Origin of the sequence: Paenibacillus apii, assembly GCF_011043685.1 — a bacterium.
Classification (GTDB): domain Bacteria; phylum Bacillota; class Bacilli; order Paenibacillales; family Paenibacillaceae; genus Paenibacillus_AQ; species Paenibacillus_AQ sabinae.
Genome location: NZ_JAAKGU010000007.1, coordinates 230685 through 271893 on the forward strand (window position 1 = coordinate 230685; position 41209 = coordinate 271893).

Annotated in this window: 40 protein-coding genes and 1 riboswitch (1 of these 41 running past the window's edge); of the genes, 10 read left to right on the forward strand and 30 right to left on the reverse strand. The window is 55.9% G+C overall.

The features are described from left to right. The 8 genes from G5B47_RS16355 to G5B47_RS16390 all read right to left on the reverse strand — a co-directional run. On the reverse strand, nt 1-200 hold the start of the coding sequence (locus G5B47_RS16355; RefSeq protein ID WP_165100090.1) for an amino acid ABC transporter ATP-binding protein. Its footprint begins 529 nt before the window's first position; only the first 200 of its 729 coding nucleotides appear in the window; its start codon is at nt 198-200; its stop codon lies off the left edge, out of view. 290 nt (nt 201-490) lie between these two features. Continuing rightward, nucleotides 491-1480, reverse strand: coding sequence for an inorganic phosphate transporter (locus G5B47_RS16360; protein WP_165100093.1), 990 nt, complete (start codon nt 1478-1480; stop codon nt 491-493). Between the two features lie 13 nt (nt 1481-1493). Then, a complete protein-coding gene (locus G5B47_RS16365) occupies nt 1494-2108 on the reverse strand; it encodes a DUF47 domain-containing protein (RefSeq protein ID WP_165100096.1) in 615 nt (204 codons plus the stop codon). Between the two features lie 241 nt (nt 2109-2349). Further along, entirely contained in the window at nt 2350-3435 is a 1086-nt protein-coding gene (locus G5B47_RS16370; protein WP_235949957.1) for a DUF3048 domain-containing protein, read from the reverse strand. 304 nt (nt 3436-3739) lie between these two features. Further along, on the reverse strand, nt 3740-4516 hold the full coding sequence (locus G5B47_RS16375) for a DODA-type extradiol aromatic ring-opening family dioxygenase (protein WP_165100098.1): 777 nt from the start codon (nt 4514-4516) through the stop codon (nt 3740-3742). An 84-nt stretch (nt 4517-4600) separates the two neighbouring features. Then, nucleotides 4601-5431: an alpha/beta hydrolase gene (locus G5B47_RS16380; RefSeq protein ID WP_165100101.1), complete on the reverse strand. Its 831-nt coding sequence runs from the start codon at nt 5429-5431 to the stop codon at nt 4601-4603. Nucleotides 5432-5606: 175 nt separating this feature from the next. Beyond that, entirely contained in the window at nt 5607-5807 is a 201-nt protein-coding gene (locus tag G5B47_RS16385; protein WP_165100103.1) for a hypothetical protein, read from the reverse strand. 111 nt (nt 5808-5918) lie between these two features. Next, nucleotides 5919-6110, reverse strand: a complete 192-nt coding sequence (locus G5B47_RS16390) for a hypothetical protein (protein WP_165100106.1) — start codon at nt 6108-6110, stop codon at nt 5919-5921. A 263-nt stretch (nt 6111-6373) separates the two neighbouring features. On the opposite strand from G5B47_RS16390, the gene G5B47_RS16395 reads away from it, so the two are divergent. Together G5B47_RS16395 and G5B47_RS16400 are read left to right on the forward strand one after the other, a co-directional pair. Then, entirely contained in the window at nt 6374-7036 is a 663-nt protein-coding gene (locus G5B47_RS16395; protein ID WP_165100109.1) for a DUF1129 family protein, read from the forward strand. A gap of 33 nt (nt 7037-7069) precedes the next feature. Continuing rightward, nucleotides 7070-8017: a hypothetical protein gene (locus tag G5B47_RS16400; RefSeq protein WP_165100112.1), complete on the forward strand. Its 948-nt coding sequence runs from the start codon at nt 7070-7072 to the stop codon at nt 8015-8017. Nucleotides 8018-8108: 91 nt separating this feature from the next. Here G5B47_RS16400 and G5B47_RS16405 read toward each other — a convergent pair whose 3' ends face one another. Next, nucleotides 8109-8483: a hypothetical protein gene (locus G5B47_RS16405; RefSeq protein ID WP_165100115.1), complete on the reverse strand. Its 375-nt coding sequence runs from the start codon at nt 8481-8483 to the stop codon at nt 8109-8111. Nucleotides 8484-8621: 138 nt separating this feature from the next. Here G5B47_RS16405 and G5B47_RS16410 point away from each other — a divergent pair, with 138 nt between their 5' ends. Further along, nucleotides 8622-8921 (forward strand): LysM peptidoglycan-binding domain-containing protein, encoded by a 300-nt coding sequence (locus G5B47_RS16410; protein WP_165100117.1) that lies wholly within the window; start codon nt 8622-8624, stop codon nt 8919-8921. A gap of 129 nt (nt 8922-9050) precedes the next feature. Here G5B47_RS16410 and ilvA read toward each other — a convergent pair whose 3' ends face one another. The 15 genes from ilvA to purE all read right to left on the reverse strand — a co-directional run bounded on the left by ilvA (nt 9051) and on the right by purE (nt 28799). Then, nucleotides 9051-10313, reverse strand: coding sequence for a threonine ammonia-lyase IlvA (gene ilvA, locus G5B47_RS16415; protein WP_165100120.1), 1263 nt, complete (start codon nt 10311-10313; stop codon nt 9051-9053). A gap of 150 nt (nt 10314-10463) precedes the next feature. Then, a complete protein-coding gene (locus G5B47_RS16420) occupies nt 10464-12731 on the reverse strand; it encodes a methyl-accepting chemotaxis protein (protein ID WP_165100122.1) in 2268 nt (755 codons plus the stop codon). A 335-nt stretch (nt 12732-13066) separates the two neighbouring features. Then, a complete protein-coding gene (locus tag G5B47_RS16425) occupies nt 13067-14401 on the reverse strand; it encodes an SEC-C metal-binding domain-containing protein (protein WP_165100124.1) in 1335 nt (444 codons plus the stop codon). A gap of 277 nt (nt 14402-14678) precedes the next feature. Next, on the reverse strand, nt 14679-15947 hold the full coding sequence (purD, locus tag G5B47_RS16430; protein ID WP_165100126.1) for a phosphoribosylamine--glycine ligase: 1269 nt from the start codon (nt 15945-15947) through the stop codon (nt 14679-14681). A 24-nt stretch (nt 15948-15971) separates the two neighbouring features. Then, the gene (purH, locus tag G5B47_RS16435) at nt 15972-17519 is read right to left on the reverse strand and encodes a bifunctional phosphoribosylaminoimidazolecarboxamide formyltransferase/IMP cyclohydrolase (protein ID WP_165100128.1); all 1548 of its coding nucleotides are present in this window, start codon (nt 17517-17519) and stop codon (nt 15972-15974) included. A 275-nt stretch (nt 17520-17794) separates the two neighbouring features. Beyond that, nucleotides 17795-18409 carry a phosphoribosylglycinamide formyltransferase gene (gene purN / locus G5B47_RS16440; protein ID WP_165100217.1) on the reverse strand — a complete coding sequence of 205 codons (615 nt, stop codon included), beginning with the start codon at nt 18407-18409 and terminating at the stop codon, nt 17795-17797. Next, nucleotides 18409-19452 carry a phosphoribosylformylglycinamidine cyclo-ligase gene (gene purM, locus G5B47_RS16445; protein WP_165100131.1) on the reverse strand — a complete coding sequence of 348 codons (1044 nt, stop codon included), beginning with the start codon at nt 19450-19452 and terminating at the stop codon, nt 18409-18411. Before purM ends, purN begins: the two co-directional genes overlap by 1 nt. A gap of 641 nt (nt 19453-20093) precedes the next feature. Then, entirely contained in the window at nt 20094-21590 is a 1497-nt protein-coding gene (gene purF / locus G5B47_RS16450; RefSeq protein WP_165100134.1) for an amidophosphoribosyltransferase, read from the reverse strand. Next, nucleotides 21575-23821: a phosphoribosylformylglycinamidine synthase subunit PurL gene (gene purL, locus G5B47_RS16455; RefSeq protein ID WP_165100136.1), complete on the reverse strand. Its 2247-nt coding sequence runs from the start codon at nt 23819-23821 to the stop codon at nt 21575-21577. Before purL ends, purF begins: the two co-directional genes overlap by 16 nt. Beyond that, nucleotides 23799-24488 (reverse strand): phosphoribosylformylglycinamidine synthase subunit PurQ, encoded by a 690-nt coding sequence (purQ, locus tag G5B47_RS16460; protein WP_025333143.1) that lies wholly within the window; start codon nt 24486-24488, stop codon nt 23799-23801. The genes purL and purQ overlap by 23 nt, the downstream gene beginning before the upstream one ends. Nucleotides 24489-24493: 5 nt before the next feature. Next, nucleotides 24494-24739 carry a phosphoribosylformylglycinamidine synthase subunit PurS gene (purS, locus tag G5B47_RS16465; protein WP_025333142.1) on the reverse strand — a complete coding sequence of 82 codons (246 nt, stop codon included), beginning with the start codon at nt 24737-24739 and terminating at the stop codon, nt 24494-24496. Nucleotides 24740-24822: 83 nt separating this feature from the next. Then, complete coding sequence (locus G5B47_RS16470) at nt 24823-25716, reverse strand: phosphoribosylaminoimidazolesuccinocarboxamide synthase (RefSeq protein ID WP_165100139.1); 894 nt, start codon at nt 25714-25716, stop codon at nt 24823-24825. 27 nt (nt 25717-25743) lie between these two features. Then, nucleotides 25744-27039: an adenylosuccinate lyase gene (gene purB, locus G5B47_RS16475; protein WP_165100142.1), complete on the reverse strand. Its 1296-nt coding sequence runs from the start codon at nt 27037-27039 to the stop codon at nt 25744-25746. Between the two features lie 6 nt (nt 27040-27045). Further along, nucleotides 27046-28287 (reverse strand): 5-(carboxyamino)imidazole ribonucleotide synthase, encoded by a 1242-nt coding sequence (locus G5B47_RS16480; protein WP_165100144.1) that lies wholly within the window; start codon nt 28285-28287, stop codon nt 27046-27048. Between the two features lie 26 nt (nt 28288-28313). Beyond that, nucleotides 28314-28799 carry a 5-(carboxyamino)imidazole ribonucleotide mutase gene (gene purE / locus G5B47_RS16485; RefSeq protein WP_165100147.1) on the reverse strand — a complete coding sequence of 162 codons (486 nt, stop codon included), beginning with the start codon at nt 28797-28799 and terminating at the stop codon, nt 28314-28316. Nucleotides 28800-29029: 230 nt separating this feature from the next. After that, nucleotides 29030-29131, reverse strand: a riboswitch (purine riboswitch). 325 nt (nt 29132-29456) lie between these two features. Between purE and G5B47_RS16490 the strand changes: the two genes are divergently transcribed. The 6 genes from G5B47_RS16490 (at nt 29457) to G5B47_RS16515 (ending at nt 34573) form a co-directional block, all read left to right on the forward strand. Beyond that, on the forward strand, nt 29457-30224 hold the full coding sequence (locus G5B47_RS16490; protein ID WP_165100149.1) for a hypothetical protein: 768 nt from the start codon (nt 29457-29459) through the stop codon (nt 30222-30224). Then, nucleotides 30221-30421 (forward strand): hypothetical protein, encoded by a 201-nt coding sequence (locus G5B47_RS16495; protein WP_165100152.1) that lies wholly within the window; start codon nt 30221-30223, stop codon nt 30419-30421. Before G5B47_RS16490 ends, G5B47_RS16495 begins: the two co-directional genes overlap by 4 nt. Nucleotides 30422-30446: 25 nt before the next feature. Continuing rightward, nucleotides 30447-31889 (forward strand): NAD(P)/FAD-dependent oxidoreductase, encoded by a 1443-nt coding sequence (locus tag G5B47_RS16500; RefSeq protein ID WP_165100154.1) that lies wholly within the window; start codon nt 30447-30449, stop codon nt 31887-31889. A gap of 22 nt (nt 31890-31911) precedes the next feature. Then, the gene (locus G5B47_RS16505; RefSeq protein WP_165100157.1) at nt 31912-32940 is read left to right on the forward strand and encodes an NAD(P)/FAD-dependent oxidoreductase; all 1029 of its coding nucleotides are present in this window, start codon (nt 31912-31914) and stop codon (nt 32938-32940) included. Beyond that, entirely contained in the window at nt 32937-33347 is a 411-nt protein-coding gene (locus tag G5B47_RS16510) for a DUF1667 domain-containing protein (protein WP_165100160.1), read from the forward strand. Before G5B47_RS16505 ends, G5B47_RS16510 begins: the two co-directional genes overlap by 4 nt. A gap of 653 nt (nt 33348-34000) precedes the next feature. Beyond that, nucleotides 34001-34573 (forward strand): nitroreductase family protein, encoded by a 573-nt coding sequence (locus G5B47_RS16515; RefSeq protein WP_165100162.1) that lies wholly within the window; start codon nt 34001-34003, stop codon nt 34571-34573. 132 nt (nt 34574-34705) lie between these two features. Here the strand turns inward: G5B47_RS16515 and G5B47_RS16520 are convergent, their stop codons facing one another. The 3 genes from G5B47_RS16520 to G5B47_RS16530 all read right to left on the reverse strand — a co-directional run bounded on the left by G5B47_RS16520 (nt 34706) and on the right by G5B47_RS16530 (nt 35961). Further along, nucleotides 34706-35140, reverse strand: a complete 435-nt coding sequence (locus tag G5B47_RS16520; protein ID WP_025333131.1) for a universal stress protein — start codon at nt 35138-35140, stop codon at nt 34706-34708. 43 nt (nt 35141-35183) lie between these two features. Further along, complete coding sequence (locus tag G5B47_RS16525) at nt 35184-35447, reverse strand: DUF1294 domain-containing protein (RefSeq protein WP_165100165.1); 264 nt, start codon at nt 35445-35447, stop codon at nt 35184-35186. A gap of 130 nt (nt 35448-35577) precedes the next feature. Next, on the reverse strand, nt 35578-35961 hold the full coding sequence (locus tag G5B47_RS16530) for a winged helix-turn-helix transcriptional regulator (RefSeq protein ID WP_165100168.1): 384 nt from the start codon (nt 35959-35961) through the stop codon (nt 35578-35580). Nucleotides 35962-36103: 142 nt separating this feature from the next. On the opposite strand from G5B47_RS16530, the gene G5B47_RS16535 reads away from it, so the two are divergent. Next, nucleotides 36104-37144: a zinc-binding alcohol dehydrogenase family protein gene (locus G5B47_RS16535; protein WP_235957195.1), complete on the forward strand. Its 1041-nt coding sequence runs from the start codon at nt 36104-36106 to the stop codon at nt 37142-37144. 197 nt (nt 37145-37341) lie between these two features. On the opposite strand, the gene G5B47_RS16540 is transcribed toward G5B47_RS16535, so the two are convergent. The 3 genes from G5B47_RS16540 to G5B47_RS16550 form a co-directional block, all read right to left on the reverse strand. Beyond that, a complete protein-coding gene (locus tag G5B47_RS16540; protein ID WP_165100171.1) occupies nt 37342-39480 on the reverse strand; it encodes a DNA topoisomerase III in 2139 nt (712 codons plus the stop codon). A gap of 173 nt (nt 39481-39653) precedes the next feature. Beyond that, nucleotides 39654-40403: an acyl-[acyl-carrier-protein] thioesterase gene (locus G5B47_RS16545; RefSeq protein ID WP_165100174.1), complete on the reverse strand. Its 750-nt coding sequence runs from the start codon at nt 40401-40403 to the stop codon at nt 39654-39656. A 181-nt stretch (nt 40404-40584) separates the two neighbouring features. Beyond that, complete coding sequence (locus G5B47_RS16550; protein ID WP_165100177.1) at nt 40585-41076, reverse strand: heme-binding protein; 492 nt, start codon at nt 41074-41076, stop codon at nt 40585-40587. Between the last annotated feature and the right edge of the window lie 133 nt (nt 41077-41209).

The window sequence follows — 41209 nt, forward strand, 5'->3', positions numbered from 1 at the left end:
TCATTGATGGCAACCCCGTTCACGGAAAGCCCCCCGCTTGTGATCGTCTCCAGACGATTGATGCAGCGGAGCATCGTGCTCTTGCCGGAGCCGGACGGACCGACCACGACGACCACTTCCCCTTCCTCCACATGAAGATCGATGCTCTTGAGCACATGGAAATGTCCGTAATGCTTCTCTACCTTTTGAAAATCGATCAACGACAGCCCCCCCTTGCTCTATGTTGTCCGACATTCGGAATCTCTTTAAAACGCCCTCTGTCAGCTATGGTAACACTTGAGAACAACCTTACTTTAACGACTATAAAAAACTACAAATTCCTACACCGACCTTCGCATAAAAAACCCAAATTCCTTTGCAAACTGTGCGATATTTAATTTTCTTTCTCTGTTGATTAATGTTTTTTATCGGATTCTTGTAACCTTTTATGACATTAAAAAAGAACCGGATCGACGTTGTCGATCCGGTTCTATGCCGCCCAAGCGGCGAATTAAAATATAATTTTGAAAAGGAGTCCTGCCAGCACGGCGCTGATCGGTATCGTAATAAACCAGGTGACAATGATCCGGCCCGCCACACCCCATTTGACCGCGGAGAAACGCTTCGCCGAGCCGACGCCGAGAATCGCGGATGTAATCGCGTGGGTCGTACTGACCGGCAAATGCAGCATAGTCGCCGAGAAAATAACGGAAGCGGCCGAAATGTCGGCGGCAAACCCGTTGATCGGTTCGATTTTGAAAATCTTGGTGCCCATCGTCTTGATGATTTTCCAGCCGCCGATCGAGGTGCCAAGCGCCATTGCCGTGGCTGCCGAGATTTTTACCCAAAGGGGTACTTCCATCGTATCCAGGCGCCCGCTGGTCAGCAGCGCAAACGTAATGATCCCCATCGCCTTCTGCGCATCATTCGTCCCGTGGGTGAAGGACTGGAACGCGGCAGTCAAAATCTGCATCGTACGGAAGCCCTTGTTGACGGTATGCGGACTTCGTCTTGCAAATATCCATTTGAGTATGGTCATAACTATATATCCGATGACGAAAGCAATGATCGGGGAGAAAATAAGCCCCTCCACAATTTCGGAAAATCCGCTCCATTTAATATGATCCGAGCCCGCCCCTACGTAGACCGCTCCGGCCAGCGCTCCGATGAGCGCATGGGAAGAGGACGAAGGGATACCGAACCACCAGGTGATCAGGTTCCAGATAATCGCAGCCAGAAGCGTCGCGATGACGATCTCGATTCCGTTATCCAGCTTCGTCGGATCGGTTACACTGCCGCCGATTCTTTTGGCCACGCCGGTAAACAGAATCGCGCCGACAAAATTCATGCACGCCGCCATAATAATCGCGGTCCGCGGCGAAAGCGCCCGGGTCGAGACCGAGGTTGCAATCGCGTTGGCTGTATCATGGAAACCGTTGATAAAATCAAAGGCGAGTGCGAGTAGTATAACAATGCCTAGCACTAATAAAGATGTATCCATAGTAACTTGCCCCTTATGAGTTGCGCATAATGATCGATTCCAGCATGTTCGCCACGTCTTCGCATTTATCTGTGGTCGTTTCGAGCCGCTCATAGAGCTCCTTGCGCTTGATCAGCTCAATCGGGTCTTTAACCTGTTCGAACAATGCCTTCGTGCAGTGGCGCAGCACCTCATCGCCCTGGTTCTCCAGATCGTTCAGCCGAATGGTATGTTCGCGAATGGCCAGCAGCTTCTTCTGGGACAGCAGATGGACGGCTTTTTGAATTTCGTAGGCGGATTGGCGCAAAATCTCGGCGAACTGGCTGATATACTCGTCCGTCTCGGTCATGTTGTACATATAGAAACGGGTCGCGGAGGAATCCAGCCCGTCGATGACATCGTCCATGCTCGTAGTCAGCGCCATAATGTCGTCGCGTTCCAGCGGGGTAATAAATGTCTTGTTCAGCTCTTTGATTATCGTATGCGTATAAGTGTCACATAGGGATTCGTATTTCTTCATCTCCCCGGCAAACAGCTCCAGATCGCTCAGATCGGAAAGGTGCTGGGCAAAATAATCCGCAGCCTGTACAATCGTGTCGGCCATATTTTCAAGCGTCTCGAAGAAGATGTCCTTTTTTCTCAACTTCATATTATAAACTCCTTTACATAAAGTTCCTTGGAACGGCTGTATTCATTTGTAAACGCAGTATTAAATTTAATGACGACATTTGTTATCTTAACATATCGTCAGGAAGGATAGATAGCAAATCCGCCGAACTTTTTTACATTCGGAGGTAGCAGTTTGTCAAATGTTACGAAAGAATGCGCTATCTTCGGAATGTCTGGAATCATATGGGCGTTATACTCCCGCCGTTCCCTGTAAAAGAAGACTAGGACGCTGATATCGATACGTGGCTGTCAAAGGAAGGGGTGTTCGGCACAATGAGAATATGGGTGATCCCCGGGTACATCGCTGCTTCCTTCCCGTCCTGCACAAAGCGGACGATATCGTCGGCTTTCCGGGCCCATCTGCCCTTGATGACCTGCCCCCGCTGGAACAGCAGCGCCTCTCCGCCCAGCTCCAGATTGACGGACAGCCGCCCGGCGCTGTCAAGCACCGTATGGTCGGCCCCCATCACGATCACGTTGGCCGCTGCAACCGGCGTTCCGTCCTCCCGGTCCAGATGCGGCTTCCCGTTAACCCATCTTGCATAGCTGCGCGAAGCGGCATCGTATTTGTAATCCACCGCATAGCTTTTGAGCAGAAAATGGACATTGAATCCGGCCGCGGGTGCTCCGCCAACCGGAACATAATCCGGATCAGTAAATGTATAGTCGGGAACATTGACCGCTCCGGCATATCCCAGCTTCTCCGCGCCTTTACGAAGCTTCTCTTCGCTCGTGTACAGATTATGGGGGGCCTTCCGGTCCTTGTCCCGCCAGAAATAAGCGCCGGCCCGGCCGATTTCATCCATATCGTTCTTCTTCCCGCTCTGCAAAATCGCATAAGCGGCCGGACTGCCGCCCGCATGCACGGTAATGCCGCCGTAGGATTCGCCGATGTCGATCAGATACGGGCGGATGCTGCGGACAGGCCCGATTTTGCCGATGCCGGACTGACTCTGGTAGATCGCGACCAGCCGCGTGATTCCGCCTTCGGCCAGCACCTCGTACAGGATGTCGGCCCGGCTGATTCCGGACTGGGGACGCGCCGGCGGCGCATTGTTAATCATCACGGCAAGCGGCCGGGGAAGCGGCGTTTCCGTGACGGGAAGGCCGGTGAGTCCCGACAGGGCCACCGGTGAAGGATCGGCGGCGGGCGACGGCTCAGCCGAAGCGGCAGGCTGCGGAGTAGCGATGGCCGGCACGGACGTAGGGAGAGCGCCGCCGCCCTCATCCTGCGGACCGCAGGCAGTGAGGAGAAGCGAGGCCATTAGAATGCTCCCGAGAAGCCGGGAGCCGGTGCGATTCATCATAAAGGATGTGTTCCTCCTTAACTGGTTAACATGTTTAAAGTTCATATCATTCCCAAATGTGAAGAAAGGTCATGAAGTTCCGTACATTTTCAGGGACCCCCCTATAATAGAACAGACCCGGAATAACAACAACCCGTACAACAAAAAGAAACGCCTGACGGCGTCCCGGCCTATACATTCATATATTTTAAAAAGGCACCGCCTGCCTATAGAGGAAGGGGTCTTCTTTCCTATTTCGGATAAAAACCCGTAAAAAGGATCGCTTTTTTAAGCGCCCCTCTTACGGGTTACCGTTTAAGTTATATTATTCAAACTTCCAGCAGTTCAGGCTCAGCGTTCCATATTGGTATGCCTGAAACATCCGCTGCGCCTTCGTACCGCCCGCAGCCGTCCCCAGCACATAGAACAGCGGAACAAAATGCTCCTTGCCATAAGACGGGACCGCTTCTCTGGCGTGCGGCGCCTTCTTGTCATATTGGAACAGCTCCTGAAGATTCCGGGACTCCAGCGTCTCTGAAACCCAGGCGTCGAAGCTCAGCGCCCATTCTTCGGGCTCGTCGCTATGGATAAGCAGCCGCAGATTATGGACCAGACCTCCGCTGCCGATGAACAGCACGCCTTCCTCCCTAAGAGGTGAGAGCATTCGGCCAATCTCATACTGCTCCTTGGGAGAGCGCAGCGAATCGACGGACATCGCAATAACCGGGACGTCGGCCAGCGGGAACATTTTTCTCAGAATGACCCAGACCCCATGATCAAGCCCTCTGCCCGCCACGGGTTGATGAGGCAGGTTATGGCTCTTGAACAGCTCACTGATCCGCCGGCTCAGCTCCGGGTCTCCCGGAGCGGGATAAGTCAGCCGGTACATATCTTCGGGAAAACCGTAAAAGTCATGCTGGGCTTCATAACGCTCGTCGGCCGTAAGCTGCTGCTGCGGACTGTCCCAATGCGCCGAGAAGACGACAATGGCCCGGGGTCTGGGCAGATCTTCGCCGAGCTGCTCCAGGAAGCGGGTATATTCGTTATCCTCGAGGGCGAGCAGCGGGGAACCATGCGCGATAAAAAATGACGGGGTTTTCATCGATGCCTACCTCCGTAACCAGTATGTGGCCTGCATCAATATTTTACCCCTTCTTGCCAGCTATTGCGAGCGAGCCGCCCCGCCTTAAATCATCCAGTTCTGCCATTCCTGCTGGATCTGCTCCTGCCGGTTCATCCAGTCCCGCGTCGCTCCGATAACCTTAGACTGCCCTTCGCCCGAGGAGAACGTGTGGTCCGCCTGGAACACAATCTCCTTGTCGCACCGGCCTTCCGGGCGTTTCCAGAACAGCTTCTGGTACAGGAAGGCGTAATCCACCGGGATCACTTCATCCGAGGTGCCATGAACGAGCAGCACATCGCCGCTGAATTTGTCGGCTTCCTGAAAAGGCTGAAAGTCGGCCAGCGAGTTGAAATATACCGGAGTAAAGCCAAAGCCCGCATAATCCGCAGAGCCCGTCTTCACCGCCTTGTCGTAGGCTTCGCGGCCGACGATCTTGACGATATCGTTGAATGGATAGCCGACAGCCGACCACATGACGAGATTCTTCACCCGGCGGTCGCGGACTCCGGTCAGCAGAGCCACCGCTCCGCCCAGGCTGTGGCCGATCAGCGTCACGCGCGTCGGATCGACATCGGCGCAGCTCAGGCCGTAATCAAGCACGGTCCGGGTCTGCGCGATCATCGATTCCAGACCCTCGCTGCCGTAGCTTCCGCTGCTTTCGCCGCAGCCGATATAATCAAAGCGGATGACCATATAACCGTCCTTCGCCAGCTCGCGGGCAGCTTTGACGAATAGACGGTCCACACCGATACGGCTGCCGACGAATCCGTGACAGATGATAGCGAGCGGGACACGGTCCTTGCAGCGTCCGGTCGCTCCCTGCGCCTTGGATGGATAATGTATGCTAGCGGTCAGCTCCTCCTGGTTATGTCTGATGACGATAGCCCGTTCCATTTCAAAATCCTCCTGTACATAATATATTTCAATCCCACATAAATCCGATTAATTTAGTATGAATTATATATTCTCATCTTACTCTTTGTTTCCTGTTGTTGTCAATAGAAAAGACCCCCTTTATCCTGACGGATAAAAAAGGGTCTTCACGGGACGTCCCGTCTTGAACGGCCAGCTATTCATAGCTGTATTTGAACATGTCGTGCGTTTCCTGTCTGCCCTCCCAGCCCTTCAGCCACTCCTCGGGAGCGCCGGGAGCACATTCCCACAAGCTGGCCGCGCCGTCTTCGGACATTTCCGCCTGACCAACCGACATCTCTGCGGCAGGGCTGTTCTTCGACTGCCCCGCTTTGTCACGCCGCTCTTCCACGTTCATCCCGCCTTTCTGCCTGAACGAACCTTTTTAGGGCGCGTTCAACAGTCAGTGTGCGCTCTTAGAGAAGAGACTATTCATGGGGCGGGGGAAGGTCTTTTCGCCTGATGGGCGTTATTCGCAGCTGCCGCCGGCGGTATCGCCGGTCTCTTGTCCGGCTTCCGGACTCCGCAGCGTCTCTCCCGGCGCATCGGCGGCTGAGTTCAGCAGACTGAACCCGTCCGAGCCTCCCCAATCGGTGACACCGTTCTGGAACGCATCGCCACTCCCCGCCTGCTTTTTCTTATCCGGATTCACGGGCTCCATAAGAATCCTCCTTAAGCCGTCATCGCCGCCTCGTGGCGTCCTATCAGTGTTCACCTTTCGGGTGACTTTATACTCGGGTACGTGTTAGGAGACCGGCTCTTCCAGCCAATCCCCGTACTCTCCGGCATCTGGCGAAGTCCTCCTCCAACCGGTAAGCGAAAACGCCCGCAAAGCGCATGTCTTGCGCTGCCTTGCGGCGGAGCCGTATACTTTGAGTAGCAAGTGACATTCCGATTCATCTCACGGAGGTTGGCGGCAAGAACATGAAAGTGAAGGATATGATCAAAGAAAATAACCGTTTGCGCGAACAGATGACGCCCTTCAACCGGTCCTATATGGAAGATATGATTATCTCTTTACGGGCCAGCCGGATCGATAAGCTGCGTACGGAGGAGCTTCTGCTGGAAGCCGCCCAGACCCTGCTCAAAGCACAGGCCAAGGGTAAAAACGCAAAGCAGGTATTTGGCGATTCACCCGAAGAGTATTTTAGAGAGGTCATCAATGAAACGCCGGAACGCTCGGGCCTAAGCGGGCGAAGAATAGCGCTGATGATTCCCTGGGTTGCCCTGACCTGGCTGTTCGGGGTTCTCGCGGCCGGCGGCCTGATCTCCGAATGGACGACCGGAACCGCAGGCCTATTCGGACAAATCAGCCTGTTCACGATCGCCAGCGTCGGTCTCGGGTCGTTTATTTTTGTCGGACTAATTATGAAATGGCTAGGCTCCTTGTCGGAAGACGACGCACCCAGACCCGGACAATTCGACCTGAAATCGCTCGGAATCTATATCGGAAGCGCCGTCATCATCGTTGCCGCCGGTCTTCTGCTCGGCAGATGGCTGCCGACGTTCACCCTGTCCCCATGGGTCAGTCTGATTCTATTCGCGGCAGGACTGATCGGACAGAGACTGTTGTTCCGCCGCAAATAACCTCTGCCTCACGCATAGACTGGAGGAGTTCAATTGACGAAGAAATATTCCATCGTGACGGCTGCCTTGGCCTCCGTCCTCACCCTGCTTCTGACCCTGCCCGAACCGTCCTCTGTCCTTGGCGCAGGCTCTTCCCCGGCGAAGGCCGCCGCGCCTGCACCGCTTACGCCGGGAACAAGCCATGCGGAAGCCGTCTACAAAGCTTCACTGCCGCTCCTCCTGTCTCCGAGTAAGCTGCCTGAGGCCATCTCGTACCTGAACGCCAATATGTACGCGGTCGGTTCCTACCGGGCCACGATCATGACATTGAGCCTGGAAAATGCCCAGAAGGCCGCGCTTCCGGCTTGGGAGGATAAGTTTTACAATTCGATCATTCAGCGCAAGCTGACGGACATGTATGAGCCTGGAGACAGCCTTGCGCAGCTGGCGGGCAAGACGAAGAACGCGAATCTGCGCCTGATGCTGCGGCGGGCGGCCGCCTGCGGATACAAGCTGGAGACGGCCGAGGGGTCTTTTTTCCCGGTTATTGATTACGAAGCTTATCGGAAATACAAGCCGTATGTCACAGCTGATATCCGCGACTATATTTCCATCATGGCGGTCGAATCGAATTTCCCGTCCAATAAGGATAATGGTCTTGTAATAGCCTGGGCGGAGGTGGCGTCCCGGGCGTTGGCCCAGGAAGCTTTCATTGCCGACTACCCGCGATCGAACCGCATAGGAATCGTGAAGCAGCTGTTCAAGATGTACGAAACCGATACGTTCTATGGACTGAACAATACGCCGCTGTTCCATTACGACAATCTGGAGATGGATCTGGAGGCACAGAAAGCCTACGGCGCAATTCTGGCCAAAACCACCGGCAAAAGCGCTTATCTGGAGAAGCTGGACGGCTTCATGAAGCTGGCTAAAGAGCATGACTTCAAGCTGACCGATGAGATCGAGCTCTACCGCAGACAGGCGGCGCCGTCCCAGGAGTAGTCTGCCCTGCCGGCACTGGCCGATTAGCAATCGTTCACCTCTCCCGAAACCGTCCAACGGGGCGATAAAGACAAAGTTGTTTGAATCCGTTTTAAAGCCCCTGGAGTTTCTTTTCGGTTTCCCTTTTCTTGTCGAGACTAAGCTTCACAAAAATGGTCGACATTTTGCACTCGGGATTATCGATTCTGATGTTCCGGTTGTTGAAGTGGACATGATTAATGCCCAAGCTGTGAAACAGAAGCTTTCCCTCTTCATCCAGCCCTGAAAAAGAAAGGTCGCCGATGTAATGAAACACTTCCCGGTCCTTGATCAGAATATCCAATCTTTTAGCGGCGATATGAACGTTAATTAACAGGGTATCTGACAATTCGATCATGAAAGCAGGCTTCTCAATCCCTTCTTCCAAGTGATGCCGTTTCCCGGTAATTGCTTCGTTGAGCCAGCTTCCGTCAGGTTCATTGCTCACACTGTTCCCTTCTTTCACTGATTAAGGATTTGAACAAGCTTGGATTGGAAATGGGCGGAAAACCATGGACGATTTAAATATAGGGCACATATCTTGATATCAGATTGCTAATCAAGATGGACTGCGAGGGATTATTTCATGTATTACACTGTTCAAGCCGGCGATAATTTATACTCCATTGCCTCACGATTCGGCACTACCGTTCAAGCGATTCTGCAAGCCAACAACCTGGCCGATCCCAACTACATTTACTCGGGATTAAGACTGTACATCCCGGTTCCGGTTCCGGTCCCGACTCCGGGACCTGGGCCGTATCCTCCTGCCCCGGACCGGGAGCTGGAGCGCCGGGTCAACCGCCTGGAGCGTGAAGTGCAGCGGTTGTCCAATGAAGTCAACCGGCTGGACCGGCGGGTGGACCGTCTGGAACGCGAAAGATGACGCTTTGCATGTATCGTTGAAGGAATATCTTCATTCGCTGCTTCAACAGATACGCGCACGAACAGCCCCGCGGTAAAGATCCGCGGGGCTGTTATGCATCTGATTCGATTATCCGTTTGATTGAAGCGGCTAAATCAGCATATTGAACAGATTCAGGTCCTTGTTCAGTTCGACATAATCCACGCCCTTGAGCTTCATCCGTTCAAGAAGCGGCTCGTAGGCTTCCTTCGACAGCAGCTCGATGCCGACGAGGGCCGGGCCGTTCTCCTTGTCGTTCTTCTTCGTGTATTCGAACCGGGTAATATCGTCTTCGGGACCGAGCACCTCTGACACAAATTCGCGCAGCGCGCCCGCCCGTTGAGGGAAATTGATCATAAAATAGTGCTTCAAGCCTTCATAGATCAGCGAGCGTTCCTTGATCTCCTGCATCCGGTCGATGTCGTTGTTGCCGCCGCTCACAATGCAGACGACCGTCTTGCCCTTGATCTGATCGCGGTAGAGGTCCAGTGCCGCGACCGGCAGCGAGCCGGCCGGCTCTACCACGATCGCGTTCTCGTTGTAAAGCTCCAATATAGACGTACAGGCCTTGCCCTCCGGCACCTTGAGGATGTCATCCAGCGTGCGGGAACAAATATCGTACGTCAATCCTCCCACCCGCTTCACCGCCGCGCCATCGACGAACTTGTCGATTTCCGGAAGCGTCACAACCTTTCCCTGCCGGAACGCCTCGCTCATGGAGGCGGCTCCCGACGGTTCCACGCCGATCACCTTGGTCGATGGGCTGACCGTCTTCACATAGGCTCCTACGCCCGCCGCCAGACCGCCGCCGCCAATCGTCACGAACACAAAATCGGCCGGTTCGCTCAGACTCTCCATCACTTCCATCGCAATCGTTCCGTTGCCGGCAATGATCTTGGGCTCGTCGAAAGGATGGATGAGCGTCATTCCATGCTCAATGCAAGCCTGCATCGCTTCCTCGTAAGCGTCATCGAACGTATCGCCCTTGAGCACCACCTCAACGAATTCTCCGCCGAACCGCCGAACCTGCTTCACCTTCTGATTCGGCGTGGTGCTGGGCATGTACACCTTGCCGTGAATACCAAGCGCGCGGCAGGAGAAGGCGACGCCCTGCGCATGGTTGCCCGCGCTGGCGCAGACGATCCCCCGGCTTCTTTCCTCCTCGGACAAGCTGCGGATCATATTGTAAGCCCCGCGGATTTTGAATGAGCGCACGACCTGAAGGTCCTCGCGCTTTAAATATACATTGCAATCGTATTTGGCCGACAGCACCGCGTCGCGCTGCAGCGGAGTCCGTACAATGACTTCCCGCAGCCTGTGATGCGCACGCACGATATCTTCCAGCCCCACGATCCGGTTGCCGCTTTCCTTCATGAATTCTCCTCGCTTCACTGTCTTGTTAGCATTTTCGTAGCCTTCTTGTAACATACTCCCCCGGCGGCAATTTTTCAAGCATTCACGCGCAAAACGGCCCCGGCGCTTCTGTAAACGCCGGGGCCGGACTGCGGCATATCATTCCATGTTCTACGCCTTAAAGCGGGACACGGTATCCAGCAGCGCCGACGAGCTCTGCCGGATCTCTTCCATCTCCGTTATGATGCCTCGGGATTGGTTAATAATCCGCTCCGATCTTTCGGCTATATTGCCGGCGCCCTCGGCGCCTTCGTTCGTAGCAATCGTCGTTTCGCTGATGGCGCTCAGCATATTTTGGATGGAGGCAAGCAGCTCCTCCGTCGTGGCGCTGAAATCCGTCACCAGATCTTCCACATACTTCGCGTCGTCACTGTACTGGGAGCCCGTCTGCTGCATGGCGTCGTAATCGCGCAGCACCTGCTTATCCATGAACTGCAGCATATCCTCCGCCCCTTCGACGAGGCTGCCCACGGCCGTAACGACCGAGCCGGTGACCTGCATGATTTCCCCTACAGCCTCGCGGGAATGTTCCGCAAGCTTCCGGATTTCCTCGGCCACCACGGCAAATCCGCGCCCGGCTTCTCCGGCCCGCGCCGCCTCGATGGAGGCGTTCAGCGACAGCAGATTCGTCTGCGAGGCAATCTCCAGAATAGCCGTCGTCAGAACCTTGATCTGTTCAATCGACCGGGACTCTTCGATCGCGTTCCGAAGCTTCTCCTCACTCTGCCCGAACAGGCGGTCCGCCGCCTGGCGGGAATCGATGGCCGACTGCTTCAGCCGCTCGGCACGCGCGTTAATATTCCTTGCCGACTCCGCACCCTCCTGGGCCTTCAAGGCGATGCTGTTAATGGCGCTCTCGATTTCCAGCGTGCTGGCGTTCATTTCCTCCATGGAAGCGGCCGTTTGCTGCATCCCCGCCGACAATTGTTCTGTTGTGGCCGAGACGTCCGCGATATCTTCATCCAGGGAAAAAATATTTTTCTCCGTATTTTCCACCGCACTCGAAATGCTTCGTGACGTCCGCATGATTTCACCGATCATTCTCTGCTGGGAAGCGATCATTTCATTAAAACCTGTAGCCAGAAGCTTCATCTCCCCGATGGCCTTGAAGTCGGCGCGCACCGACAGGTCCCCGTTCATCGCGGCCCCGAAGGCGGAGGTCAAGACTGGAATCGGCTTCAGCAGATTGCCGGAAACGAAATACAGCAGGAGGCCCAGAATGACAATGGACACAAGAATCGACACAATAAAAATAATCTGGAAGCTTTTCAGGGCGCTCTCCGCATCCCCCGAAGGCACGACAAGCGCTACAGCCCATTGATGGTCGACGGCGGGAGCATATGAAACATAATTGGAACGTCCCTCGATATCCGTCTTCGTAACACTTGAGCCCCACTGCATCATTTTGTCGCTGACGGCTTTCCAGTCCGTCCCCAGCTCACCGATCTTCTTCAGCAGAATGTAGTCGCTGTTCGGATGGTATATGAACGTGCCCGTCTTATTGATCAGCAGCGCGAATCCGCTGCCCTTGTAGTTGAAGCTCTTCAGCTCCTTCGTCATCTGATCGATCGAAATGTCCGCACCCGCCACGCCAAGCAGCTTGCCGCTGTCGTCCACAATTGGAGCGCTGAGGGTAACAACCAATTTGCCGGAGCCGGCGTCAATATAAGGATCGGTCACCGTAAGACGGTTATTCTTGACCGTTGTGGCATACCACGCGCGTTCTTTCATGTTGTAATCGGCCGGAGGCTCGAATTCATCCTGGGTAATGACCTTGTTAACGCTGTCCAGACCGATATAGACGTTCAGCAGATTTTTATTGCTGTCCTTCGTCAGATTCAATGTGCGAACCAGCCCGGTGTAGCCTTCCGTCGTCTTGACCTGGTCCGGAGAAGGCACGCTTGCGATGAATTCTCTCACAAAAGCGTTGGCGCCCAGCAGCTGCACACTGTTTCCAGCCGGCAGCAGCAAATCGTTCACCTTCGAGGAAATCTGGCCCTTTTCATAATCAAGGGATTGAAGCAGGTCGCTCACGATCACCTTCTTCGCATTGGTGTAGATGACGGACGCCATGACCGTTAAAATGATCACGACCGACACAATCACGGCCAAAAACAGCTTGCCTCTGATTCCCATATCGGAGAACATGTGCAGCACCTTCCCGGCCAAGGCTTTGACACCCGCCCGTTCTTCCGTACATTCTCCTGACTGCGCCGCCTTCAGCACAGGTTTGGACGACGCTGTGGACTTCCGGCGAAGCTTCAGCTTTGACGGGAACATTCCTTGTGACCATGGTCTGCGATTGGTTGTGGAGCCGCTTTCCTCTGACCGTTTGTCAACCGGCTCATTGTGTTCATTACGAGGTGATTTTTGTACCATGATGATCCCGCCTTCAACATTAATTAATAAACTTGCTTATTGGTTTTCTGAGAAAAAAGCTTCTCTCTTATTTCGACTTTTTTCTACAAAATTCCGCTTTATTCCTTCACCGTTTAACAACGACAATTGAACAAAGTGTAAAGAAATGAAAATCTGTTTCAGAAAATGCCTTTAATATTTGCTATCGGATTTGCATTTCGAGTTATGTAGGGGATGTTAGCTTTTCTATCGAAAATTTTGGCAGCTATGTGTCGATGTCAAAATTTAAACATTTTTGCAGCAAAAAAGCCTTCACTCCCAAGGAGAAGGAGCAAAGGCTTTGGTGAAAGTCCACCTTACTGCTTCAGCATCCATTTCAGCAGCTCCGGCACATTCGCCCACAACCGCGAGTGCATGATCACGTACTCCACCGCTTCGTTGGCGTCGCCCCTCCCGATAAAATCGGGCAGATTATGGGGAAGCATTTTGACGCCGAGCAGATAATCCGGCACATGCTTATTTACGCCCCTGGCTACGCGATACAGCATTTTCAAGCGGGAAGTGACGCCGTGGCGTTTGTATTCCAGCACCATCCGGTCATAGGCAAACGAAGCGGACCCTTCGTCAGAGCCGTAAGCCTTCAGCAGCTCTTCCGCTTTATCCAGCCCATCGGTATCGGTGTACAAATAAACGGCAAGCAGCAAATAGCGCGCTCCCATAGAGTCAGAGGGGTTAAGCTCCAGAATATGCTCAAGCGTATGGGCCGCCTCTTCCGAAGCCCCGCCGAACCAGCAGGATTCCGCATAGCTCATGCAGACGCGCAGGTATGGTCTTGTCTCCTGGATTAGCCAGAAGTGACCTTTGTTCTCAGCAAAAAACTCGGCCCCCAGTTCCCGGCGCCCGGCCTCCATCCCGGATTTCAGCAGCGTACGAACTTCCTCCTCGTTCACGGCCTCCTCAGCCAGCACCAAATAGGCCCCGGGGTTGTCGGGATCCAGATCAAGCGCCGCTTTCGCCAGCTGAACTCTGTTCTTGGAATTGCCCGATTCCATCGCTTTATGTACGATCAGCTGCGCCTTTTCCTTGGCGCTTCCGCGGAGCGTTCCAACAAGGACGTCCGGAGAGAGCGAATCGTCCGGGCTTCCGATGCCATATTCCACGGCATATGCTCGCAATTCCTTGACTCTGCGCGCAATCGTGGCCGGCGATACCTCGTACTTCCGGGCCAGGTCCGCCTGGCTCAGCATAAAGCCATACTCCTCGGACAGCAGATATTCAATCGCCGCGCAGAATACGCCTTCCTTCTTCACCATCGGTTTAACCACACGCGAATAGCCGTTCCACAGCATCAGCGCTTCCGCGATCAGTTCCTTGTCATACTCATATCTCATCTGCTCAATCAGCGTGAGGCCCAGGCTTTCATGCGCCGGACTCTCCCACTGCAGGTCGCGCGAGACTAATTTTCTAAGCTTCGGAAGCGTCAGCTTGTCCTTTGGGGAAGCCGTCTTCCCCTCTAAAGCGGGAGGCTCCTCCATGGGGGGCTGTACGATCGTGCCCTGCACGGCCGATCCGGCTCCAGAACCCACCAGGCTAAGTGTGGGAATGGCGTCCCGTTCTTTGCCGAGACAGCACTTTTTATATTTTTTGCCGCTCCCGCACGGACACTGGTCGTTTCTTCCAATCTTGATCAAAACCTATTCCTCCTTACATCTGTACCACGCCAAGAAGTAAACAGCCCGCACGTATGCTCAAGCTATACTTCGCATGACTGTTCAACGACATTATAGCATTTCCAGCATTTAAAAAGGGTCCCTCCGTCACCGGAAAGACCCTTTCTTCTGTATATATTCCGTACATTTTCCCCCGTACGAGTTGTATTATAGCACTTCTCTCACGCCTTGTCAGTCCTTTTTTAGGACATTTAACATAAAAATTTGTAGATTCTCCCGAACGGATCTAAGGCTATGGTCACAGTAACGCTTTGGCCGCGATATCGGTCCGGTTCTGCTTGCCGTCAAAGGAAATCCGGCCGGCGTTCGCATAGGCCGCATCCCGCGCTTCTGCGATGCCTGCACCGAGCCCGACAACGCCGAGCACCCGTCCGCCGCTGGTTACAATTCCCCCGTCAGGACCGAGTGCCGTACCGGCATGAAAAACAAGCCCTTCCCGGCCGGCCTCGTCCAGCCCGGCAATTGGAACGCCTTTCGGGTACGAACCCGGGTATCCTTGCGATGCGAGGACGACGCATACAGCGGCCTCGTCGCTCCATTCAATCTCGATTTCGTCAAGCCGTCCGTCTACAGCGGCGAGGAAAATCTCGAGCAGGTCGCTCTTCAATCTCGGCAGGACGACCTGGGTCTCCGGATCGCCGAAGCGGGCGTTGAACTCGACCGTTTTGGGTGTGCCGTCCGGCGAAATCATCAGTCCCGCGAACAGGACGCCGCGGAAAGGCCGGCCTTCGGAGACCATTGCCTTGGCCGTCGGCTCCACAATCGTCTCAATCGCCTTCTGGATGATGGCGTCGTCGATATGCGGCAGCGGAGAATAGGTGCCCATTCCGCCGGTATTGGGGCCTTTGTCGCCGTCAAAGACCGGCTTGTGGTCCTGCGCCGCCGGCATCGGACGGACCGTTTCGCCGTCAACGAAGGCCAGAATCGACATCTCTTGTCCGGCCAGAAACTCCTCGATCACGACCTGGCTGCCGGACTCGCCGAATACTCGGGATACCATCATATCCTCCAGCGCCTTCTCCGCTTCCTCGCGGGAGTAGGCCACGGTTACGCCCTTGCCCGCCGCAAGGCCGTCTGCCTTGATGACAATCGGCAGCGGCTGCGCCTTCAAATAAGCCGAAGCTTCGGCGTAGTCGGTGAACTTCCGGTAAGCCGCCGTCGGAATATTGTATTTATGCAGCAGATCTTTCATGAACGCCTTGCTGCCCTCGATCTCAGCCGCGTTCTTGCGCGGTCCGAACACCTTGAGCCCCTCTGCCTCAAGAACGTCTACAATGCCCGCGGCCAGCGGGTCGTCGGGTCCGACGACTACGAGCCCGACCTCTTTTTCCTTGGCGAACGCCGCCAGCTTGTCGAACTCGAACACGCCGATCGGCACGCACTCCGCCACCTGCGCGATCCCGGCATTGCCGGGTGCGCAGTAAATTTTATCCGCTTTGGGGCTCTTGAACAGGCTCCAGCAAATTGCATGCTCCCGTCCGCCGCCGCCAATCACCAAAATATCCATGCCTAATAAAACCTCCGGTCCGTTCTAGTGTTTGAAATGACGGACGCCGGTGAACACCATAGCGATTCCGTGCTCGTTCGCAACCTTGATCGATTCCTCGTCCCGGACAGAGCCGCCCGGCTGGATGACCGCCGTAATGCCCGCTTTGGCCGCGATTTCAAGCGTATCGCCCATCGGGAAGAATGCGTCGGAAGCGAGTACCGCACCCTTGGCTTTGTCGCCCGCCTGCTCGATGGCGATCTTTGCCGCGCCCACGCGGTTCATTTGACCCGCGCCCACGCCGATCGTCATGTCGTCTGCAGCAAGTACGATAGCGTTCGACTTCACATGCTTGACGACCTTCCAGCCGAACAGAAGCTGCTTCAGCTCTTCTTCGGTCGGCTTGCGGTCCGTTACAACCTTGAGATCGTCCGGATTAACGGAGTGAACGTCGCTTTCCTGTACGACCATGCCGCCTTCGACCGTCGTGACTACAAAGCTACTCTTCCGCGCCGCAGCTTCGCCAAGCCCTCCGATTTTCAGCAGGCGGATGTTCTTCTTCTTCGTGAGGATCTCCAGCGCTTCATCCGTAAAGCCCGGAGCGAGGATGATTTCCAGGAAAACGTCCTTCAGCAGATTCGCCGTATCGGAATCGATATAGCGGTTAGCCGCCACGATGCCGCCGAAGATGGAGACCGGATCAGCGTTGTAGGCTTTTTGGTAAGCCTGCAAAATGCTCTCGCCGACGCCGACGCCGCAAGGATTCATATGCTTAACCGCAACTACGGCCGGCTCGTCGAATTCCTTGACGATTTGCAATGCTGCATTGGCGTCATTGATGTTATTGTAGGACAGTTCCTTGCCATGCAGCTGCTCGGCGCCGGTCAGTGTGTCCGAAGCCGCCAAAGGCGTCCGGTAGAATGCCGCCTTCTGATGCGGGTTCTCGCCGTAGCGCAGATCCTGAATCTTCTCGTAAGTTACCGTATAGCGCTCCGGCAGCGGTTCGCCGGTCACCTTGGACAGATAGTCGGAAATCAGGGCGTCATAAGCCGCCGTATGGCGGAATACTTTTGCCGCAAGCCGTTTGCGGGTTTCCAGTGTCGTGTCGCCGCCAGCGCGCACTTCTTCAAGCACCTTGGCGTAATCGTCGGCGTCCACCACTACGCTTACAAACGCATGGTTCTTCGCCGCCGAACGCAGCATGGTCGGACCGCCGATGTCGATGTTCTCAATCGCTTCCTCGTAAGTCACATCGGGCTTGGCGATGGTCTCCGCGAACGGGTACAGATTTACAACGACCAGGTCGATGTAATCCAGACCAAGCTCTTTCATCTGGCGCGTATGCTCCTCGTTGTCCCGAACGGCCAGCAGGCCGCTGTGAACGGCAGGATGCAGCGTTTTGACGCGTCCGTCCATAATTTCCGGAAAGCCCGTTACATCGGAGATGCCGATGACCGGTACGCCTTCTTTGGCCAAAAGGGTGCTCGTTCCGCCCGTGGAGATGATCTCTACGCCCAATGCCGACAGCTCGCGGCAAAAATCCACGATGCCCCGTTTATCCGATACGCTGACCAGCGCTCTTTTGATACTCACTTTGTATAGTCCTCCTCCATTTTGACTTGCCGTTTATTGGGTAAAACATTGACTGCATGAATGATTCAGGCGCTAAACGTCCTGTTCCTCGCTTCCGGCAGCCATCTTACGCAAAAGGATGCTCTTGCTTTTTAATATATCCCGATCCGGTCCGGAAGCCCGCCTATCCGACATTTCTCACCGCTTTTGCAATATTTCCCGAGAAATATCATAACTCCCGGCGTTCATCGTTCAAATGTCGAATGAAGCTGACTTTGAGATCCGTCCTGCCGCCATTATTGCCGAACCGTTGCTTTTCTTCCGTCCAGCTTGATCTTTCCGGCCGCAAAAGCAGCAACCACTTCCGGATAAAGCTCGTACTCGATCCGGTGAATACGCTCAGCCAGCGAATCGGCCGTATCTCCGTCCTCCACCGCAAGTGCGCGTTGGGCAATGACCGGTCCCGTATCCATGCCTCCATCGACAAAATGCACCGTCACTCCCGTCAGCTTCACGCCGTAGTCCAGCGCCTGTCCGATCGCGTCCTTCCCGGCGAAGGCCGGCAGCAGCGACGGATGAATGTTAACGATGCGCCCCTCGTAAGGGGCCAGCAGCACCGGGGTGATGAGCCGCATATATCCGGCCAGCACAATGAGCCCGATCTCGCGCTGCTTGAGCTCCTCTACAATCCGTGCTTCATATTGCTCGCGGCTGTCAAAATCCTTGGGCAGCAGCAGCAGGGACGGAATCCCCGCCTCCTGCGCTCGCTGCGCCACAGGCGCTTCCGGTCTGTCGGACACCAGCAGTTCGATGACGCCGCCGCCCAGCCGCCCTTCACGCTGCGCCTGCGCCAGCGCCGCAAAATTGCTGCCCTGCCCCGAAGCAAACACGGCGATCCGGCTGTAGTTCATCATACATCCGCTCCCGTAAAGGTGACCTTGCGTTCTCCTTCCGTGACCTTGCCGATCACATACGCTTCCTCGCCGCTGTCTTTCAGCAACTGGAGCGCTTTATCCGCGTCGTCCGAGCCCACTACGAGCACCAGCCCGATACCCATATTGAAGGTCGTGAACATATCGCGGTTGGTCACGCTGCCTTTACGCTGAAGCAGCTCGAAAATCGGCAAAATCGGCCAGGAGCCGTACTGGATGTCCACATTGACGTTATCCGGCAGCACACGCGGAATGTTCTCGATGAAGCCTCCGCCGGTAATATGCGCCATGCCCTTCACCGGAAGCTGTTCCAGCAGTCCGAGAAGCGGTTTAACGTAGATTTTGGTCGGTGCGAGCAGCACGTCGGAAAGCGGCGCGCCCAGTTCCGGCAGCACTTCATCCAGGCTGTATCCGCCTTCTCCGTCAAGCAAAAGCTTCCGCACCAGCGAGAACCCGTTGCTGTGCACGCCGCTTGAAGCAAGTCCGATCACCGTATCGCCAGGCGCGATATGCTCGCCGGTTACCAGCTTGGCCTTGTCGGCAACGCCCACGGTAAATCCGGCGATATCATATTCGCCTTCCGAGTACATGCCCGGCATTTCCGCCGTCTCTCCGCCGATCAGCGCGCAGCCCGCCTGATGGCAGCCTTCCGCGATCCCCGAAACGATCGCTTCGATCTTCTCCGGCACCACCTTGTCGCAGGCCAGATAATCCAGGAAAAAGAGCGGCTCCGCGCCCTGCACGACAATATCGTTCACGCACATGGCGACCGCGTCGATGCCGATCGTATCGTGGCGGTCCGCCGCGAAGGCGATCTTCAGCTTCGTGCCGACTCCGTCCGTTCCGGATACGAGCACAGGCTCCTCATACTTGTCTTTATTCAAGCCAAACAGCGCACCGAAGCCGCCGAGATCCGTCATGACCTCGGGGCGAAACGTGCGCTTTACATGCTTCTTCATTCGTTCTACCGCTTCATTGCCCGCCGCAATATCCACACCGGCGTTTTTGTAAGCTTCCGACACTTGGACACCTCTTTTCATGTAGTTAAGCAAAAGATTCCGGTTAAGTCGTCATTTCGTGGACAGCTTGGACTTCCGATCGCTGTTATGCTCGGATTTCCTGATTGAACCGCCTGGCGGTTGAAATCCGAGCATAAAGGCGAACGCTTCCGCTTCTCCAGTTCCAACCTTCCCCTTCATGACGCCTTCCCGGAATCGAGGGGGAGCGGGATAGGCCGGGCGCCTAGGAACGGCGCCCGTGCCCGGGGCGAGGCCTGCCGCGATTTCGCGCAGCGAACAGCACGGGGCGGCCGAGCCCCTTGGGACCGCCGGACATAGCGGCGGTCCTCTTCGCCTGCGGCGAGTCCAGCCAGGCCTTCGCGAAGCGAACAGGTTGGGGCTGGACGAGCCCCTATGCACCGCTATGCGAAGCAGCGGTGCCAACGCGCCCCGGCGGCGGCCACAGGCCGGATGCCGGGGGGCGCAGCGCCGTAAAGCGTGTCCCGCTAGTCCGTGCAAGCGGAAGGGACGACAAGCGGCTGCCCTCGCCAACCCCCGCTTAGCAAGCTCAAACCAAACTCCGTTACGCCGAACTTTCGGGTGGCCGGAGGGCTGGCCCTCCGGGGTCCCCCTTGGCAAGGGGGATTTAGGGGGATGGACCCACCTTAGCAGCCGCAGCCTTCCTTCTCCGCCCCGCCAAAGTCAACCTGCGTCGGATAATCGTTATCGAAACAGGACAGGCACAGCCCGCCTTTGTATTCTCCGCCGCTCAGGCCGCCGATGGACTGGATCAGCCCTTCGGGCGACAGGAACGCCAGCGAATCCGCGTTGATTTCGCGGCGAATTTCTTCAATCGACTGATGGGAAGCGATCAGCTCGCGTCGGTCCGGCGTGTCGATGCCGTAGAAGCACGGGTTCTTGAAAGGCGGCGAGGTGATGCGCACATGCACCTCGGTCGCTCCTGCTTCGCGCAGCAGATTGACGATCCGGCGCGAGGTCGTGCCCCGCACGATGGAGTCGTCGATCATGACAACGCGCTGGCCTTCCACGACGCGGCGGACGGCGCTGAGCTTCATTTTGACGCCCTGCTCGCGAAGCTCCTGGCTCGGCTGGATGAAGGTCCGGCCGGTGTATTTGTTCTTGATCAGCCCAAGCTCGTAAGGAATGCCGGTCTGCTCCGCGTAGCCAATCGCGGCGGAGATACTGGAGTCCGGCACGCCGGTCACGATATCGGCGTCCACAAAGCCTTCAAGCGCGAGCCGGCTGCCCATCCGCTTGCGGGCGGCGTGCAGGTTCGCTCCGTTCATGTCGCTGTCGGGCCGGGCGAAATAAATATACTCCATCGCGCACAGCGCCTTGCGCTGCGGCTCGGCGAACCGGTCCTCGGTCAAGCCGTTCTCGTCCAGGATCAGCAGTTCGCCCGGAGTGATGTCGCGGACAAGCTCCGCGCCGATCGTCTCCAGCGCGCAGGATTCGGAAGCGAAAATATACGCTTCCCCAACACGCCCCATCACGAGCGGCCGCAGGCCATTCGGATCGGAAGCAACCAGCAGCTTGTCGTTTGTCATCAGCAGAAAAGCAAAGCCGCCGACGAGCTGCTGAAGGGCCTCTTTGGCCGCTTCCACAAAATCCTTCGGCGAACGCGCGATCAGATGCGCCAGCACCTCGGTATCGCTTGTCGTCTGGAAGATCGAGCCGCTGCTCTCCAGCTCACGCCGGATCAGCGGCTCGTTCACGATGTTGCCGTTCGTGGCAATCGCCAGATCGCCATCGCGGTATTTAAAGATGAGCGGCTGCGCGTTTGTCAGCCGGCTGTCGCCGCTGGTGGAATAACGAACATGCCCGATGGACATGTCGCCGACCAGTGACTGGATTTTATCTTTGTCGAACACTTCTTTTACCAGTCCCATACCGCGGTGGTAATTGAAATCCCGGCCGTTCGCCACGCAGATCCCCGCACTTTCCTCACCGCGGTGCTGAAGTGCGTGAAGGCCGTAATAAGACATGGAAGCGGCTTCCGGGTGTCCGAAGACCCCGAAAACGCCGCATTCTTCTTTTAATGTATCAAATATATCTCCCGAGCCCGTTCCTTCGTTGTAAAAGTCGCCGGTCCACAGGAGGGGTTCCGCCTGCTTGTTCCCGGTCTTTATTTCATAAGACATGGAATAGCATCCTCCCAAATGGTTGTAAGCTCCGCCACCGGTTCGTCCAGGGCAGAAGAACCGTCAAGATTTACGCGCAGACGCTCGCCGCCTACGCTGCCGATGACCTGAACCGGCACGCCCGCAGCGGCGATATACGCACGCAGTTCCTCAGCCTTGTCGCTCGAAGCAGTAAGCAATATACGCGACTGGCTCTCGCTGAACAGCGCCACATCGCGGCGCAGTTCGTTCGAAGCCAGTTCAACGTTGGCGCCGATACGGCCGCTGATACAGCTCTCGGCCAGCGCAGCCGCCAGACCGCCTTCGGACAGGTCATGCGCCGAGCGGACAAGGCCGCTGCGGATGGCGCCGAGCACGGCGTCAAGGAGCTTGCGCTCAACCGCCAGGTCAAGCTGCGGCGGACGGCCTTCCGTTACGCCATGCACGGCGTACTGGAACTCGCTGCCGCCAAGCTCCGCGCGCGTTTCGCCGAGCAGCAGAATGGCATCGCCCTCGCTCTTGAAGGCTTGAGTCGTAATATGATCCGTATCTTCTACCAGTCCCACCATGCCGACTACCGGAGTCGGATAGATGGCACCCGTTGCGTTCTCGTTGTAAAGGCTGACGTTGCCGCCGATAACCGGCGTGTCCAGCACGCGGCAGGCTTCCGCCATGCCGTCAACAGCACGCTCCATCTGCCAGAAAATATCCGGCTTCTCCGGGCTGCCGAAATTCAGGTTGTCCGTAATCGCCAGCGGCTGCGCGCCGGAGCAGACGATGTTCCGCGCCGCTTCGCCGACTGCGATTTTGCCGCCGACTTCAGGGTCGAGGTACACGTAGCGGCCATTGCAGTCCGTCGTCATCGCGAGGCCCTTGCGCGTTCCGTTAATCGTCACGACCGCGGCGTCCGAGCCGGGGCGAACCGCCGTGCTGGTGCGGACCATGTAGTCATACTGGTTGTAAATCCACGCTTTGCTTGCCACCGTCGGGGAAGCCAGCACCTTCTTCAATGCGCCGCCAAGGTCGGTTACTTCTTCATAACGCAGCGTATCGACAGCCGCGTTCTCCTCGTAATAAGCCGGTACGGAAGAAGGCTTGTCATAAACCGGACACTCGTCCACCAGCGCCGTTACCGGCATGTCGCCAACCACTTCGCCGTGGTGGAACAGCTTTAGGCGGCCGTCGTCCGTCACTTTACCGACTTTGCGGCAGATCACGCCCCAGCGGTCAAAAATCTCCTGCGCCTGAGCCTCGTCCTTCGGCTCGACAACGAACAGCATCCGCTCCTGTGATTCCGACAGCATCATCTCGTAAGGCGTCATGCCTTCCTCACGCTGCGGCACCTGGTCGAGATACAGCTCCAGACCGTTGCCTGCCTTGCTCGCCATTTCCGAGCTTGAGCAGGTCAGACCCGCTGCGCCCATATCCTGAATACCGAGTACAATACCGGAATCGATCAGCTCGAGGCAGGCTTCCATAACCAGCTTCTCCATGAACGGATCGCCGACCTGCACCGCCGTCTTCTTCGCTTCCGACTCCTCGCTTAGTTCAACCGAAGCGAAGGTCGCGCCGTGGATGCCGTCGCGTCCCGTAGGCGGTCCAACGTAGAATACCGGGTTGCCGACGCCTTTGGCGACACCGCGCTGGATTTTGTCGTGGTCGATCAGACCGACGCACATCGCGTTAACGAGCGGATTGCCGTCATAGCTGTTGTCGAACATCACTTCGCCGCCGACGGTCGGGATGCCGATACAGTTGCCGTAGCCGGCGATGCCGGATACAACATGCTCGAACAGATATTTAACCCGGTCGCTCTCAAGCTTGCCGAAACGAAGGGAGTTCAGAATGGCTACCGGTCTTGCGCCCATCGAGAAAATATCGCGGATAATCCCGCCCACACCCGTTGCGGCACCTTGATACGGCTCGACCGCCGAAGGGTGGTTATGGCTCTCGATTTTGAATACAACGGCCTGGTTGTCGCCGATATCCACGATCCCTGCGCCTTCGCCCGGTCCCATCAGGACGCGGGGTCCGCTTACCGGGAAGCGGCGAAGCAGCGGCTTCGAATTCTTGTACGCGCAGTGTTCGGACCACATAACGCTGAACACGCCGATCTCGGTATAGTTCGGAAGGCGTCCCATGAACGAGCAGATCAGCTCGTATTCGCTGTCCGACACGCCGAACTGGCTGTAAATTTTCTGGTCCTTGATTTGCTCCGCGGTCGGTTCCTTAGCGGACACTTGCTGTGCCATGAGTATCCCTCCAGGTTTTCAAAATGGAACTGAACATTCTCTTGCCGTCTTCCGAGCCGAGCAGGGTATTGACCGCCCGCTCCGGATGCGGCATCATGCCGACGACGTTGCCGCGCTCATTGGAGATGCCCGCAATATCGGCGACAGAGCCGTTAGGATTGTCCGTATAAGTAAATACGATCTGGTTGTTCGCTTTAAGCGAAGCCAGCGTCTCTTCGTCGCAGTAATAGTTGCCTTCGCCGTGGGCGATCGGAATGACGATTTCTTCGCCTTCCGCATAGTCCTTCGTGAACGGCGTTTTATAATTAACGACCTTAAGCGTCGTATCGTGACATCGGAATTTGATCGATTCATTCCGGCGCAGCGCGCCCGGCAGCAGTCCCGCCTCGGTCAGAATCTGGAAGCCGTTGCAGATGCCGAGCACGTACTTGCCCTGCTCAGCCGCTTTGGCTACCTCGTTCATCACGGGAGCGAACTGCGAAATCGCGCCGCAGCGCAAATAGTCGCCGTAAGAAAAGCCGCCCGGAACGATAATGCAATCATAATCGGACAGGTCGGTCGCCGTATGCCACACATAGTCAACGGGCTCGCCAAGCGTTTCCTGTACCGCTTTGTAGCAGTCGATATCGCAGTTGGAGCCGGGAAAGACAAGGACAGCAAATTTCATGACATTCACGCCTCCAATTCGTATCGGTAATCCTCGATTACCGTATTTGCGAGCAGCTTCTCGCACATTGCCTTAAGCCGTTTGCCGGCCTCTTCACGGTCGTTCGTATCCAGAGTCAGTTCGATATACTTGCCGATGCGCAGACTTTCAACTTCCTGGAAGCCTACAGAATGAAGCGCCCCTTGTACAGCTACACCCTGGGGATCAAGCACACTTTTTTTAATGGTGACATATACCGTCGCTTTTAACATACCCTTGTCGTTCCTCCTAAATGTTCATGCCGTTAAGCATTTTAATTTATATTGAATTTCCCAATATCCAAATATCCAAAAAATCAGTTCAGCGAATGACCGGTAATCCGGTGGTAAATATCCAGGTAGCGGCGGCTCGTCTCGGCAACGACTTCCTCCGGAAGCGGGTCCGGCGTGCTGTTCTTGTCCCAGGAAGAGGAAGCGAGATAAGCCCGCACCGGCTCCTTGTCCATGCTGTCGATTTCAACATCCAGAGCGTACTTGTCTTTGGCCCAGAAACGGGAAGCATCCGGCGTAAAAATTTCGTCAATCAGGATGACCTTGCCATCCAAGATACCGAACTCGAATTTGCAGTCGGCCAGCAAAATGCCGCGCTCCGCGCAGTAATCTCGTGCGAATCCGTACAGCTTCAGGCTTTTCTCCTTAAGCTCGTTCGCCAGCTCTTCGCCGATCAGCTCCTGCATTTTGGCAAAAGGAATGTCCTCGTCGTGTCCGACGTCGTTCTTGGCCGCCGGGGTGAAGATCGGTTCGTGAAGCTGCCCGTTCTTGCGCAGACCCTCCGGAAGCTTGATGCCGTTCACTTCGCCGGTCGCCTGATACTGACGCCAGCCGCCTCCGGTGATGTAGCCCCGAACGACGCATTCCATATCGATCCGCTGCGCCTTGCGCACAACCATAATGCGGTTCCTCAGCAGCTCCGGCTCCTTCGCAATGCTTCCGAGACGGTCAACATCGATATGCACGACATGGTTCTCCAGCAGGTCCTTCGTCTGGCCGAACCAGAACGCGCTCAGCCGGTTCAGCACATTGCCCTTCTCCGGCACCGCCGGTTCCAGCACATAATCGAACGCGGATATCCGGTCGGTCACGACGATCAGCATATGCTCTCCCAAATCGTACAGCTCGCGCACTTTGCCTTTATACAGCAGCGGTGCGTCGATCAAATCCACCGCAGTCGATACGGCAGGGTGTGTCATGGTCTTTCCTCCCTTGAAGAAATGAGTTTAGATCAAGCCCAGCTTACGGAAAATCGTATCGACATTTTTGAGGTGCCACGACGGATTGAACGCGTCTGCGATCTCATCAGGGCTAAGCACCGCCGTGATTTCCGGCGTATTCTCAACGATCTCACGGAAATGCTTCTGCGTCTCCCAAGCCTGCATGGCGCGCGGCTGCACCGTGTCGTAAGCTTGTTCGCGGCTGAAGCCTTTGTCGATCAGCTTCGTCATAACGCGGCCGGAGAACGGCACACCGTAGGTACGCTCCATGTTACGCTTCATATTTTCCGGGAATACGGTCAGGTTCTTCACGATATTGCCGAAGCGGTTCAGCATATAGTTAAGCAGCATCGTCGCATCCGGGAGAATAACCCGTTCCACCGAGGAATGCGAGATGTCGCGTTCATGCCAGAGCGGCACGTTCTCGTAGGCGGTGATCATATGTCCGCGAATGACCCGGGACAGGCCGGAAATGTTCTCGCAGCCGATCGGGTTGCGCTTGTGCGGCATCGCCGATGAACCTTTTTGTCCTTTGGCAAAAGCCTCCTCGACCTCGCGCACCTCGCTCTTTTGCAGAGCGCGGATTTCGGTCGCGAACTTGTCGAGCGAAGTCGCGATCAGCGCCAGCGTCGCCATGTACTCGGCATGCCGGTCGCGTTGAAGCGTCTGCGTCGAGATCGGTGCGGGGCTTGTGCCCAGCTTGCGGCAGACAAACTCCTCCACGAACGGGTCGATGTTGGCGTAGGTGCCGACCGCGCCGGAGATTTTGCCGAATTGCACGCCGTTTGCGGCATGGCGGAACCGCTCCAGATTGCGCTTCATTTCCTCGTACCACAGCGCCATCTTCAGTCCAAACGTTGTCGGCTCGGCGTGTACGCCGTGCGTGCGGCCCATCATCGGAGTATCTTTGTAAGCAACCGCCTTGTCTTTTAGAATCTCGATGAAATTCACAATGTCCTTCTCCAAAATCTCGTTGGCCTGGCGCAGCAGATAGCCAAGCGCCGTGTCAACGACATCGGTGGAGGTCAGGCCGTAATGCACCCATTTGCGCTCCGCCCCGAGGCTCTCCGATACCGCGCGCGTAAACGCGATAACGTCATGGCGTGTCTCCTGCTCGATTTCATAGATGCGGTCAATATTGAACTCCGCGTTCTCCCGCAGCTTGACCGTATCCTCTTTCGGGATGACGCCAAGCTCCGCCCACGCCTCGCATGCGCACAGCTCCACTTCGAGCCAGGCTTTGAATTTATTTTCTTCGGTCCAGATTGCACGCATTTCCGGTCTGCTGTAACGTTCGATCATGTGATTTCAGTTCCTCCAAAGGTTAGTTTGCTCCACCCAGGCCAGCGAATCCGCCGTGTCCTTGCAGAGCAGGTTGATATGGCCCATTTTGCGGCCGGTCTTGCTCTCGGTCTTGCCATATATATGAAGCTTGGGGATGACTCCAAGCCGATTGGCCTCTTCATCATCGGTGCAAAAGCGTCCGACTGCACCCTCCAGATGCTGGCCCAGCACATTGACCATGACGGCGGGGGTCAGCAGCTCCGTGTCGCCAAGCGGCAGATTGCATACTGCCCGCACATGCTGCTCGAACTGCGAGGTAGCGCAGGCATCCATCGTGTAGTGGCCGGAGTTATGCGGCCGGGGCGCCAGTTCATTGACGAACAGTTCGCCGTCCCCGGTGACGAACATCTCCACCGCCAGCAGTCCGACAGCGTCCAGCCCCGCGATGAGCTTCTCCGCCAGCTCGCGGGCTTTGCGCTGGATGGCCTCCGGCACCCTGGCAGGGACGATGGACAGGTGGAGAATGTTATTCACATGAATATTCTCCGCTGCTGGAAAGCTTTTCACCTCGCCGCGCGGGCTGCGGGCGGCGATGACCGAAATTTCGCACCGGAACGGCACGAATTTCTCAATCACCAGCGGGGCGTCCTCCTCCGCTCCCGTGAAGCCGGCGTCTCCTGCTGCCGGCCCGCCTTGCAGCGAAGCGGCCGAGCCGGCCCGCTCCGGCGCTAGCCGCCGGAACGCGTCCTCCAGCTCGTCCTCCCGGCGGAGGACGGCCTGTCCCTTACCGTCATATCCTCCGGTGACGGTCTTCAGCACCGCCGGCAGGCCGAGCTCCGCGGCGGCCGCCTTAAGGTCCGCAAGGCTCGCCACCTTGCGGTACGGGGCTACCGGGACGCCAGCAGCCTCGATGGCGGCCTTCTCGCGCAGCCGGTGCTGCGTCGTGTGCAGCAGCGCGCTGCCCTGGGGCACGTACGATTCCTCCGCCAGCACCGCGGCCACGCCCGCGTCGACGTTCTCGAACTCGTACGTGATCACGTCCGCGCGGCGCGCAAGCTCACGCGCCGCGTCGATGTCGTCGTACGCCGCGACGATCTGCGGCGATACCTGCCCGCAGGGCGCATCCGGCGCCGGGTCCAACGCCACGAAGCGGTAGCCCATGGCGCTGCCGGCCAGCGCCATCATGCGCCCGAGCTGCCCGCCGCCGAGCACGCCGACGGTCGATCCCGGCCGGAGCGTTCGCGGCTGAGCCTTACGCTCCGGCATATCCGCACCTCCGCTGATTCCGCCGCTCATAGATCGTCGCTACCTTCCAGCACTTCGTCGCGGATGGCGTCCCGGCGCCGCTGCGCCCGGCGCTGCACCTCGGGATCGAACGCCCCGATGATCTGGGCCGCCAGCAGCCCGGCATTGACCGCGCCGGCCTTGCCGATCGCCACTGTCGCGACCGGAATGCCTCCCGGCATCTGCACGATGGAGAGCAGCGAATCCAGCCCGTTCAGCGCTTTCGACTGCACCGGTACGCCGATAACCGGCAGGATCGTCTTCGCCGCGACCATGCCAGGCAGATGCGCGGCGCCTCCGGCGCCGGCGATAATGACGCGGATGCCCCGGTTCGCGGCCTCCTCCGCAAAGCGGAACATGAGATCCGGCGTGCGGTGGGCGGACACCACTTTTTTCTCATAGGATATCTCAAGCTCTTCCAGCACCGCACACGCATGCTGCATTGTTTCCCAATCCGATTTGCTGCCCATGATGACAGCTACCTGCACCGACATTGTTCAACCTGCCTTCCGTTCATGAATGGTTAATCAGCTCCAGTTTCTATCTTGACCCATTTCTCTATAGTTTTCCATAATTCGCACAAAAAAAGCCCGATTCCCTAACGATATTGCGGGAATTTCGGACTACGGAGGAAAGATTAGACATTTTCCGTCTATTTCCCTCAAGGAGCGACAGAAAAAAGGACAGCATCGTTTCTGACGGACGGGCCGCAAGCGATGTCGCCTGATGTCTTTCAATTCCCCGTAGTCCGGAAATTTACGGTTCCCGGGTAGAAACTTCCGGGCCCTATCCCCGGATTTATACGAGCTGTTTATGCCTTCAGTTTAACAACCCCCTACACCGTATGTCAACTTAAACACGAACATTATCATAGGCTCCCGGTAAAATGTTCGCTTTTTGACAGAATTACTGTGCTCTATCCCGAATGTCTTTCTCCAAAGCATGTCCATATCCTGAAGAAGTTGGACCCGCCTCCCTTAAAAGGCTTGTGAGAAATGCTTCCTTATATAATGGAATATTTATTACATTATTGTGTCGGTTGCTTCCTATCGCTTCTGGGGCAGACGTTTGCTGATATAATTCATATTTAAATATATTAAGATATATTTAGATATAATTAGATGATAATAATCATGAAAGGCGAGAACCCTATGCGAATATTGGTGAGTATTGACGATACGGACAACTTTACAACCAAAGGAATAAAGGGAACCGGAGATTTGGCCAAAAATATAGCCCGTGCCATCAAGGCGAACGGCTGGGGCGCCTCCGGCAGAATTACCCGGCATCAGCTGCTGCTGCATGAGGACATTCCTTACACCTCGCACAACAGTTCAATGTGCTTCGAAGCGGAGATCGATCCTCAGTATCTTCACGCTGTCATTGATTTCGGAGCCAGGCATTTGGAAACGGAGAGCGAGCCGGAAGCCGATCCCGGCCTCTGCGTCGTCGTCCCGGAACGGCTTGAGGGCCCTGAGAGGTTAATTAACTACGGTTATCTTGCCAAGCGGGAGGTGCTGGACAAGGATGGCGCATACGCGCTGGCAGCGGAGCTTGGCATTCACCTGTCGGAACACGGCGGTACCGGACAAGGGATAATCGGAGCGATGGCCGGAGCGGGACTGCGCCTCGGGGGCAATGACGGGTCGTTCAAAGACAAGCATAAGGTCGGAGAGCCTGGAACCCTTCTTACTGCCGCCGAGCTTTGCACCCTTGCCGGAGTTGACGGAATCCGGAGTCTTGACGGAGACGTTCTGGACGGGGAGGCCACCGTAGTTCTCGGAAATATGGTGAAGTCCGTCTTGTACGACGGCCGGGCGGTCATTCCGGTTCAGCGGCTGGAAACTGCGGGGCAAACGCCCGTCTGGCAGACCTGCTCCAAGCAGCAGATTCATCTGCTTCAGAGGATCGGCCAATGACCGGGAGCGAACGCGATCCCTTTTTATCGTTAAGCCTTAAGGCTGCGGAACAAGCATCACGCTGCGGCTCCTTCCGCCCCGATGTAGAGGAGGAATGGGTGACGGACGAGCCCGTATCCTGCCTGAACTGTTATTTTCGGCGATGGACAAGCGATTCTTATCATTGTATGGCAAGCAAGATTGAAATCACCAGTTAACTTAAGGCAAAGGAGGAAGGACCGCATGTACGATATCGTCATCATAGGCGCAGGCATTGTGGGAACCGCGGTTGCCAGGGAGCTGTCCAAATATAAGCTTCGCATTGCCGTGCTTGAGAAAAATAATGAAATCGCCTGCGGCGCGACGAAGGCCAACAGCGGCATTGTCTACAATGGTCACACCGCTCGGCCGGACAAGCTGAAGGGCCGCCTGACTCTGCAGGGCAGGCAGATGTTCGAAGATCTGTGCCGGGAGCTTGATGTTGCGTTCAAGCCCGTTGATATGCTGATTGCCGGATTCGACGAGGAAGACGATGCCGCCATTGAGGAGCTTCGCAAACGTGCTGTCTCCAACGGCATTTCCGGTGTTCGCATCCTCGGCAGAGAAGAAGCCTTGCTGCGCGAGCCTTCCCTGAATGAAGGGTTGCGGTCGGCTCTGCTCAATCCGGGATGCGGGATCGTCGATCCGTGGGAGCTGTGCTTCGCACTGGCGGAGAACGCCGCCGCGAACGGCGCGGAGTTCAAGCTGAATACGGAAGTGACCGGACTTGCGCCCCTTCCGGACGGAATCGCGGTGGAAACTGCCGCCGGATCACTGCAAGCGAAAGCCGTCATCAACTGTGCAGGGATCAATACGGACGTAATCAACCGCATGGCGGGCTCGGAGTCTTTCTCCATCCTGCCGAAGCGGGGGCAATATGCCGTGCTTGACCGCAGCGCCAAGTTTCAGATCAGCCACATCGTAGCCCACTGCAAGTCCGAGAAAGAAAAAAGCGTCTTCCTCATCCCCACTCTCCACGGCAACGTAATGATCGGGCCGAGCATGGAGCCAACCGAAGACCGCACAAGCAAGAAAACAACAGCCGGACAAATGGAAAAGCTGATGAAATCGGCTCATAAAATTTCACGGCGCATTCCGGAGCGCCAGGTGATCCGCTCTTTCGCGGGACTAAAGGCCAAATGCAGCGCCGGCGATTTTCTGATCCGGGAATCGGAAGTGATGAACGGGCTGATCCATGCCGCCGGAATCAACAACCCCGGCTTGACCTGCTCTCCGGCAATCGCCGTCCACATCGCGGGTCTGGTTGCTTCGATATACGGGCGAATGGGGCTTACGCTTGAACGCAGCCCCGCCTTTGTTCCGCATCGCCGCGGCATCGTCTCTTTCAAGTCCATCCCTTACGGCGAGAGAAACCAGTGGGTTCAGCAGCACCCCGGCTACGGCCGCATCGTATGCAGGTGCGAGCAGGTCACTGAAGGCGAGATCCGTGAATCTATCGGGCGTATGCCTGGAGCGCGCTCCGTGAACGGCGTCAAGCTCCGGACGAGAGCGGGAATGGGCAGATGCCAGGGCGGCTTTTGCGGGCCGAAGGTTGTAAGCCTGCTGTCCGAAGAGCTGGACCGGAGAATGGAACAGGTATTATACGAAAATAACGGGTCGGCGCTTTTGTCTGATTCAATGCCTTAAAGAGGCGGAAGGGAGGCCGTGCATGAAACGGTTTGAGCTTGCGGTCATCGGCGGAGGCCCTGCGGGACTGGCAGCCGCGCTGGAAGCGAGAAAAAGGGGGATTCAGCGCATTATCCTGCTGGAACGGGAGCGGGAATTAGGCGGGATTCTGCAGCAGTGCGTACACAGCGGATTCGGGCTGCATCTGTTCAAAGAGGAGCTGACTGGACCTGAATACGCCGAACGGTTCATCGAATCCATAGGGCAGTCGGATATTGTGTGCAAGACGGACACAACCGTGCTTGAAATAACGGATCGGCGAACGGTTACGGCCGTCAATGATACCGACGGATATATGGAGATTGAGGCGGAAGCGCTCGTGCTGGCGACCGGCTGCCGGGAACGGACCCGGGAAGCCATTGGCATCCCGGGCGACCGTCCGGCCGGAATCCTGACCGCCGGCAGCGCCCAGCGTTTCATGAATCTGGAAGGCTATCGCATCGGCAAGCGAGTCGTAATCCTCGGATCGGGCGATGTCGGCCTGATTATGGCCCGCCGGCTGACGCTTGAAGGCAGCGAGGTTGCCGCTGTTGTCGAAGCCATGCCCGCCCCTTCCGGTCTGCGCCGCAATGTCATTCAGTGCCTGGACGACTTCGGCATCCCCCTCCTTCTCGGCCATACCGTCACTTCCGTGATCGGGAAGAACCGACTCGAAGGAGTCCGGATTGCGCAAGTGGACAGCCGCATGGAGCCCGTTGCCGGGACGGAAACCTTGATCCCGTGCGACGCACTGCTTCTCTCCGTCGGTCTGATCCCTGAGAATGAGCTGGCTCTGCAAGCTGGCATTGCAATTAACGAAGACAACCAAGGACTGGATGTCGATGAGCGGATGCAGACAAGCGCCGAGGGAATTTTCGCTTGCGGGAACTCGGTGTCCATCCACAGTCTGGCCGATTATGTCACCATCCAGGGAAGGTTGGCCGGACGCTCCGCGGCAAGCTTCATCCTTGACCGGCAGCGGCGGACAGGGCTTGATCCGGATCATCCAGACAGGAGGCATGTGGCCAGATGATGAAGCAGAGCACTCTTACCTGTATTGTCTGCCCGAAGGAATGCGCCCTTGACGTGTATTCGCTGGACCGGGTGGTAACCTATATCTCCGGGTATTCCTGCGAGCGGGGGAAGCGCTATGCCCATGACGAGACCCTCTGTCCCTCCCGCATAGTGACCACGACGGTCTCTATTGAGGGCGGTGTCTGCAAGCGGCTGCCCGTCCGCTCCAGCGGACCTCTGCCGAAGGAACGGATGGGCGAATGGATGCGGCTGGTCAAAGAGCTCCGGGTGAAGGCCCCCGTACGGGCCGGAAAGGTGCTGATCGCCGGCATTCTGGGAACCGGCACAGATGTCATCAGTTCAAAAAGCGTTGCGATGGATCAGCAATCATCAGTTGCTCATGACATATCCGGTGCAGGATGTTAATTTTACATCGGGACCAATACCCAGATTGCTGGTAGCCGTCCAGTATAGGTTTACACTGCTAATTCCTCGCTTAATATTAAGTATTTTAAATATTTTTTGCTTTATTTGAATCTATTTTATTATAATTAGCGCTATTTAGTTATATTCAATCATATGGACGAGATTCATTTCCGGGAATGATTCGATGGAAACCATAGGACAAAGACTTATATATTTGGGGGAAACGCTTGATTTGTCGCAACAGCATGTCGCGGATAAAATGATTCCTAGGGTGTAACGCTCTTTACCGAATCGCTCGCCAAATGCACCGATGCGCTGGGGCTAAGCAAATTGGAACAAAGGCTTGTCTGGAAGCCTTAACCCGGCTGAAGATACGGGGCAACCTTAGAATGGATGGCTTGGTGGAGGATCTTTCTATGTTTGGCGCTTTGCTGCGGGAGATTTGCTTGATCCGCGGAGGTCTCTCCATTGAAGAACGGATTGAGGTTGTCAAAGTGCAAGGGCAATTTTTTCTGTAATGAAATAGATTCCAGCCTAAATGGAACATGGTATACTGATAGAAATACTAAGAGTATAAAGTGTTCTTTACGGCGGCTAAAAGCCGTCGATCATTCAGACTGAACATGGAGCCGCTAAAATGGAGGTTGTCGAGTGTGATTAAGGAGCTTGTCAAGAAAAACCGAACGTACAGAAGATTTTATGAGGATGTTAAAATTGAGCGGGAAACTTTGGAGGAACTGATTGATCTGGCGCGCCTGTCTTCGAGCGGCGGCAATTTGCAATCCCTGAAGTACCTCCTTTCTCATGATGATGAGAACAACAGCCTAATCTTTCCGCATCTGAGATGGGCGGGTTATTTGACGGACTGGGATGGACCGGGGGAGGGCGAGCGGCCTTCAGCTTATATCGTGGTGCTGGGCGACAAGGAGATAAGCGCCAACCATTTCTGGGATCATGGAATCGCTTGTCAAAGCATCCTGTTGGGCGCTTGTGAGAAGGGCCTCGGGGGCTGCATGTTCGGCGCAAGCAATAAGCAGGCTTTAACAGAGGCGCTGCATATTCCGGAGCGATACGAGGTTATATTGGTTATTGCGCTTGGCAAACCGAAGGAAGTTGTTGTCCTTGAAGAAGTGACGGACCCGCAGGATATCAAATACTGGCGTGACGAACAAGGCGTTCATCATGTGCCGAAGCGGAAACTGGAAGACATCATCGTTAATTTGTAAATAACTCGATAGAACCGTAACGCGAAAAGAGCAGAGACTCGTTTCCATGCCTCTTTTCGCAAGTACGGGGATGTTATATCCTCATAGTTAAAAAAAGGAACGCCGAAGCGTCCCTTTTTGACGAAAAGTTATTTATTTTACAACGAGGACCGGAATCCGCGCACTCTGCACCACATTGTGGCTGACACTGCCGAGCACGAACTCGCGAATGCCTCCGAGGCCCCGGCTGCCGATCACGATCACGTCCACCGCCTGATCCTTGGCGTATTTCAGAATCGTCTCCGCAGGTGCCCCCTGCAGCAGCTCTACCTTCGCGTTCAGCCCTTCATCCGCAAGCCGCCGCTTCACTTCTTCTGTCGTCTGCACCGCCAAATCGTAATAATCCTTGTTGACCGAAGCCGGGAGAGGCGCGAGAGCTTCCCCGATAAAGAACCGCGGGAATTCAAATGCGTGTACGACATGCAGGGAGGACCCCGGCGTTACCTTGGCCAATTCAACCGCGCGATCCAACGCTTTGTTGGCGGCTTTCGAACCGTCATAGGCGAGCAAGATTTTAGAGAATAACATGTACGCCACCTCTTTTTCCAATTTGTCCTGCCTAATGAAAGATTTATTGCAAAAAATAGCTGTACATCAGGACGTTCAGAAGCACCAGTGCCGGAATTCCAATGACAAAGGATAGATGCCGCGTCTTGTGGCGTCTGCGGTACATCGCCGTCATCACGCCGAGAGCTCCTCCGATCGCCGCCAGCAAAAAGAGCGTTTTCTCCGGTACACGTTCCTTTCTGCCGCGAGCTTTATCCTTGTCCTCCGACATGACGATGTAGCCGATAATGTTGATTACTGCAAACCATAGCACCACAATATTGACCATTCCCGGCTCCTCTCCTCCTGCCGTCCTATACCTCTATTATATTACCCTTTCAGGCAAAAAACCAACTAGCGCCCTCCTCCAAATCACCGGTGGTCCGGTCTTTCTCATCGCTCAAGCCGCTTGGTTGGCGTCAAGTTACGTCCGGGAAGGAAGCTTGTCCGCCTTGTGCCCGGGGTCGGTTTTTGTACACCTCACCCCAGTCCCGCATCAGCAAAATAATCGGAACCAGCGTCCGGCCGAACTCCGTCAGCGAATATTCGACCTTGGGCGGCACCTGATGATACACCTCCCGGTGGATCACGCCGTCTTCTTCCAGCTTTCTCAGCTGCAGGGTCAGCATTCGTTGCGTAATGTCCGGGTAGATTCGTCTGAAATCGCTGAATCTTTTGGTTCCTCCGATCAGATGATAGAGCAGAACCCCTTTCCATTTTCCCCCGATTACATCCAGCGTATATTCAACTGGGCAGCCCTGGTCATTCGAGCATTCGCCGTATCCGTTCTTTTGGTTTCGCATGCCAATCCTCCTTGGTATCAATTTCGATACTACACCACATTAATGTGCGTACTTATTATTTTGTAACCATTTGTTTAATATAAACATAGGACATTTTTTTACTTTTGCCTACCCAAAAATGAATCAAGGAGCTGGAGAGCATATGAACAACAGCAAGCAAACGATGAAGGCCGTAGGATTGTACAAGTATCTGGATATCGCACAGCCGGAGAGCCTGATTGATCTTGAAATCGAAAAGCCGGTTCCCGCCGGCCGGGATCTGCTCGTCAAGGTAGGCGCCATATCCGTCAACCCGGTCGACGTCAAGGTTCGCGCTCCCAAAGCGAAGACGGAATTATCGCCAAAGGTGCTCGGCTGGGATGTCGTGGGCATCGTGGAGCAGACGGGACCGGATTGCACGCTGTTTAAACCGGGAGACGAGGTGTATTACGCAGGCGCCATCGACCGTCCGGGCGGGAACAGTGAATATCATCTTGTCGATGAACGCATTGCCGGGCACAAGCCTGCTTCTCTCAGTTTTGCCCAGGCGGCCGCGCTTCCGCTGACGACGATTACCGCATGGGAGGCACTGTTCGAACGTCTGGGCATCCCGTTGTCCCAGGAAGAGAATGCCGGCAAAACGCTGCTTATTATCGGCGCCGCCGGCGGCGTCGGCTCCATTGCCATTCAGTTGGCCAAGTATGCGGGGCTGACCGTGATCGGTACCGCTTCCCGCTCCGAATCGTCCGAATGGGCCAAGGGCCTCGGAGCCGATTATATTATCAGCCATTACGAGCCTTTCCTTGCTCAAATGAACGCGGTCGGGCTTTCGCATGCCAATTATATTTTATGCCTGAACGCCACGGTACAGCACTGGGAGCATATGGCCGAAGCCATTGCTCCGCAAGGGGCAATCTGCTCGATCGTCGAAACCGAGGAGCCGCTTGACCTGCACCTGCTCAAAAATAAAAGCGCCACTTTCACATGGGAAACGATGTTCACCCGTTCGCTGTACCAGACCCCGGACATGATCAAGCAGCACGAGCTGCTGAATGAAACCGCCCGCCTGATCGACTCCGGAGTGATCCGCACCACCCTGACCGACATACTGAAGCCGATCAACGCCGCCAATCTGCGCAAAGCGCATGCCATGATCGAAACGGGCCGGACGGTTGGGAAGATCGTATTGGAGCATTTTGAATAAATCCGCTTGAGGCGTATCGACATACGAACCATTCTGGCTGCAAAAAAACTCCCGGTAAAGCCGTGGGCAACCCCACCCGCTTTTCCGGGAGTTTTCTCATTCCTGCTTGGCCGTTGAACGGGATTCCCGTCTTGACTTCTTATAAAACCCTTAGCCCTTCATATTCCGATTCGTGCTTTTATCGGCTTATCCGGCCTTTATTTCCCCTCTTGTTTGCCTTCCAAGGCCGCTTTGAGCAGATCACCGAGGCTTGTGCCGATGCTCTCTGGCTTGCTGTACTGGTTCACCAGCTTCTGCTGTTCCCGCTTGTTCATATGCTTGCTGTCCTTATTCACGGTCTCTGTAATTCCACAGCCGAGGCATTGGACGAACAGGCCCGCTTTGCCTTCCTTCAGCTCCATCTTCTTATGGCACTGCGGGCAGCGGCGGTTCGACAGCCGCTTCTCTCCGGCCCGGGTATAGCCGCAGTCATCCGCCGGGCAGACAAGCAGCTTGCCGCGCTTCGATTTCTTCTCCAGCAGCCGCGTGCCGCACTGCGGGCAGTGGCTGCTCGAAACATTATGCGGCTTGTACTCCGCGCCGCTGTTCTTGACTTCCGCGACTAGTTCCTTCGCCATGCCGCGAATGCCCTGCAGGAACGGTTCCGGCTTCCCTTGGCCGCGGGCAATCCGCTCCAGCTCGGCCTCCCAGCGGGCCGTCAGGTCCGGCGTGTGGAGCTGCGGAGACACCAGCTCGATCAGCTGCTTGCCCTTGCCGGTCGGATGCAGGACATTGCCCTGCCGCTCGATCGTATCCGACGATACGAGCTTCTCAATAATGTCCGCCCGGGTGGCCGGCGTACCGAGGCCGTGCTTCTCCATCTGCGTCAGCAGCGCGGCCTCGCTGTATCGTCCCGGCGGCTGCGTCCGGCCGCCGCGCAGCATGCAGCGGCGAATCGTTGCCGTGTCGCCCTGCCGCAGGTCCGGCAGCGTAACGCCGCGCCCTTCCGCCTCGCCTCCTCCGGACTCCTCATCCTCGTCCGTACTGAGGTCGCCGCCGTAGACTTCGCGCCAGCCGGCGTCCTTGACAGTGGTGCCCTTGGCCGTGAAGGTCTCGCCGTCCACCGTAACCGTTACGGCTACCGAATCGTAACGGGCCGGGGGATAGAACAGGCTGATGAACCGGCGCACAATCAAGTCGTACAGCTTGCGCTCTTCCGTACTGAGCTGGTTCAGCAGAACCGTTTGCTCTGTCGGAATAATCGCATGGTGATCGCTCACCTTGCTGTCGTCGACGATCCGCTTCGTAATATTCAGCGGCCTCCGCAGCAGCGGACGGGCAAACGCCGCATAAGGACCTACCGCTACGCTGTCCAGACGCTCCTTCAGCGTCCCGGTCATATCTGCGGTCAAATACCGGCTGTCCGTCCGGGGATACGTGACCAGCTTATGCTGCTCATAGAGCCGTTGAAGCACGCTCGACGTCTGCTTCGCCGAGAAGCCGAATTTGCGGTTCGCATCCCGCTGGAGCTCGGTCAAATCGTAAGCGAGCGGATGCGGCTCGATTTTCTCGCTTTTTTGCACCTTTGTCAGCGTGCCGCTCCGTCCCTCTAGGCGTTTGGCCAACGCGGCGCTCTTGTCCTTATCAAAAATCCGGCCGTCTCCCCCGCTTGCTCTCCACTGTGCCAGGAAATTCCCGAAGTCCGCGACCAGCGTATCGAATTCCTGTGACCGGAAATTCATGATTTCCCGTTCCCGGTCCATGATCATGCCGAGCGTCGGCGTCTGTACGCGGCCCGCCGAGAGCGGAGCCCCGAACTTCGTGGTCAGCGCCCGGGTCACATTAAGGCCGACCATCCAGTCGGCCTCTGCGCGGCAGCGCGCCGACTCGTACAGCCGGTCGAATTCCCGGCCCGGCTTCAGCGACGCGAAGCCTTCCTTGATCGCCTTGTCGGTCTGGGAGGAGATCCACAGCCGCCGGAACGGCTTTTTCCACTGGGCCATGTTCATAATCCACCTCGCCAGCAGTTCCCCTTCGCGGGCCGCATCCGTCGCGATAATAAGCTCTCCAACATCCTGACGCTTCATCAGATGCTGAACCGCCTTGAACTGCCCGCCCGTCTCCCGCAGCACTTTCAGCTTCATCCGGTCCGGCAGGATCGGCAGGTCTTCCAGCGCCCAGGTTGCAAATTTATGGTCATAATCCTCGGGTTCCGCCAGACCTACCAAATGGCCGAGCGCCCAGGTCACAATATACTCCGGTCCTTCCATATAGCTCTTCTGCTTCTCCCGGCAGCCCATCACCCGCGCAATTTCGCGCGCCACCGACGGCTTTTCCGCTAGTACCAATACTTTCATAGCTCGCTCCTTTCCATATACCGGACTATTATACCATTATGGGAAGGGGCGGGAACAATCGTACCGTTTAGTTGCCTATCGGCCCCTTTATCGGGGCATCTTCTATTCCGTACATTAAAAAAACGGCTTCCTCTCACTCACCGGTAAGAATAAGCCGCCCTTATTGACACTCCCTATTCGGAATCGAACTCCAGATTCGCTTCAAAATACACCTTATTTTCTCCTAGCCCCCGCACATAAAATCCTTCACTCGTTTCCGGCGACACCTGAATTATCATTTCTTCCCCATAGGTCGCCTCCTGCAAGTACGTAATCCGGAAGCGCCGCAGCTGCTTCTTTTCAAAAACAGCCAACGGAAGCGCATCACTGCATAAGTCTCCATAGCGTGCATTATTCAAATGTCCGTAATTATCCAGCCCGCTGTATCTGACCTGATACCGGTAAGCCTCGGTTAACGCAATGTCTTGAGGAATGACGACTTTTTCGGGAATATCTCCTACCGAATCGCCGGTATAGAACTGAATTTCTGCCGGGAATACGTTCGGCCGCAAAATCTTCCGTTTAGTCGTATCGACGAGCGCCCATACCGACCTTGCCGACACCGCCTCAGAGCCCTGTCCGTCAAAAATCCGGAAATCCCTTAGCCACAACGGGCCCTTCGTTCCTTTACACCAAGTGTGAACCGCTAATTGATCTCCTTGCCGGGGAGGGCGGCCAATCTGCACATCCAAAGTCATCAGCATCCATCCCATATTCATCCCCAGCATCTCTTCCAGACTGATTCCCATATCGGCAACGGCCGAATCGGCTGCGTGCTGCATAATATCGAGAATATAGGAAAGCTTGCCTCCCGCCCGAAAATCCGTGTCGCTGGCGTAGACTTTTTGAGTTTCCTCCCATACGAGAGTCATTGACTTGTCCATAACATACTCCTGTTCACATGCGGTAATTTTTCCAATAAAAACCCAATCTCTTTATACTGTATAGCCCCTTCTGCTAAAAAAGCAACTCTTAGTAGCAGACTGCACAGGAGCACATAACAAAAAACCGGCCAAGCTCCTATTCCGGAGCTGCCGGTCGTATGAGCAATATCCCCAAGTTTAATCATTTGGCGGACGATGCTTCACCCTCATATTGCTGCCGCCTAAGCAGGGAGATAGCATTCAGACACAACATATGTTCCTCCTCCGCGGTCAGCCCGCTAACCGCCACCGTTCCGATCATCCCCTTATTTCGCAGCTTAATCGGAAAACAGCCTCCATACAGGGCATAATCCTCGGCTTTAACACTGTTGGCCTGACAAAAGGCCTGTTCATCTCCCTCATACTTCAGAAAAAGATAGAAAGAGCTGTGGCCCTGCAGATTCACCACATTCGTCTTTCTCCGGATACGATCATCCTGATCAATTACTGTATCGGGTCCGGCTTTATAAAATAACAGCTTTCCGTTGCGTCTAACTGAAACGACGAGACTTTTGCTTTGTTCACCGGCTATGTCCAGCACATTCATCCCCAGCGTGAACGCATCCTCCGCCGAAAATGAATCAAGCTCCATATCGCGTTCCTGCTGCAATACCTCTTCCGCCGTCGCTGCCATGCAGATCATCCCCTGTCCGATTAATCGTTATGATTCGTCTCATACCATAACTATGAATCTACCGAAGGTTTTATGAAATCCACCGCTAAATTATAGAGCTTCCCGGCAAAATACAAAAAACCACTGCTGAGTT

Bases quoted from the DNA above. Each gene is read 5' to 3' on its own strand.
- G5B47_RS16360 (WP_165100093.1), bottom strand. From the start codon at position 1,480: ATGGATACATCTTTATTAGTGCTAGGCATTGTTATACTACTCGCACTC.
- G5B47_RS16365 (WP_165100096.1), bottom strand. From the start codon at position 2,108: ATGAAGTTGAGAAAAAAGGACATCTTCTTCGAGACGCTTGAAAATATG.
- G5B47_RS16370 (WP_235949957.1), bottom strand. From the start codon at position 3,435: ATGATGAATCGCACCGGCTCCCGGCTTCTCGGGAGCATTCTAATGGCC.
- G5B47_RS16375 (WP_165100098.1), bottom strand. From the start codon at position 4,516: ATGAAAACCCCGTCATTTTTTATCGCGCATGGTTCCCCGCTGCTCGCC.
- G5B47_RS16380 (WP_165100101.1), bottom strand. From the start codon at position 5,431: ATGGAACGGGCTATCGTCATCAGACATAACCAGGAGGAGCTGACCGCT.
- G5B47_RS16385 (WP_165100103.1), bottom strand. From the start codon at position 5,807: ATGAACGTGGAAGAGCGGCGTGACAAAGCGGGGCAGTCGAAGAACAGC.
- G5B47_RS16390 (WP_165100106.1), bottom strand. From the start codon at position 6,110: ATGGAGCCCGTGAATCCGGATAAGAAAAAGCAGGCGGGGAGTGGCGAT.
- G5B47_RS16395 (WP_165100109.1), top strand. From the start codon at position 6,374: ATGAAAGTGAAGGATATGATCAAAGAAAATAACCGTTTGCGCGAACAG.
- G5B47_RS16410 (WP_165100117.1), top strand. From the start codon at position 8,622: ATGTATTACACTGTTCAAGCCGGCGATAATTTATACTCCATTGCCTCA.
- ilvA (WP_165100120.1), bottom strand. From the start codon at position 10,313: ATGAAGGAAAGCGGCAACCGGATCGTGGGGCTGGAAGATATCGTGCGT.
- G5B47_RS16420 (WP_165100122.1), bottom strand. From the start codon at position 12,731: ATGGTACAAAAATCACCTCGTAATGAACACAATGAGCCGGTTGACAAA.
- purD (WP_165100126.1), bottom strand. From the start codon at position 15,947: ATGGATATTTTGGTGATTGGCGGCGGCGGACGGGAGCATGCAATTTGC.
- purN (WP_165100217.1), bottom strand. From the start codon at position 18,409: ATGAACTACAGCCGGATCGCCGTGTTTGCTTCGGGGCAGGGCAGCAAT.
- purF (WP_165100134.1), bottom strand. From the start codon at position 21,590: ATGTCTTATGAAATAAAGACCGGGAACAAGCAGGCGGAACCCCTCCTG.
- purL (WP_165100136.1), bottom strand. From the start codon at position 23,821: ATGGCACAGCAAGTGTCCGCTAAGGAACCGACCGCGGAGCAAATCAAG.
- purQ (WP_025333143.1), bottom strand. From the start codon at position 24,488: ATGAAATTTGCTGTCCTTGTCTTTCCCGGCTCCAACTGCGATATCGAC.
- purS (WP_025333142.1), bottom strand. From the start codon at position 24,739: ATGTTAAAAGCGACGGTATATGTCACCATTAAAAAAAGTGTGCTTGAT.
- G5B47_RS16470 (WP_165100139.1), bottom strand. From the start codon at position 25,716: ATGACACACCCTGCCGTATCGACTGCGGTGGATTTGATCGACGCACCG.
- purB (WP_165100142.1), bottom strand. From the start codon at position 27,039: ATGATCGAACGTTACAGCAGACCGGAAATGCGTGCAATCTGGACCGAA.
- G5B47_RS16480 (WP_165100144.1), bottom strand. From the start codon at position 28,287: ATGCCGGAGCGTAAGGCTCAGCCGCGAACGCTCCGGCCGGGATCGACC.
- purE (WP_165100147.1), bottom strand. From the start codon at position 28,799: ATGTCGGTGCAGGTAGCTGTCATCATGGGCAGCAAATCGGATTGGGAA.
- G5B47_RS16490 (WP_165100149.1), top strand. From the start codon at position 29,457: ATGCGAATATTGGTGAGTATTGACGATACGGACAACTTTACAACCAAA.
- G5B47_RS16495 (WP_165100152.1), top strand. From the start codon at position 30,221: ATGACCGGGAGCGAACGCGATCCCTTTTTATCGTTAAGCCTTAAGGCT.
- G5B47_RS16500 (WP_165100154.1), top strand. From the start codon at position 30,447: ATGTACGATATCGTCATCATAGGCGCAGGCATTGTGGGAACCGCGGTT.
- G5B47_RS16505 (WP_165100157.1), top strand. From the start codon at position 31,912: ATGAAACGGTTTGAGCTTGCGGTCATCGGCGGAGGCCCTGCGGGACTG.
- G5B47_RS16510 (WP_165100160.1), top strand. From the start codon at position 32,937: ATGATGAAGCAGAGCACTCTTACCTGTATTGTCTGCCCGAAGGAATGC.
- G5B47_RS16520 (WP_025333131.1), bottom strand. From the start codon at position 35,140: ATGTTATTCTCTAAAATCTTGCTCGCCTATGACGGTTCGAAAGCCGCC.
- G5B47_RS16525 (WP_165100165.1), bottom strand. From the start codon at position 35,447: ATGGTCAATATTGTGGTGCTATGGTTTGCAGTAATCAACATTATCGGC.
- G5B47_RS16530 (WP_165100168.1), bottom strand. From the start codon at position 35,961: ATGCGAAACCAAAAGAACGGATACGGCGAATGCTCGAATGACCAGGGC.
- G5B47_RS16535 (WP_235957195.1), top strand. From the start codon at position 36,104: ATGAACAACAGCAAGCAAACGATGAAGGCCGTAGGATTGTACAAGTAT.
- G5B47_RS16540 (WP_165100171.1), bottom strand. From the start codon at position 39,480: ATGAAAGTATTGGTACTAGCGGAAAAGCCGTCGGTGGCGCGCGAAATT.
- G5B47_RS16545 (WP_165100174.1), bottom strand. From the start codon at position 40,403: ATGGACAAGTCAATGACTCTCGTATGGGAGGAAACTCAAAAAGTCTAC.
- G5B47_RS16550 (WP_165100177.1), bottom strand. From the start codon at position 41,076: ATGGCAGCGACGGCGGAAGAGGTATTGCAGCAGGAACGCGATATGGAG.